This is a genomic window from Streptomyces sp. NPDC002734, assembly GCF_040295685.1.
Lineage (GTDB): Bacteria > Actinomycetota > Actinomycetes > Streptomycetales > Streptomycetaceae > Streptomyces.
In genome coordinates, this window is the sequence record NZ_JBEOVU010000025.1 from 55,380 (window position 1) to 109,600 (window position 54,221).

Annotated in this window: 46 protein-coding genes and 2 pseudogenes (1 of these 48 only partly in view); 20 read left to right on the forward strand and 28 right to left on the reverse strand. The window is 71.8% G+C overall.

The features are described from left to right. Positions 1-94, reverse strand: the 5' portion of a protein-coding gene (locus ABT026_RS21920) for an IclR family transcriptional regulator (RefSeq protein ID WP_351116564.1). The gene continues 695 nt to the left of window position 1, outside the view; 94 of the gene's 789 nt are visible here — the first part of the coding sequence; the start codon lies at positions 92-94; its stop codon lies beyond the left edge, outside the window. Positions 95-307: 213 nt separating this feature from the next. Between ABT026_RS21920 and ABT026_RS21925 the strand changes: the two genes are divergently transcribed. Further along, a complete protein-coding gene (locus tag ABT026_RS21925) occupies positions 308-1,834 on the forward strand; it encodes a sodium:solute symporter family protein (protein ID WP_351116565.1) in 1,527 nt (508 codons plus the stop codon). 116 nt (positions 1,835-1,950) lie between these two features. On the opposite strand, the gene ABT026_RS21930 is transcribed toward ABT026_RS21925, so the two are convergent. From ABT026_RS21930 to ABT026_RS21940, 3 genes and pseudogenes are all read right to left on the reverse strand, one after another. After that, positions 1,951-2,202, reverse strand: a complete 252-nt coding sequence (locus ABT026_RS21930; RefSeq protein ID WP_351116567.1) for an endonuclease — start codon at positions 2,200-2,202, stop codon at positions 1,951-1,953. 125 nt (positions 2,203-2,327) lie between these two features. Then, positions 2,328-2,564, reverse strand: a pseudogene (locus ABT026_RS21935) (hypothetical protein); the annotation flags it as partial. A 99-nt stretch (positions 2,565-2,663) separates the two neighbouring features. After that, positions 2,664-3,839 (reverse strand): acyl-CoA dehydrogenase family protein, encoded by a 1,176-nt coding sequence (locus ABT026_RS21940; RefSeq protein ID WP_351116569.1) that lies wholly within the window; start codon positions 3,837-3,839, stop codon positions 2,664-2,666. A gap of 123 nt (positions 3,840-3,962) precedes the next feature. Between ABT026_RS21940 and ABT026_RS21945 the strand changes: the two genes are divergently transcribed. Together ABT026_RS21945 and ABT026_RS21950 are read left to right on the forward strand one after the other, a co-directional pair. After that, on the forward strand, positions 3,963-4,643 hold the full coding sequence (locus tag ABT026_RS21945) for a GntR family transcriptional regulator (RefSeq protein ID WP_351116571.1): 681 nt from the start codon (positions 3,963-3,965) through the stop codon (positions 4,641-4,643). A gap of 44 nt (positions 4,644-4,687) precedes the next feature. After that, complete coding sequence (locus ABT026_RS21950) at positions 4,688-5,440, forward strand: class I SAM-dependent methyltransferase (protein ID WP_351116573.1); 753 nt, start codon at positions 4,688-4,690, stop codon at positions 5,438-5,440. Between the two features lie 5 nt (positions 5,441-5,445). On the opposite strand, the gene ABT026_RS21955 is transcribed toward ABT026_RS21950, so the two are convergent. From ABT026_RS21955 to ABT026_RS21965, 3 genes are all read right to left on the reverse strand, one after another. Continuing rightward, entirely contained in the window at positions 5,446-6,633 is a 1,188-nt protein-coding gene (locus tag ABT026_RS21955) for a 4-hydroxybenzoate 3-monooxygenase (protein WP_351116574.1), read from the reverse strand. A gap of 133 nt (positions 6,634-6,766) precedes the next feature. Then, positions 6,767-7,507 carry a class I SAM-dependent methyltransferase gene (locus tag ABT026_RS21960; protein WP_351116576.1) on the reverse strand — a complete coding sequence of 247 codons (741 nt, stop codon included), beginning with the start codon at positions 7,505-7,507 and terminating at the stop codon, positions 6,767-6,769. A gap of 621 nt (positions 7,508-8,128) precedes the next feature. Continuing rightward, positions 8,129-8,740, reverse strand: coding sequence for a TetR/AcrR family transcriptional regulator (locus ABT026_RS21965; protein ID WP_351116578.1), 612 nt, complete (start codon positions 8,738-8,740; stop codon positions 8,129-8,131). Positions 8,741-8,834: 94 nt separating this feature from the next. Between ABT026_RS21965 and ABT026_RS21970 the strand changes: the two genes are divergently transcribed. Continuing rightward, positions 8,835-9,818, forward strand: a complete 984-nt coding sequence (locus ABT026_RS21970) for a GNAT family N-acetyltransferase (RefSeq protein ID WP_351116579.1) — start codon at positions 8,835-8,837, stop codon at positions 9,816-9,818. Positions 9,819-9,837: 19 nt separating this feature from the next. Here the strand turns inward: ABT026_RS21970 and ABT026_RS21975 are convergent, their stop codons facing one another. The 5 genes from ABT026_RS21975 to ABT026_RS21995 form a co-directional block, all read right to left on the reverse strand. Next, complete coding sequence (locus tag ABT026_RS21975) at positions 9,838-10,593, reverse strand: IclR family transcriptional regulator (protein WP_351116581.1); 756 nt, start codon at positions 10,591-10,593, stop codon at positions 9,838-9,840. A gap of 78 nt (positions 10,594-10,671) precedes the next feature. Beyond that, complete coding sequence (locus ABT026_RS21980) at positions 10,672-11,469, reverse strand: ABC transporter permease (protein ID WP_351116583.1); 798 nt, start codon at positions 11,467-11,469, stop codon at positions 10,672-10,674. After that, positions 11,466-12,485, reverse strand: a complete 1,020-nt coding sequence (locus tag ABT026_RS21985; RefSeq protein ID WP_351116585.1) for an ATP-binding cassette domain-containing protein — start codon at positions 12,483-12,485, stop codon at positions 11,466-11,468. Before ABT026_RS21985 ends, ABT026_RS21980 begins: the two co-directional genes overlap by 4 nt. 181 nt (positions 12,486-12,666) lie before the next feature. Next, positions 12,667-13,506 (reverse strand): DUF4097 family beta strand repeat-containing protein, encoded by an 840-nt coding sequence (locus ABT026_RS21990; RefSeq protein ID WP_351116586.1) that lies wholly within the window; start codon positions 13,504-13,506, stop codon positions 12,667-12,669. A 97-nt stretch (positions 13,507-13,603) separates the two neighbouring features. Next, the gene (locus tag ABT026_RS21995; RefSeq protein ID WP_351116587.1) at positions 13,604-14,122 is read right to left on the reverse strand and encodes a toxin-antitoxin system HicB family antitoxin; all 519 of its coding nucleotides are present in this window, start codon (positions 14,120-14,122) and stop codon (positions 13,604-13,606) included. A gap of 345 nt (positions 14,123-14,467) precedes the next feature. Here ABT026_RS21995 and ABT026_RS22000 point away from each other — a divergent pair, with 345 nt between their 5' ends. Next, positions 14,468-15,157, forward strand: coding sequence for a class I SAM-dependent methyltransferase (locus ABT026_RS22000; protein WP_351116589.1), 690 nt, complete (start codon positions 14,468-14,470; stop codon positions 15,155-15,157). Positions 15,158-15,191: 34 nt separating this feature from the next. On the opposite strand, the gene ABT026_RS22005 is transcribed toward ABT026_RS22000, so the two are convergent. Continuing rightward, positions 15,192-16,019 (reverse strand): MurR/RpiR family transcriptional regulator, encoded by an 828-nt coding sequence (locus ABT026_RS22005; protein ID WP_351116591.1) that lies wholly within the window; start codon positions 16,017-16,019, stop codon positions 15,192-15,194. Positions 16,020-16,083: 64 nt separating this feature from the next. On the opposite strand from ABT026_RS22005, the gene thrC reads away from it, so the two are divergent. Continuing rightward, positions 16,084-17,148, forward strand: coding sequence for a threonine synthase (thrC, locus tag ABT026_RS22010; RefSeq protein ID WP_351116592.1), 1,065 nt, complete (start codon positions 16,084-16,086; stop codon positions 17,146-17,148). A 123-nt stretch (positions 17,149-17,271) separates the two neighbouring features. Continuing rightward, positions 17,272-19,362, forward strand: a complete 2,091-nt coding sequence (locus ABT026_RS22015) for a SpoIIE family protein phosphatase (RefSeq protein ID WP_351116593.1) — start codon at positions 17,272-17,274, stop codon at positions 19,360-19,362. A 42-nt stretch (positions 19,363-19,404) separates the two neighbouring features. On the opposite strand, the gene ABT026_RS22020 is transcribed toward ABT026_RS22015, so the two are convergent. From ABT026_RS22020 to ABT026_RS22030, 3 genes are all read right to left on the reverse strand, one after another. Next, positions 19,405-20,214, reverse strand: coding sequence for a PIG-L family deacetylase (locus tag ABT026_RS22020; RefSeq protein ID WP_351116595.1), 810 nt, complete (start codon positions 20,212-20,214; stop codon positions 19,405-19,407). A gap of 65 nt (positions 20,215-20,279) precedes the next feature. Further along, a complete protein-coding gene (locus ABT026_RS22025; RefSeq protein ID WP_351116597.1) occupies positions 20,280-20,639 on the reverse strand; it encodes a MazG-like family protein in 360 nt (119 codons plus the stop codon). A 61-nt stretch (positions 20,640-20,700) separates the two neighbouring features. After that, positions 20,701-21,471 carry a class I SAM-dependent methyltransferase gene (locus tag ABT026_RS22030; protein ID WP_351116598.1) on the reverse strand — a complete coding sequence of 257 codons (771 nt, stop codon included), beginning with the start codon at positions 21,469-21,471 and terminating at the stop codon, positions 20,701-20,703. A 455-nt stretch (positions 21,472-21,926) separates the two neighbouring features. On the opposite strand from ABT026_RS22030, the gene ABT026_RS22035 reads away from it, so the two are divergent. The 3 genes from ABT026_RS22035 to ABT026_RS22045 all read left to right on the forward strand — a co-directional run bounded on the left by ABT026_RS22035 (position 21,927) and on the right by ABT026_RS22045 (position 25,706). Further along, positions 21,927-23,597 carry a TlrC/CarA/OleB/SrmB family ABC-F type ribosomal protection protein gene (locus tag ABT026_RS22035; protein WP_351116600.1) on the forward strand — a complete coding sequence of 557 codons (1,671 nt, stop codon included), beginning with the start codon at positions 21,927-21,929 and terminating at the stop codon, positions 23,595-23,597. 226 nt (positions 23,598-23,823) lie between these two features. Further along, a complete protein-coding gene (locus ABT026_RS22040) occupies positions 23,824-24,402 on the forward strand; it encodes an ArsR/SmtB family transcription factor (RefSeq protein WP_351116602.1) in 579 nt (192 codons plus the stop codon). After that, positions 24,399-25,706: an MFS transporter gene (locus ABT026_RS22045; protein WP_351116603.1), complete on the forward strand. Its 1,308-nt coding sequence runs from the start codon at positions 24,399-24,401 to the stop codon at positions 25,704-25,706. The genes ABT026_RS22040 and ABT026_RS22045 overlap by 4 nt, the downstream gene beginning before the upstream one ends. A 22-nt stretch (positions 25,707-25,728) precedes the next feature. Here ABT026_RS22045 and fxlM read toward each other — a convergent pair whose 3' ends face one another. Further along, positions 25,729-28,110 carry a methyltransferase, FxLD system gene (fxlM, locus tag ABT026_RS22050; protein WP_351116605.1) on the reverse strand — a complete coding sequence of 794 codons (2,382 nt, stop codon included), beginning with the start codon at positions 28,108-28,110 and terminating at the stop codon, positions 25,729-25,731. Between the two features lie 431 nt (positions 28,111-28,541). Between fxlM and ABT026_RS22055 the strand changes: the two genes are divergently transcribed. After that, the gene (locus ABT026_RS22055) at positions 28,542-29,306 is read left to right on the forward strand and encodes an RNA ligase family protein (RefSeq protein ID WP_351116606.1); all 765 of its coding nucleotides are present in this window, start codon (positions 28,542-28,544) and stop codon (positions 29,304-29,306) included. A gap of 112 nt (positions 29,307-29,418) precedes the next feature. On the opposite strand, the gene ABT026_RS22060 is transcribed toward ABT026_RS22055, so the two are convergent. Then, a complete protein-coding gene (locus ABT026_RS22060) occupies positions 29,419-30,537 on the reverse strand; it encodes a fatty acid desaturase family protein (RefSeq protein WP_351116608.1) in 1,119 nt (372 codons plus the stop codon). 7 nt (positions 30,538-30,544) lie between these two features. Further along, the gene (locus ABT026_RS22065) at positions 30,545-31,600 is read right to left on the reverse strand and encodes a ferredoxin reductase (protein WP_351116610.1); all 1,056 of its coding nucleotides are present in this window, start codon (positions 31,598-31,600) and stop codon (positions 30,545-30,547) included. A gap of 85 nt (positions 31,601-31,685) precedes the next feature. Between ABT026_RS22065 and ABT026_RS22070 the strand changes: the two genes are divergently transcribed. Both ABT026_RS22070 and ABT026_RS22075 read left to right on the forward strand, forming a co-directional pair. Further along, positions 31,686-32,828, forward strand: coding sequence for a PucR family transcriptional regulator (locus ABT026_RS22070; RefSeq protein ID WP_351116611.1), 1,143 nt, complete (start codon positions 31,686-31,688; stop codon positions 32,826-32,828). Positions 32,829-32,919: 91 nt separating this feature from the next. Continuing rightward, positions 32,920-33,258 (forward strand): thioredoxin family protein, encoded by a 339-nt coding sequence (locus ABT026_RS22075; protein WP_351116613.1) that lies wholly within the window; start codon positions 32,920-32,922, stop codon positions 33,256-33,258. Between the two features lie 170 nt (positions 33,259-33,428). Here ABT026_RS22075 and ABT026_RS22080 read toward each other — a convergent pair whose 3' ends face one another. The 4 genes from ABT026_RS22080 to ABT026_RS22095 all read right to left on the reverse strand — a co-directional run bounded on the left by ABT026_RS22080 (position 33,429) and on the right by ABT026_RS22095 (position 38,944). After that, positions 33,429-35,864, reverse strand: a complete 2,436-nt coding sequence (locus tag ABT026_RS22080) for a glycosyl hydrolase family 8 (protein WP_351116614.1) — start codon at positions 35,862-35,864, stop codon at positions 33,429-33,431. A gap of 333 nt (positions 35,865-36,197) precedes the next feature. Continuing rightward, positions 36,198-36,710: an SUKH-4 family immunity protein gene (locus ABT026_RS22085; protein ID WP_351116616.1), complete on the reverse strand. Its 513-nt coding sequence runs from the start codon at positions 36,708-36,710 to the stop codon at positions 36,198-36,200. Between the two features lie 165 nt (positions 36,711-36,875). Further along, the gene (locus ABT026_RS22090; RefSeq protein ID WP_351116636.1) at positions 36,876-37,040 is read right to left on the reverse strand and encodes a hypothetical protein; all 165 of its coding nucleotides are present in this window, start codon (positions 37,038-37,040) and stop codon (positions 36,876-36,878) included. Positions 37,041-38,194: 1,154 nt separating this feature from the next. Next, entirely contained in the window at positions 38,195-38,944 is a 750-nt protein-coding gene (locus ABT026_RS22095; protein ID WP_351116617.1) for a hypothetical protein, read from the reverse strand. Positions 38,945-39,623: 679 nt separating this feature from the next. On the opposite strand from ABT026_RS22095, the gene ABT026_RS22100 reads away from it, so the two are divergent. Then, positions 39,624-40,769, forward strand: coding sequence for an SMI1/KNR4 family protein (locus ABT026_RS22100; protein ID WP_351116619.1), 1,146 nt, complete (start codon positions 39,624-39,626; stop codon positions 40,767-40,769). A gap of 13 nt (positions 40,770-40,782) precedes the next feature. Here the strand turns inward: ABT026_RS22100 and ABT026_RS22105 are convergent. Further along, positions 40,783-41,302, reverse strand: a pseudogene (locus ABT026_RS22105) (transposase family protein); the annotation flags it as partial. Positions 41,303-41,446: 144 nt separating this feature from the next. Between ABT026_RS22105 and ABT026_RS22110 the strand changes: the two are divergent. The 3 genes from ABT026_RS22110 (at position 41,447) to ABT026_RS22120 (ending at position 43,759) form a co-directional block, all read left to right on the forward strand. Then, positions 41,447-42,064 carry an HD domain-containing protein gene (locus ABT026_RS22110; RefSeq protein ID WP_351116620.1) on the forward strand — a complete coding sequence of 206 codons (618 nt, stop codon included), beginning with the start codon at positions 41,447-41,449 and terminating at the stop codon, positions 42,062-42,064. Then, positions 42,061-42,672: a GNAT family N-acetyltransferase gene (locus ABT026_RS22115; protein ID WP_351116622.1), complete on the forward strand. Its 612-nt coding sequence runs from the start codon at positions 42,061-42,063 to the stop codon at positions 42,670-42,672. Before ABT026_RS22110 ends, ABT026_RS22115 begins: the two co-directional genes overlap by 4 nt. Positions 42,673-42,883: 211 nt before the next feature. After that, the gene (locus ABT026_RS22120) at positions 42,884-43,759 is read left to right on the forward strand and encodes a hypothetical protein (protein ID WP_351116624.1); all 876 of its coding nucleotides are present in this window, start codon (positions 42,884-42,886) and stop codon (positions 43,757-43,759) included. Between the two features lie 34 nt (positions 43,760-43,793). Here ABT026_RS22120 and ABT026_RS22125 read toward each other — a convergent pair whose 3' ends face one another. From ABT026_RS22125 to ABT026_RS22135, 3 genes are all read right to left on the reverse strand, one after another. Then, positions 43,794-44,135 carry a DUF742 domain-containing protein gene (locus ABT026_RS22125; protein WP_351116626.1) on the reverse strand — a complete coding sequence of 114 codons (342 nt, stop codon included), beginning with the start codon at positions 44,133-44,135 and terminating at the stop codon, positions 43,794-43,796. 22 nt (positions 44,136-44,157) lie between these two features. Next, a complete protein-coding gene (locus ABT026_RS22130) occupies positions 44,158-45,645 on the reverse strand; it encodes a sensor histidine kinase (protein WP_351116628.1) in 1,488 nt (495 codons plus the stop codon). A 548-nt stretch (positions 45,646-46,193) separates the two neighbouring features. Then, positions 46,194-47,780, reverse strand: coding sequence for a PucR family transcriptional regulator ligand-binding domain-containing protein (locus ABT026_RS22135; RefSeq protein WP_351116630.1), 1,587 nt, complete (start codon positions 47,778-47,780; stop codon positions 46,194-46,196). 162 nt (positions 47,781-47,942) lie between these two features. Between ABT026_RS22135 and speB the strand changes: the two genes are divergently transcribed. Further along, positions 47,943-48,911, forward strand: coding sequence for an agmatinase (speB, locus tag ABT026_RS22140; RefSeq protein ID WP_351116638.1), 969 nt, complete (start codon positions 47,943-47,945; stop codon positions 48,909-48,911). Beyond that, entirely contained in the window at positions 48,908-50,605 is a 1,698-nt protein-coding gene (locus ABT026_RS22145) for a thiamine pyrophosphate-binding protein (RefSeq protein WP_351116631.1), read from the forward strand. The genes speB and ABT026_RS22145 overlap by 4 nt, the downstream gene beginning before the upstream one ends. Positions 50,606-50,650: 45 nt before the next feature. On the opposite strand, the gene ABT026_RS22150 is transcribed toward ABT026_RS22145, so the two are convergent. Further along, the gene (locus ABT026_RS22150; RefSeq protein WP_351116633.1) at positions 50,651-51,442 is read right to left on the reverse strand and encodes a hypothetical protein; all 792 of its coding nucleotides are present in this window, start codon (positions 51,440-51,442) and stop codon (positions 50,651-50,653) included. Between the two features lie 328 nt (positions 51,443-51,770). On the opposite strand from ABT026_RS22150, the gene ABT026_RS22155 reads away from it, so the two are divergent. Beyond that, complete coding sequence (locus ABT026_RS22155; protein WP_351116639.1) at positions 51,771-54,104, forward strand: M4 family metallopeptidase; 2,334 nt, start codon at positions 51,771-51,773, stop codon at positions 54,102-54,104. Positions 54,105-54,221 lie beyond the last annotated feature (117 nt).

The following is a 54,221-nucleotide window of genomic DNA, read 5'->3' on the forward strand; positions in this document are numbered from 1 at the left end:
GCCGCTCGGGCGAGGAGGCCAGCGCCTCCATGATCCGCACGGTCCGCTCCGCCGACTTCACCGGTCCACGCCCGGACTCTTCCTCCCGTGCCAACGAAACCCTCCGAAACATCGACGCATCGATTGACCGCCCCTGTGCGCGGCAATAGCCTGCACGCGAATTCACGGCATGAATGAAGACTCAGTCTACATACGTGGACTCGCGCGAGGTGCACTCGCTCGTCCGTTCCTCCTGCTCGTCGCCGAATCCCCCCACCGCTCGCGACCGCGCGGATCGCCGCGTTCGCTCCGACATCGAGGAGTTCGTATGGCTTGGCCGGACTGGGTGGCCCTGGCGGGCTACTTCCTGGTGATGCTGCTCATCGGATTCTGGTCGCACCGGCGCATCACCACCGTCAGCGACTTCTTCACCAGCGGCGGGCGCATGCCGTGGTGGCTGTCGGGCATCTCGCACCACATGTCGGGCTACAGCGCGGCGGTGTTCGTCGCCTACGCCGCCGTCGCCTACAGCTACGGCTTCACCATCTACATATGGGCGTTCGTACCGCTGGCCCTCTCCACCGCTGTCGGCGCCTTCGTCTTCGCCCCCCGCTGGAACCGGCTGCGCATCAAGTACGACGTGGCCTCGCCGCTGGAGTACCTCGCCCGGCGCTACAACGTGCCCACCCAGCAGGCGCTGGCCTGGAGCGGCACCCTGCTCAAGGTGTTCGACGTCGCCGCCAAGTGGGCCTCCGCGGCGATCCTGCTGAACGTCTTCACCGGCCTCAGCCTCCCCGTCGGCATCCTGGTCACCGGCCTGGTCACGCTCGTCTACTGCACCGTCGGCGGCCTCTGGGCGGACGCCCTCACCGACTTCGGCCAGTTCGTCATCCAGGGCATCGCCGCCCTCACCATGCTGTGGGTCGTCATCGACCAGATCGGCGGCCTCGGCCAACTGGGCACCGCCCTTGACAAGTTGCCCGACGGACACACCGAGCCGCTGGTCGGCCCGTACACGGCCGGCTTCCTCACCGCCTACGTCGTCATCAAGCTCTTCGAGTACAACGGCGGCATGTGGAACCTGGCCCAGCGCTACATGGCCACCAACTCGCCGCCCGCCGCGAAGCGTTCGGCGCTGCTCTCCGCGTCGCTCTACCTGATATGGCCGGCCATCATCCTCTTCCCGTCCGTGCTCGGCCCCGTGATCATGCCGAACCTCGAGAAGCCCGAGCAGGTCTACGCGCTGATGGCGCAGGACCTGCTGCCCGCCGGCCTCGTCGGCCTGACCGTCGCCGGCATGTTCTCCCACACCATGGCCATGGCGTCCTCCGACGCCAACGCCATCTCCTCCGTCGTGGTCCGCGACATCCTGCCCGCCGTCAGCAGGCGCGCCCGCGCCTTCGACCCACGGACGGGCCTGCTCGCCGGGCGCGTCTGCACGGTCGTGTTCATCGGCGCGAGCATGGCCGTCGCCCTGCAGGCCGAGGCGCTGGGCGGTCCGCTCGGCATCATCGTCGCCCTGGTCGCCGCCGTGATGGGCCCCATCTCCATCCCGATGCTCCTCGGGCTCCTCCCGGCCTTCCGCCGCTGCGGGCCCTGGGCGGCCCTGGTCTCCTGGGCCTGCGGTCTCCTCGGGTACGTCGCGGTGAAGTACTGGCCCGGGAGCGGCACGGACCAGACCCTCACGGTCGCCACCCCGCTGCTGACCTCCCTGGTCCTCTTCGTCGGCATCGGCCTGCTGTTCCCCGAGCCCAGCGCCGACGCCGACGAGATCACCCGGGCGGTCGGCCCCGGTGGCGACGACGATCCCGGCGCCGGCCCCACCCACGAACCGCTCGTCGGCGCCACCGGCTGAGACCAGTACGAACACCGGGTCGTCGGCCCCTGCCCGCTCCCCCGGGCAGGGGCCGATGCGGCGTCCCGTTCCGGTTGGCGTGCGGCGGGGGAGGGGAGCGACGGCGTGCGGCGGGGTCAGGCCCACACGTTCGAGAAGTCGATCTCCCGTGCCCACTCCGGGTGGTCCGTCAGCGGATTGCGGTTGCCCTGAATCTCGGCGACGGCCGCGTTGCGGTGGCGTTCGTACTCGTCCACCGGCTCACGCTCGTGCCAGGCCAGCGGCACGGGCAGCCGGCTCCGGGGGAACTCCCCGCTCTCGCCCACCAGGCCCGGACAGCGCAGCAGGAAGTACAGCGTCGCCCGGGCGACGGCCCCCTTCCCGTGCACCGGCTCGAAGCGCCCGCCTCGCGCAGGCCGCAGTCCTCCCGCACGACCTCCTCGAAGTCGGGGAAGTCCTGGTAGGGGATGTTGCCCCGGAAGCTGTTGCACCCTGCCTCGCAGGCGAACAGGTGGTGCAGGTCGCCCCGCATCGGCTCACGCTTGGCGAACCAGGACTGGGGCACCACGTGCTCGCAGTTGAACGGCGACGCCGCCTCCAGCGCGTCCGGTTCCGAGGCCAGCTCGCCCGGGCCGGCCGTGCTCTCGCGGAGCAGGAAGTCCTGCATGCCGGAGAGCCGGGCCGCCTCGCGGGTCGATCTGCGTCCCCGATGGGCATGACCGCTGCCTCGCCTTGTCGTCCCCTCTTTCATCGTGCGCGCGGCGGACCGGGATCTTCCTGCCCGGACGGCATGGTGCTCGGTTCAACTGTCGCCCGTTCAAACAGATCCCGGCCGGGGGAGGGCACGGCCTCAGCGGAAGGCGGCCTCGCCGGTGAGGGCCTTGCCGATGACCAGGCTGTGGACCTCGCTGGTGCCCTCGTAGGTCAGCACCGACTCGAGGTTGTTGGCGTGCCGGAGCACCGGGTACTCCAGGGTGACGCCGTTGGCGCCCAGGATCGTGCGGCACTCCCGCGCGATGGCGATGGCCTCGCGGACGTTGTTCAGCTTGCCGACGCTGACCTGCTCGGGCGTGAGACGGCCCTCCTCCTTGAGGCGGCCGAGCCGCAGCGCGAGCAGCATGCCCTTGTCGAGCTCCAGCGCCATGTCGGCGAGCTTCTGCTGGGTGAGCTGGTAGGAGGCGAGGGACCGGCCGAAGACGGTGCGGTCGGCGGCGTAGGAGAGCGCGGTCTCCAGACAGTCGCGGGCCGCGCCGATCGCGCCGAAGACGATGCCGAAGCGGGCCTCGTTGAGACAGCCGAGCGGGCCGGACAGGCCGCGGGCGCCGGGCAGCATCGCGTCGGCGGGCAACCGGACCCCGTCGAGGACGAGTTCGCCGGTCACACTGGCGCGCAGCGAGAGCTTGCGCCGGATCTCGGGCGCGGAGAGACCAGGCGTGCCGGCCGGGACGACGAAACCCCGCACCCCCTCGTCGGTGCGGGCCCACACCACGGCGACGTCGGCCACCGAGGCGTTGGTGATCCACATCTTGGCGCCGTCGAGGATCCAGTCGGAGCCGTCGCGCCGCGCCCGGGTGCGCATGGCGCCGGGGTCGGAGCCCGCGTCGGGCTCGGTGAGGCCGAAGCAGCCGATCTTCTCGCCGGCCGCCATCCCGGGCAGCCACTGCCGCCGCTGCTCCTCGGAGCCGTACGCGTGGATCGCGTACATCGCCAGCGAGCCCTGCACCGACACCAGACTCCGCAGCCCCGAGTCGACGGCCTCCAGCTCGAGACAGGCCAGACCGTAGGAGACCGCGCCGGCCCCTGCGCAGCCGTAGCCCTCCAGATGCATGCCGAGCACGCCGAGCTTGCCGAGCAGCCGGGCCAACTCGCGGGCGGGGATCTCGCCCTCCTCGAACCAGTCGGCCACGTGCGGACGCAACTCCCGCTCGCCCAGAGCCCGTACGGTCCGCTGGATCTCGCGCTCCTCGTCGCTCAGCAGGCCGTCGACGGCGACGAGATCGAAGGGGTGGACGGGCGAACTGGTCATTCCTGGCCTCCGTGGTACACGCGCGGCGGGCGGGGTGCGGCCCTCAGTTAACCTTGCATCGGATTTTGGATCCAGTGTGGGTCCGGCCACTCCGGCCACTCCGGCCACGAGGAAGAGGTGCCCGTGACGAACGGCGCTGTGCAGCGCAGGAGGCCCCCGACCGCTCAGCAGTACGTGCTGGCGGAACTGCGGAGCGCCATCACCGGAGGTGAGCTCCGGCCCGGCGCTCCGATCCGGCAGGACGCCCTGGCCGCCCGCCTGGAGGTCAGCCGGGTCCCGCTGCGGGAGGCCCTGAAGATCCTGGAGGGCGAAGGACTCGTCGAACACAAGGTGCACCGGGGCTACTTCGTGACCGAGCTGTCCCTCGACGACCTGCGGGAGGTGTACCGGATCCGCGAACTGCTGGAGGCGGAGGCCGTCCGGCAGGCGGCGGCCAGGACCGACGCCGGTCTGCTCGCGACGCTGGAGCGGGCCCAGACCGAGGTGGAACGGACCGGCGGGACCGGGGACGTCACGGCGATGGCGGCCGCCAACCGCCGCTTCCACTTCGCCCTCTTCGAGGCGTCCCGCATGCCCCGCCTGGTCCGGCTGATCGGCACGCTGTGGGACTCCACCGACGCCTACCGCTCCCTGTACTACGCGGAACCCGCCAACCGGGAACGCGTCGTGCACGAACACCGCACCGTCCTCGACGCCCTGCGCGCAGGCGACACCGACGAGGCCCTCCGCCTGCTCGACCGACACCGCGCCCACGCCGTCACCCGGCTGGAGCGCGTCCTCGGGACCGGCCGACCGGCGCGGTAAATCCCCATGACGGCAGGTCGGTCGACCGCATAGGGTCCGCCGGCATGGATCCTGCCGAGTTCTACACGGGCATCGTCGCCGACATCTACGGTCCGCTGAAATCCTCCTCCCACGACCCGCGGACCTACGCCGCCTTCGTCGAGGAAGCCGGCCTTCCCGCGCTGGAGCTGGGGTGCGGCGACGGCGACCCGCTGCTCGAACTGCGCCGTCGCGGCCTGGACGTCGACGGCGTCGACTCCTCCGCCGACATGCTGGAGCGCCTCCGGCGCGGGGCGGACCAGCAGGGGCTCACCGTGACCGTCCACCACCAGCGGATGGAGGAGCTCGACCTGCCCCGCCGCTACCGGTCGGTCTTCCTCGCCGGGCCCACCTTCACCCTGCTCCCGGACGACGCGACGGCGCTCGCCGCACTCCGCGGCATCCGCGCGCACCTGCTCGACGACGGCACCGTCCTGGTGCCCCTGTTCGCGCCCGGCCCCACCCCGGCCGGACAGATCGGCCTGGTGCGGACGACCACCGCCCCCGACGGCGCCGAACTGAGTGTGTCGGTCGTCTCCGAGCACCGGGACGAGACGGCACGCACGCAGACGGCGCTGCTGCGCTACGAGCGCCGGCTCGGCTCCGACCACGCCGTCTCCGAGCGGCCGTGGGTCCTCCACTGGTACTCCCGCGACGTGTTCACGGAGCTGGTCACGACGGCCGGGCTGACCGTGGCGGGCGTCACCGACCCGCAGGGCCGGCCCGCCCCCGCCGACGCCACCGGCATGACCTACTACAGGCTGCGACGCGCCGCCTGACACCTCTACAGGTCGGCCGCGGTCGGCGGCAGCGGCCAGCCGGTGTACGCCTCGGAGAGGTAGGCACGCCCCGCCGCCGACCCGACGACCGAGCGCAGCTCGCCGAGCTGCCGCAGGCGGTCGAACTCATCGGCGCCCGGCTGGAGATGGAGCATGCTCGTCATCCACCAGGAGAAGTGCTGCGCCTTCCAGATGCGGTCCAGAGCGGTCCGCGGGAAGGCGTCCAGCAGGCTCGCGTCCCGGTCCCGCAGCAGCGCGCGCAGGGCGTCGGTGAGCAGGACGACGTCGGCCACGGCCAGGTTCATGCCCTTGGCGCCGGTGGGCGGCACGGTGTGGGCCGCGTCGCCGACCAGGACGACCCGGCCACGGCGCATCTCGTGCGCGACGAAGCTGCGGAAGCGCAGCACGTCACGCTGGAAGACGCGCCCCTCCTTGAGCGTGGTGCCGGGGACGCGCGACTGCAGGATCCGCCACAACTGCTCCTCGGTGTACGCTGCGGGATCGGCCTGCGGGTCGCACTGGAAGTACATCCGCTGCACCTCGGCGCTGCGACGGCTGATCAGCGCGAAACCGTCCGGCGAGTTGCTGTAGATCAGCTCCTCGGAGCTGGGCGGCGCCTCGCACAGGATGCCGAACCAGGCGAAGGGGTACTCCCGGAAATGCCCGCCGTACGCGCCGCTCACGGCCTCGCGCGCGACCCCGCGGGAGCCGTCCGCGCCGACCACCACCTCGGCCTCGATCTCCACCCGGCCGCCCTCGGCGTCCCGGGCGACCACCCGGGGCCGGTCGGTCTCCGCGTCCTCGACACGCTCGGCGGTCACCCCGAACCGCAGATCCTGGCCGGCGGCGAGCCGTGCGGCGATCAGGTCCTTCAGCACCTCGTGCTGCGGGTAGAGCCACACCGCGCGGCCGACGCTCTCCGTGAAGTCGATCCGGTGGCCCTCCCCGTCGAAACGCAGCTCGACGCCCTCGTGCCTCTGCCCGACGCGCAGCACCCGGTCCGAGGCCCCGGTCCGGTCGAGGACCTCCACCGTCCCCTGCTCGAGAATGCCGGCCCGGATCGTGCTCTCGATCTCCTCACGGCTGCGGGAGTCGATCACGACCGCCTCGATGCCCTGCCGGTCGAGCAGGTGGGCCAGCAGCAGGCCGGCGGGGCCTGCGCCGATGATCGCGACACGGGTGCGTACGTGCATGGCGTCTCCTTCGCGGCGGACGGATGGCAGGAGTCTCGCCCCACGGCGGCCCGGCTGACGACGGGGTTTCCCGTTGAACGGGAACCGGGCGCGGTAGGTGGACGGACGCCTTCTCGTGTCGGCGCGGGGGATCTCACGGCTTGTGCGTCGTCCAGAGAAGCTCCGCCGGCCAGCGGTGCGCCCAGTCGGGCGGGTCGGTCTCGTTGTAGCCGTTGGGTGTCCCGGGTCCGGGCCGCGCCTCGATCAGGTCGTCGATGACGAGGCCCGCAGCACGCAGGACCCTGACCCACTCGCCGTAGGTGAGCTGATAGCTGGTCGCGCCGTCGCCTTCGGCGACGGCGTCCAGCCCGAAGTAGTCCTTCTGGAGCGTCGTGGTCACGCGGGCGGCGGCTTCGTCGTAGCAGACCTCGAACCACGGGCTGGCGACGTTGAACACCAGGCGTCCGCCGCGGGCCAGGACGCGTGCGGCCTGTGGGACGACCAGGTGAGGGGGCGCCCAACTGAGTCCCCCGAAGTCGCAGAACACCAGGTCGAAGCTGCCGGCGGCGAAGGGCAGTCGTTCGGCGGCGCCCTGCACCAGCGGATAGCGGGTGGCCCCCATCGCCCGCGTCGCCGCTGCGAGTTGGGATTCGGACAGGTCGATCCCGACCACGTCGGCGCCCTCGGCAGCGAGCGCCCTGGACCACTGACCCGCGCCGCAGCCGAGTTCGAGGACACGCTTGCCGGTGACGTCCCCCAGGGCGCCCAGGTGCGCGTCGGGGATGGAGTACATGCCCCACAGTCGCGGTGCGGCGCCGATCCGCGGGTCGTGCTTCCGCTGGTAGGTGCCGCTGATCCGGTTCCAGAGCCGCCTGTTGGCGGGGATGCTGTCCACCCGCCGACTCCAGCACCACTCGGCGGGGCGGTCAACATGATTGAGTCGGTGCTGACCTCGGGGAAGGGCTTCGGCCGCCTGTCGGTGAGCGGTCACCAGGGCAACTGCTCGATGGTCCGCCTCACTCGCGTGTGCGCTCAGCTGCTGGAGAAGGCTCGACAAGCCGACGGTGTGATCCTGTCACGAGCCCGGAGGTGGCGGGACAGCGTCGTCAGGCAGCCCCTCCAAGATCACCGCAACGGCTGCCGCCGCACCGTCCACCTCCCGCACCCGACGGTCGGCGAACGTCACCTCGAAGCCTTTCTGCTCCCATGACTCCTACGGTGTCAGCACCGCTCGCAAGAAATACGCCCAGGGGTGTCCCTGATCGGCATCCACCCCGCGTGTTCTCCTGCACCCGGGGTCCACGCCACCGTGGTCGCACTGGTGGAACCGCTCACCGTGGCCGTGATCACGACATGGGGAACACCCTGCCGGGCCGGCGGAGCAGAAGAGAACTGCAGCGGAGATCTCCTCGATGGACGCCGTCACGGGTCGGCACGCCGGTCCGCTTCAGGCGGCAGGCGGCAGGCGGCAGGCGGCAGGCGGCGGAGACGTCAGGGACAGCCGCGTGCGATCGGCCTATGCGCTGACGGGCCCTGACGCCGCGAGTCGGGCGACGAAGGCGTCGACCATCGTGATTTGCACGTCCTCGGAGAACCGTCCGGGGTCGAAGAGGGCCTGGACCACGAGGCCATGGACGAAGGCGACCGCGGAAGCCGCCAGTTGGTCGGTGTCGGAGTCCGGGGGGACCTCCCCGAGGGCACGGGCCGTCTCGAGGTGAGGGCGAAAGCGGTCGCGCAACCTCGTGTACCGGTCGCCCTGTTGGGCGGCCAGCGTCTCGTCGGCGAGGGAGAGGTCCCAGGAGCTGACCCAGATGCGGTTGCGGGCGGTGTCGGCCGGCGTGAGCGGCAGGATGTCGAGCAGCATGGCCCGTACGGCGGGCAGGCCGTCGGCGGGAGCTTTCCGACGCGGGCGTTCCGCCGTGTCCTGCTCCAGCAGGTCCAGCGCGTGCGTGACGAGGGCCCGCTTGCTCGGGAAGTAATGCGTCAGCATGCCCGTCGAGACACTCATCTCCGCCGCGACGGCGCGCAGCGTCAAACCACCGAACCCTCTAGCGGCAAGGACACGCCACACCGCCTCGGACACGTCCTTGCGACGGGCGTCGTGGTCTCCGGGTGCGGGGGGCGTCATGCCGCTACTCTACATACCGAACGTTTGTTATGTACCCTCGTCGCCATGTGCCTGCCGGCGTCTCCGGTTGGCTGCCCCTGGAAGGCGGAACCCCGTGTTCACCCACCCGCTCGACGACCACGCGCAGCTCCGTCCTCTGGAACCCTGGCAGGCGCCGGAGTTCCTCGCGCACATCGACCGGGCCCGCCCTCTGGTCGACCCGTGGATCCCCTGGGCGTCGCGCAGCACCGATCTGGCCACGGCCGCGACCACCCTCCAGCGCTACGCCGACCTCGCGTCCTCCGACAGCGGCCGGATATACGGGATCTGGCTGGACGGCGTGCTCGTCGGCGGCGTCATGTTCACCCGCTTCGACAGCGCCTCAGGAGTGTGCGAGCTCGGTTGCTGGCTGGAGGAGGCCGGGAGGGGTCACGGTCTGGTGACCCGCGCGTGCCGGGCGCTGATCGACTGGGCCTTCACCGAACGCGGGATGCACAGGGTCGAGTGGTGGGTGGCCTCCGGCAACACCCGCAGCATCGCGTCCGCGCGCCGTCTGGGCATGTCCCGGGAGGGCGTGCTCCGGCAGCGGTATCCGCACCGCGGACTGCGGCACGACAGCGAGGTGTGGTCCGTCCTCGCCCATGAGTGGCCGCCGGAGGAGGACCGGTCCGCGCCCGTGTCCGGCGACCGGGCGGAGATCGACCGGTTGGTGGGCCTGTTCATGAACTGCTTCACCAACACCGGGGGAAGGAAGCCCGATCTGCGGATCATCCGTGAGTTGTTCGTCCCGGAGGGGAGCATCGTCTCGAACACCGGAGACGACCCCGTGATCATGGATCTGGACGCGTTCGTCGAGCCGCGACAGAAGATGCTCACCGACGGAACGCTGACGGAGTTCTCCGAGTGGGAGGTCTCCGAGCGGACGGAGATCTTCGGATCGGTAGCGCACCGGTTCGCCGAATACCGCAAGTCCGGCGTCCGGAACGGAGCGCGCTTCGAGGGACACGGTCACAAGACCACCCAGTTCCTCCGGACCCTGACGGGCTGGAGGATGTTGTCCATGGCCTGGGACGACGAGCCGGACCGTCTCCCGGAGTGACGGGCACCGGGTCCGCGACTCAGGGGCGCCGGGCCGCGAGGGCGGTGGAGATCCCGGCGGCCGCGGCCCGGAGCTCGTCCACGGCCGGACGGGTGGGAGTGTCGCGGGGGAGGACCACGGACAGGGCGGCGACCACCGGCCCGCGTCCCTCCCGGACCGGCACGGCCACCCCGGTCGAGACGGTCTCCACCGTTCCCGGCGCGACCACAACGCCGTCGCGGCGCACCGAGGCCAGCACCCGGCGCAGCCGCGCCGGATCGGTCTCGGTCTCCGGCGACACCGCCTCGAGCGGCCCGGTCAGGACGCGCTCCTGCAGCTCCCGCGGCCCGTGCGCCAGCAGGACCAGACCCGAGGACGAGGCGTGCAGGGGGAGCCGGCCCGCGATCCGGGTGATGTTCGCCCCCGCCTGCGGATGGGAGAGCCGCTCGATGAAGAGGGTCTCACCGTTCTCCAGGACGGCGAGTTGCGTGTGCTCCCGGATCCGCGCCTGCACCCGCTCCATGAACGGCAGCGCCGCCTGGCGCAGCCTCAGCGCCCGCGAGCCGCGCAGGGCCAGCTCCCACAACCGCATGCCCAGACGCACCCGGTGCTCCTCGTCGCGCTCCAGCAGGCCGCAGGACACCAGCTCGGCCACCACCCGGTGCGCCGTGGAGGACGGGAGGTGCGCGCGTCGCCCGATCTCCGACGCGGTCTGCACGGTGCGGTCGGTGTCGAAGGTCTCCAGGACGCGGACGATCCGCTCGGTGACCGTCTCGCCGGACGGTGAGTTCGCCATTCGCCCACGGTGCCACAGACATGGCGGCGTCCCCCGGCACGGGTGCCGGGGGACGCCCCCATGGGGCGGGTCGCAGGGTCACCGCTGGGGGTCCGCGTTGAACTTGGCGGTGGCCCAGAAGTAGCCGAGGACGGCGAGGCCGGCGCACCAGGCGACGGCGAGCCAGCCGTTGTGGCCGATCTCGGTGCCGAGGAGCAGGCCGCGCAGGGTCTCGATGGCCGGGGTGAAGGGCTGGTACTCGGCGATCGGCTGGAACCAGCCGGGCATCGAGTCGATGGGCACGAAGGTGCTCGAGATCAGCGGCAGGAAGACCAGCGGCAGGGCGTTGTTGCTGGCCGCCTCGGCGTTGGGGCTGATCAGGCCCATGCCGATCGCGATCCAGGTGAGGGCGAGCGAGAAGAACGCCAGCAGCACCGCGGCCAGGACCCACTCCACGACGGTGGCCCCCGTGGAGCGGAAGCCGATGGCCACGCCGACGGCCGTGACGAGCAGCACGCTCGCCAGGCACTGGACGACGCTCCCCAGCAGGTGGCCGACGAGCACCGATCCGCGATGGATGGCCATGGTGCGGAAGCGGGCGATGATGCCCTCGCTCATGTCCATCGAGACGGAGACCGCGGTGCCGACGGTGGTGGAGCCGATGGTCATCATCAGGATGCCCGGGACCAGGAACGCGACGTACTCCGACCGGTCGGCCGCACCGCCCCCCATGCCCGCGCTCATCACGTCGCCGAAGATGTAGACGAAGAGCAGGAGCAGCATGATCGGGGTCAGCAGGAGGTTGAGGGTGAGGGAGGGGTAGCGGCGGGCGTGGAGGAGGTTGCGGCGGAGCATGGTGGTGCTGTCGCGGAGGGCGAGGGAGAGGGTGCTGCTCATCGCGCGGTCTCCTTGTCGGTGGTGGCGGTGTGGGTGCCGGTGGCGGGGGTGGTGTCGTCTGTGAGGGCGAAGAAGACGTCGTCGAGGTCGGGGGTGTGGACGGTGAGTTCGGTGGCTTCGATGCCGGCGGTGTCGAGTTGGTCGAGGAGGGTGCGCAGGGCGCGTTGGCTGCCGTCGCCGGGGACGCGCAGGGTGAGGGAGTCCTCGTCGTGTGCGGCGTCGGTGAGGAGGGTGGTGGCGCGGTGGTAGGTGGCGGGGTCGGTGAAGCGGAGCTGGACGTGGCCGCCGGGGATGATGCGCTTGAGTTCGTCGGCGGTGCCCTCGGCCGCGATGACGCCGTTGTGCAGGACGGCGATGCGGTCGGCGAGCTGGTCGGCCTCCTCGAGGTACTGGGTGGTGAGGAGGACGGTGACGCCGTCGGTGACCAGCTCCCTGATGATCTGCCACATGGTGTGGCGTGAGCGGGGGTCCAGGCCGGTGGTGGGTTCGTCGAGGAAGATGACGCGGGGGCTGCCGACCAGGGTCATCGCGATGTCCAGCCGCCGCTTCATGCCGCCCGAGTAGGTGGAGGCGGGCTTGCCGGCCGCCTCCACCAGGTCGAACCGCTCCAGCAGGTCCGCGGTGACCCGGCGGCCCTCCGCCTTGGACAGGCGGTGGAGGTCGGCCATCAGGAGCATGTTCTCCTCACCGGTGATCAGACCGTCCACCGCCGAGAACTGCCCCGTCACCCCGATCGCCGAGCGCACACCCTGGGGCGACGTGGCGAGGTCGTGTCCCGCGACCTGGGCCTGGCCGCCGTCGGCGGAGACGAGCGTCGAGAGGATCTTGACGACGGTCGTCTTGCCGGCGCCGTTCGGGCCGAGCAACGCGAACACGGAACCTGCCGGGATGTGCAGGTCGATGCCGTCGAGGACGTGCTTGTCGCCGTAGGACTTGCGCAGACCGACGGCGGACACCGCGGCGGGGGACGGGACGCCCCTCCCGCTGCTGGGCGTGGGCATGACAGAAACAGGCATGGGACCCTCCGGTCCGAAGGTGAAGTGACGTGGGTGTGGGCGCGAACGAGGACGAGCTCGGGTGCGGTGGGCGCCGCCGGGCCTGGGGTGCCGGTGGCCCGGCGGCGCTCACGGGCGCGGTGGTGCGAAGGGGGCGACTTCCGGAGGACGGCTCCGGACGACTCTCGGAGGCCGGCGGTGCTCAGCGGGCGCGGCGGACGTCGATGTTCCCGTACCGGGTGCGTGCGCGGATCTTGACCGTCTCCGCCGCGTCCTCCGGCGAGTCGGAGGAGGTCAGTGAGTTCCGGACCTGGCCGGAGGTGGAGGTGACGTCCAGCCAGGCGGCCGTGCCTTCGCGGACACCGACCTCGATCGCACCGTAGGAGGTCTCGAGCTGCGTGGAGCCCCGGACGACCTCGCCGATACGCAGGGTGCCGTGCGCGGTGGTCGCGGTGACCGAGTCCTCGGCGCGGCGGACGTCGATGTCGCCGTTGGCGCCGCTCACCCGCAGCTCACCGGTCGCCACCTCCACGGTGGTGGTGCCGTGCGAGTTCTTGAGGACGGCGGCGCCGTCGAGGACGCCGGCGCGCAGGCTTCCGGAGCTGGTGGTGATCTCCGCCGTGCCGTCGACCCGGTCCACGGTGATGGACCCGTGCGAGGCGGTCAGCTTCAGCGGACCGGTGGCGTCCATGCGGACGTCGCCGGCCGAGGTCTTGACGCGCACCTCGCCGAGCCGGCCCTCGCCGAGCACCTGGGTCCACGAGCCGGTCGCGTCGACGTGCGATCCGGTGGGCAGTTCGACCGTCACGTCCACCACGCCGGTGCGGCCGAACAGGCCGGACTTGGCCGTCCGCACCGTCAGCGTGCCGCCGGCGAAGCGGACCTCGGTCTGGTCGGCGGCCCGCACGTCCAGGTCCCGCTTCGGGTCCCGGGGCTGTACCTCGACGACCGTGTCGGAGCGGTCGGTCGCGGTGAGCTGGAGTGAACCGGCCTCCACGGTCGCCGTGACCGAGATGGGCGCGGGAGTGTCGAAAGAAGGCATGGCTGTCCCGTCCTCTTGGCTCTGCAGGGCGTCCCCGTCATGGGGACGTGATGAATGGGGTCGGATGTGCTGTGCCGTGCGGGCCGATCCGGGGCGGTCAGCGCACCCAGCCGGTGAAGCTCTGGCCGACGGTCCGGGTCCGCTCCGGTGTGCGCGGCCGGCCGCCGCCCTCGACCGCGGCGGACACGGCGCGCACCAGCCAGGCGTTGACCGACAGGCCCTCCTGGTTCGCGGCCTCCTCGGCGCGCGCCTTCAGGTGGGCCGGCAGCCGCAGATTGACGCGAGCGGTGCCCCCCTCGTCTCCCTCGGCGACCACCGGGGCCTTGAAGGGCTCCGGGGCCGGGGCCGGCTCGGCGGTATCGACGCCGTCGGAGGGCGGCGGGGTCACCACGAAGTCGGGGTCCAGCCCCCGCAGCCGTACGTCGACCGAACCCGGCGCGAGGTCACGGGTGACCTCACTCATCGCGGCGGAGAGCACGTTGAGCATGACCAGGCGGGTCGCCGACTCCAGCGGAGCGGTGAGCCGGTCGGCCAGCTCCCGGGCTTCCACGCCGCCGGCCTCGGCGGCCACCGCGAGTTCGCGACGGAGGGTATCGACATAGGGGGTGAGGTCCATGACGCCATAATGGCACCACATTGGCGTCACGTGCAAGCGTCTTGTTGAAGCCGCTCGCCGAATTCGCGTGCGCACGCCTCTGATCTGCGCGTTCGGACGGTTGTCACGTCGCGTCGGCGTGGCATCGGGTGGTGCGAAGTGGCGTCACGTGATGCCATGCGGTGCCATGCGGTGCCATGTGGCGCCATGGCGACGCCGTGCCGCGCCGTGCAGTGCCACGTTCCCTGAGGCGGGCGGGGGAGGTTCCGCGCGGGTTGCGGTCGCCGCGGCAGCGCCCCGCCCCGCCGCCTACGCTGACGTGGAGGCCGAAGCGGCCGGCCGGAAGCGGGAAAGGGACGCGGCACCATGAAGGACCAGGGGCGGGACGGCCTGGCCGACGCGCAGCGACGGCACTGGCAGCGCACCTACACGGCTCACCCCGGCATGTACGGCGACCTGCCCTCCGATCCCGCCCTCCACGCGGCCCAGCTGTTCGGGGCGGCGGGCGCGGAGGACGTGCTGGAGCTCGGTGCCGGGCACGGTCGCGATTCGCTGTACTTCGCGCGCGAGGGGTTCACGGTCCGGGCCGCCGACTTCTCCGCGACGGCGCTCGGGCAGTTGCGGGAGGCGGCCCGGGCGCAGGGCGTCGATCGCGGTGTCATCACCTTCGTGCACGACGTGCGCGACCCGCTCCCGCTGCCGGACGCCTCGGTGGACGCGGTCTTCGCCCACATGCTGCTGTGCATGGCGCTCTCCACCGCGGAGATCCACGCCGTGGTGGCCGAGGTCCGCCGCGTCCTGCGGCCCGGCGGCCTCTTCGTCTACACCGTGCGTCACACCGGCGACGCACATCATGGCACCGGCACCGCCCACGGCGACGACATCTTCGAGCACGGCGGCTTCGCCGTCCACTTCTTCCCCCGCGAACTGGTCGACGCCCTCGCCGAAGGGTGGACCCTGAGAGAGGTCCACCCCTTCGAGGAGGGCGACCTGCCCCGCCGTCTCTGGCGTGTCACCCAGACCCTGGACCGGGCCCAGGAGCTGTCGCACCCCTGACGGAGCGCACGCGACCCGCGCGCATGGTGGCGGGTCAGGTCTTCTCGACTGGCTGGAGCGACCTGGTCAGCGCGTCCAGTTCGTCGAGCCGCCCGGACGCCTCGAGCCGGGACGCGGTCGCGACGAGCAGGAGTTCGGTCACCGCGATCTCGTGCGTGAGCGGGGCGATGGGGCCGGCGGCCTCACGGGGGAGCGGGACCAGGATCTGCGCCTCGCCGGCCAGCGGGGATCCCCAGGCGTCCGTGACCAGGAGGAGCCGAGCCCCGCGGCCGAGGGCGGCCCGCACGAAGGCGGCGGTCTCCGCCGAGTAGCGCCGGAAGTCGTAGGCCACCACGAGATCGGCCGGGGTCACCTCCAGCAGCGAGCGGGCCCGTTCCGCCGCCGGACCCGTGACGAATCGGACCGCGGGCCGCAGCGCACCCAGCTGCCGGGTCAGGTAGTCCGCGGCGAGCTCGCTCAACGGGCCGCCCAGCGTCCACACCGTCCTCGCCGAGGCGAGCGCGTCGGCCGCGGCGTCCAGCAGCGGCGCGTTCACGGCGGTGATCGTCTCGGCCAGGCCGTTGTGGAGGTCGGCCGCCGCGCTCCGGGGGTCGGCGCCCTCGGCGGCGAAGGCGCGCAACCGCGACCTGTCCTCCTGCGCCGCCGTGCGCACGGCGGCCTGGAACTGGGTGAAACCCGCGTAGCCGAGGCGATCGACCAGGCGGGACGCGGTGGGCGCGCTCACCCCGGCCCGCTCGGCCAGCGACCGGAGCGAGCCGAGCGCCGCGAACGGATAGTCGTCCAGCAGCAGCCGGGCCACTGCGCGCTCACCGGGGGAGAGTCGCGGATAGATCTCTTCGAGCTGCGACACCACAGGTTCCATGTTGTCGAATGTTACATCAAAATGCGCTCCATGGATTGCATGAAACATGTGTTACGTTCGCCGTATGACTTCCTGGCAAGGACTGATCGACAGCGGTTACCGGCGCCTGCTCCCGGTCACCGACCGCACCCCGGCGGTCTCGCTCCACGAGGGCAACACGCCGTTGTTGCGCTCCCGGCACCTGTCGGAGCTGACGGGCTGCGACGTCCACCTCAAGAACGAGGGCGCGAATCCCACCGGCTCGTTCAAGGACCGGGGGATGACGGTGGCACTCAGCAAGGCCGCCGAGGACGGCGCCGAAGCGGTCATCTGCGCCTCGACGGGCAACACCAGCGCCTCGGCGGCCGCCTACGCCGCCCGGGCCGGCATCACCTCCGTGGTCCTGGTGCCCAGGGGCCACGTGGCGCTCGGCAAGCTCGGCCAGGCCGTGCGCTACGGAGCCAGCATCGTCGAGGTGGACGGCGGCTTCGACGACTGCCTGCGCATCGCACGCGAACTCGCCGACCGGCACCCGGTCGCCCTCGTCAACAGCGTCGGCAACGAACTGCGCCTGTCCGGCCAGCGCACCGTCGCCTACGAGATCGTCGACGCGCTGGGCGAGGCCCCCGACATCCACTGCCTGCCGGTGGGCAACGGCGGGAACATCACCGCCACCTGGCAGGGCTACCGGACCTACCGGCAGGAAGGGGCCGCCACCCGCCTGCCGCGGATGTGGGGCTTCCAGGCGGCCGGTGCGGCGCCCCTCGTGCACGGGGAACCCGTCGCCCGGCCGGAGACGGCGGCGAGCGCCATCCGCGTCGGACACCCGGCGACCTGGCAGGGCGCCGTCGCCGCCCGTGACGCGTCCGGCGGGATGTTCGCGGCCGTCACCGACGAGCAGATCTTCGAGGCCTACCGGCTGCTGGCCCGCCACGACGGCGTCTTCGTGGAACCCGCCTCGGCCGCGGGCGTCGCCGGCCTCCTCGACCGACACCGCCGTGGGCTGCTCGACCCGGGACAGACGGTCGTCGTCACCCTCACCGGCAACGGTCTCAAGGACCAGGACGCGTCCCTCCGGGACGGCTACGATTCGATCGCGACCGGCTCCTCCACCACCGAGGTCGCCGACGCGCTGCGGCTCACCGCCTGAGGAGCGGCCGCGGGGCGAGGGCGCTGCCGTCGTGCCCCCGCTGCCGTACCCGCCCTGCCCGAGTTGCGGGGGACGGCCGATACGAGATGGTGAGAGGGGGCAGCCGCACGAAGGGAGCGTGCTGTGGCAGACGGATCCGTCGACGACGCTGCCGTGCTGAACGCCCTGTTCGCCAACTCGCCCCAGGGTCTCTTCGTCCTCGACGCCGAGCGCCGGGTGAGTCGCTACAACACGTCCGGACGCGGGGTGCAGGGACTGGCCCCCGAGGACGTCATCGGGCACAGCGTCGACGACTTCGCCCCCGGCTTCGACCCGAAGATCCTCGACGCCCTGATCGACGAGGTGCGGTCGAGCGGCGAGCCCCTGCGCGGCAGGCTGGTGAAGGGCCACGCCCCGTCGGACCCGCGGCGGACGGTCACGGTCCAGCTCTCCCTGTTCCCCCTGGAGAGTGCGGACGAGGGTCCGGCACCGCTGTTGTGCGTGGTGGAGGACGTGACCGAAGGGCAGGCCGGCGCCGACCGGCTGGCGGTGCTCGCCTCCGTGCACGCGACCATCGGCACCACCCTGGACACGCGGTCCACCGCCGAGGAACTGGTGCGGGCCCTGGTGCCCGCCTTCGCGGACGCGGCCGCCGTGGACCTGCTGGAGGAATCGGACGTGGCCGCCCAGTCGACGGGCACCTCCCCGACGGGCGCCCCGGCCCGCCGGGTGGCCTTCGCCCCGTCGTCCGCCGAACGGATCTGGCGGGACCAGGAAAGCCGCACGTTCCCCTTCGCCACCCCCTACGCGCAGGCGCTCAACGACCGGGAGGCCCGGCTGCTGACGGTCGCGCCGGAGACGCCGTGGCTGTCCGTCGCCCCCGAGGAGTTCGCCCTGCTGGTCCGGGCGGGCGTGCACTCGATGATCGTCGCGCCGCTCACCGTCCGTGACACCGTCCTCGGGCTGCTGACGCTCTACCGTCACCGGTCCGACCCGTTCTCCCAGGCCGACCTGGGCGTCGCCGTGCAGGCGGCCTCCGCCGCGTCCGCCCACCTGGACAACGCGCGCAGCTACCACCGCGAGCACACGGTGGCCACGACCCTGCACCGATGGCTCCAGCCGACCGCGGCCCCCGACCTCTCCGCGGTGGAGACCGCCAACGTGTACCTGCCCGAGACGGCCGGCGGCGACTGGTTCGACGTCATCCCCCTCTCCGGCACCCGGGTCGGTCTGGTCGTCGGCGATGTCGTCGGGCAGGGCATCGAGGCGGCCGCGACCATGGGACAGCTGCGGACGGCCCTGCGCGCGCTCGCTCTCCAGGACCTCGAGACGGACGAGATGCTCAGCCACCTGTACGAGGTGGCCGCCCAGCTGGCGGGCGACGTGGCGCCGACCGGGAGCCCTCACCTCGCCACCTGTGCCCTCACCGTCTACGACCCGCTGTCCCGGCAGTGCTCGATGGTCCGCGCGGGACACCCCGCGCCCCTCCTCGTCGACCCGCACGGCTTCAGGCTCGACGTGGACGTCCCCGAGGGCCCACCCTTGGGCCCGGGTGGCGGACACGCCTTCGCCCCCGTCGAGATCGAGGTGGAGCCGGGCACGGTGCTGGCCCACTACACCAACGGCCTGCTCGACGCCGGCGGCCCCGACCGCGAGACCGCCGCGCGCCGCCTCACCGACGTCCTCGCATCCTCCAGCGGGCCGCTGCGCGAACTGTGCGACACCGCCGTGTACCGCATGGCCCCGTCCTACGACGACGACGCCGTGCTGCTGCTCGCGCGCACCCGCGCCATGCCCCGCGACCGGATCGCGGACTGGACGCTGCCCGCCGACGCGTCCGTGGTCGGCACGACACGCCGCCTGGTGGACCGCCAGCTCGCCGCCTGGCACCTGGACGAGTTCGCCTTCACCACCGCCCTGGTGGTCAGTGAACTGTTCACCAACGCCATCCGTTACGGCAACGAACCCGTGCGCCTGCGGCTGATCCACGACCAGAACCGGCTGCTGAGCGAGGTCACCGACGCCAACAGCGCCAGCCCTCACATGCGCCGCGCCCGGGAGAGCGACGAGGGCGGCCGGGGCCTCTTCATCGTCATGCGGCTCAGCACCCGCTGGGGCGTGCGGCACAGCCGCCAGGACAAGACCATCTGGTGCGAGCAGCGACTCGACGGCCCGCCTCCGGAACTGGCGGACCCGGACACGGTGTTCGACCTGGACGACGTGCCGGAACTCTGACGGGCCCCGACGCCGGCGCGCGGCGGCGGCTCACCCCGCCCGTCAGAGGGTGAGCAGGCCACAGGGGCCGGAGACCCGGGCATCGCGGACCGGAGCGTCCAGGACGGGGACGGGACACGGGCTGAGGCGGGTGAAGTACTCCGTGCCGATGATCCCGTGGCGGTCGGCATCCGGAAGGCGGGCCAGGATGCCCGGCAGCGCACGCTCACGAGCGACCTCGGTGCGGTGCGCGAGAACGGCCCGCCACTTCACGTCCGCCCAGGGGGCGACGTCGACGCGCGTGGTCACATACCGGTCCGGCACCGCCAGCACGGTCTTGCCGACTCCCCGCATGAGCGTGCCGAGGAGGCCCACGCCCGATTCCGGATGCGTGGCCGCGTACAGCGCGGCGGGCTGCCAGGGGTCGCCCGCTTCGGGATACCGGTGGGCGAGCCCGGCGGCCTCGACGGCGAGCAGAGCGATCTGGTGGGCGCGGAGGTGATCCGGATGGCCGGTCAGCTGGCCCAACGCGTCGTGTCCGACGACGAGGTCGGGCTTGAACGCACGGATGTGGGCCACCAGCCGTCCGACCGCCTCGTCGAGCGGCGCGTCGACGAGCCGCTCCCGGTGCGGGGCGGACTCGGGGTTGCGGGCGTCCCGGTAGCCGAGCAGCAGAGGCGCACCGGCGCCGAGGACGGAGAGGGCCTCGGCGAGTTCCTGTGCGCGGACCGTCTCCTTGCTCCAAGTCGCGGTGACCACGGCGGTGCGGGCACCCGCTGCGTGGTGCCGGGCGAGCACGCCGCCGGCGAGCAGGGACTCGTCGTCCGGGTGCGCGAACACGCCCAGCAGCGAAGGAGGCGGGGAGGGGGGCATCGACGGGGCCCTTCGTCGAGGGGCGGACGGACCGCGAGGCTCGTCCGGCGTCCCGGTCGCGGTGGTCACGCTGTCCCGGACTCCTGGCCGGCGGGCGTGGGTGGCAGGAACTTCTCCGCCTTCGCGGCCAGGTGACCGCGCAGGAAGACCGCGGCGTCGTCGGGCCGCATCCGCCGGAGCGCCACCAGGGCGGTGACGACCACGTCGGCGACCTCGGCGTGGACGTCCTCCCAGCCGTGACTGTCCCCCTTGCGCGGGTTGGTGCCCCGTGCGCCGATCACGGCCTGGGACGCCTCACCGGTCTCCTCGGAGATCTTCAGGACCTGCAACGTCCACTGCTCCTCGGGGGTGAGACCGCGGCCCTGGTCGTGGTCGTCGAAACGGCGGGCGAGCGCCTCGACGGTGCGCCACACGAACTGCTCCATGACGGGTGATCTCCTTCGGAGTGGCTGCCGGGCGGCCGGGAGGGGCGAGGAACCGCCGGTGTCAGTCGGGTCGGTGGGCGAGCAGGAGGGTGCAGCAGGTCCGATCGCCCGCACCGGGGGCGGCGAGGATCTCCACCTGGTCGACGACCAGCCCGTGTTCGCCGAGCAGCGCCTGCCAGCGGGAGGGCGTGAGCACCCACATCTCGACGGGGCGGGGGCCGAGGTCCCCCAGGCGCAGTGCCTCGGGCCGGGCCGCCACCGTGTCCCACGGGCCGTCGCCGGCGGTGCTGGTGTGGAGCACGGAGAAGACCAGCCGCCCACCGGGAGCGAGCGCCGAGGCAAGTGCCGGGAGGACCCGGTACGGGTCCAGGAAGGCAAGACCGTGGGCGGAGAGGACGACGTCGTACGGCTCGGTCCCACGGAGATGGGCCACGGCGTCCGCGTGGACCAGCCGCAGCCCGGGTGTTCCGCCGAAGCGGGCGACGGCGCGTTCGTGCTGGGAGCGTGCCCCTTCGACCGCGTCCACGCGGGCGCCCGCGCGCGCCAGGTACGCCGCGTACCGTCCCATGCCGGAACACAGGTCGAGCACCCGTCGGCCCGTCAGGTCACCGAGGATCTCCTCGCCGGGACCGACGCCCTCCCAGTAGCCCCAGTACAGGCTGTCGGGCTCGGGGATCTCCGTCCCCCGGGAGCGATGGTGGGCGCCGTACTCGTTCCACAGATCGAGGTTCCGTCGCTCCGGCTCCGACGGCTCCGACGGCTCCGACGGCTCCGACGGCTCCGACGGACGCGACGGAGGCGGACCGGACCGGTCGGCGTGGGCGGATTCCACAGCTCGCTCCCTTCCCTGACGGACAGGCGTGCACCCGGTACAACGACGCTGTCCCCTCCGTCGAACACATGTCTTTCGGACGGAGTGCGCGCCCCGTGCCTGAGCGGTTCGGCGAAGGTGTGGGACACACGGACCCTTACGGCACCGGGGGACGCCGATGCGCGACGGTGGCCGAAACGCCGACGGTGCAGCCCGCCGGCCCGCCCGCGGCGCACCGTTGCGCCCGCCTCGCACCGGCCCGCCGGGTGCCGCCCCGGTCGGAGACCCTGTGCCCACGAGCCATTCGTAAACCCGTGGCGGCATGCGCTGCACGGCGCTACCGTCGTGCCCATGGGATCTCTGTGACAGCCCCCGCACGCCACGGCGTCTGAGCTCTGCTCCGCCGTTGGCCCGTGCTGCCCGCCTCCATTTCCCGGACTCCAGATCTCGGCATGCCGAGAGGCGAGGGGCTGCTCATGCGCGCGTCACACTCATCCCAGCTCACCCTGCACGGCGTCACCCGTCGGTACGACGACCGCACCGTGCTCGATCAGGTCTCCTTCTCGCTCGCCCCGGGCGAGAAGGCCGGCATCGTCGGCGACAACGGGGCCGGCAAGTCCACCCTGCTGCGGCTGCTGGCGGGGGCGGAAAGCCCCGACGCCGGGGAGGTCACCGTCGTGGCCCCCGGCGGCGTCGGGTACCTGCCGCAGGCCCTCTCCCTGCCGCCCGGGGCGACCGTCCAGGACGCGGTGGACCTCGCCCTGGCCGAACTCCGTTCCATGGAAACCCGGTTGCGCCGGGAGGAGGCCGCCATGGCCGCCCTTCCTCCCGGTCCCGAACTCGACGCGGCGCTGGCGGCCTATGCCGGCCTCAGGGCCCGGTACGAGGCCCGCGAGGGCTACGACGCCGACGTGCGGGTGAACGTGGCCCTCGACGACCTGGGGCTGCCGGGACTGGACCGCGCGCGCCCGCTGGACACGCTGTCCGGGGGTGAGCGGTCACGGCTGATGCTGGCCGCCACCCTGGCGTCGCAGCCCGAACTGCTGCTGCTCGACGAGCCGACCAACGACCTGGACGACCGGGCGGTGGCCCGGCTGGAGGAGCGCCTGCGCCGCCACCGCGGCACGGTGGTGGCGGTGACCCACGACCGGGTGTTCCTGGAACGGCTGACCTCCACGGTTCTGGAGGTGGCGGAGGGCCATGTCGCCCGGCACGGCCACGGCTACGCCGGTTACCTGGCCGCCAAGGCGGCCGAACGCAGGCGCCGTCAACAGCGCTACGAGGAGTGGCGGGAGGAACTGGCCCGTGCCAGGCGGCTGGCGGCGACGGGCGCTGCCCGGCTGGACGCGATCCCACGGAAGATGGAACTGGCCATCTTCGGCGCCGCTGGCTTCCGCGCCCGCGGACGCTCCCACGGCGCGATGGGCCGCATCCGCAACGCCAAGGAGCGGATGGAACGGCTCACCGCCTCGCCGGTCGCGCCACCGCCGGAGCCGCTGTCCCTGCGGGCGCGCCTCGCCACCGCGCGCGGTGCGGAGGCCGGAGCCCGGCCCGCCGCCGAACTGCGCGACGTGACGGTGGACGGGCGGCTGCGGCTGCCGGAACTGCGGATCGAACCGGGCGAGAGGCTACTGGTCACCGGGCCCAACGGCGCGGGAAAGAGCACCCTGTTGCGGTTGCTCGCCGGTGAACTCGAGCCGGACGCCGGCACCGTGACGACGACCGGCACGGCCGGGCACCTGCGGCAGGAGGAGGCGCCGTGGCCCCCCACCGCCACCACCCTGGACGCCTTCGCGCACGGCCGGCCGGGCGACCGGGAGGAACACGCCGACCGGCTGCTGTCCCTGGGACTGTTCGAACCGTCGGCACTGCGGCTGCGCGTGGCCGAGCTGTCCTACGGGCAGCGGCGACGGATCGAACTGGCCCGCCTGGTCGTCGAGCCGGTCGATCTGCTGCTGCTCGACGAACCGACCAACCACCTCTCTCCCGCGCTGGTCGAGGAGCTGGAGGAGGCCCTGGCCGACTACGCCGGAGCCGTCGTCCTGGTCACCCACGACCGGCGCATGCGCGAGCGCTTCACCGGCTCCCGCATGGAACTGGACGGCGGCGAGGTGTGCCTGCTCGACCGCCCCGTCGCCTGCCGGTGACGCGACATCGGCCTGGCCGGCGCGTCCGGCCCGGCTCCCGGTAGGCAGCTCCCCGGCCCGGCAGCGGGCCGGGGAGCCGCGGTCGTCACGCCGCGGTCGTCACGCCGCGGTCGTCACGCCGCGGTCGTCACGCCACGGCGTCACGCAACGCGAAACGGACAGCGCACGCGGGAGGTTGGCGCGAAACCCCTTGCCCAATGGTCAAGAAACGTTGACCATTGCCGGTATGCCTTCCGACGACCTGCCCGAGACGTTCCACGTCACCACCGACGAACAACTGCGCGCCGTCTCCAACCTCACGCGCCACCGGATCATGGCCGTGCTCCGCTTCGAGCCGGCGACCATCACGCAGATCGCCGAGCGGGTGGGCCTCGCGAAGGGGAGCTCCAGCTATCACGTGCGGCTGCTGGAGCGGGCCGGCCTGGTGAAGGTGGTGCGGACCCGGAAGGTCCGGGGCGTCACCGAGCGGTACTACGCCATGGCGGCCCGGACGCTCGTGCTGCCGGACCCGGGCGAGGGGGCGCCGGACGTGCTGATGCGGCACGCGGTGGCGGACCTTGAAGCGGCACCCGTGGACAGCGACCGGCAGGTGCGGATGACACACCTGCGGCTCGACGAGCAGCAGTTCGCGGAACTGGGCGCCCGGCTTCAGGCACTCGCCGACGAGTACCGGGAGCTCTCCGACCCGTCGCTGCCGGACGCGTCCTTCATGTTCGCCCTGTTCCGCCCGGCGACCCACGCACAGACGCCCGCATCACACACGCCGCCCGCGGCACGCGCGCAGACCGAGGAGGACGCCAAGTGACCACGAGCGTCGCGAAGTTGCCGACCGGGTTCGGGAGGTTGTGGACCGCGCAGACGGTGTCCTCGCTCGGTGACGGCGTGTCGCACGCCGCGCTGCCCCTGCTCGCCCTGACCCTGACGCACGACCCCATGGCGCTCGCCGTCGTCACGGCCGCCGGGACGCTGCCGTGGCTGCTCTTCGGGGTGCTCGGCGGTGCCCTGGTGGACCGCTGGGACCGCCGGCGCACGATGTGGGTCGCCGACGCGGTGCGTGCGGTGCTGCTCGCCGTCCCCGCGGCGGCGGCCGCGCTGGACGTGCTCAGCATCCCGCTGCTCGCGGCCGCCGCCTTCCTGCTCGGCCTCGGCGGACTCTTCTTCGACACCGCCGCCACGGCCTACCTGCCGGACCTCCTCGGCCGCGACCCCGTCCTCCTGGAGCGGGCCAACTCGCGCCTGCGCGGCGCCCAGACCGCCATGTCCGGCTTCGCGGGACCACCGGCGGGCAGTGCGCTGCTCGCGCTCGGGCGAGCGGTGCCGCTGCTCGCCGACGCCGTGTCGTTCCTGGTCTCCGCCCTGCTCGTCCGTTCACTGCCCGCCCTGCCGGCCGCACCCGGCCCCGTGCCGGAAGCCCGCGAGTCGCTGCTCCGGCAGGCGCGGGCCGGGGCCTCCTACGTCTTCCGGGACCGGTTGCTGCTCGGTCTCGCCCTCCGCCCGGCGGTCGGCAACGTCGCCTTCCTCGCCGTGGAGACCGTCCTCGCCCTCTTCGCGCGCGACCGTCTCGGCATGGACACCTACGGCTTCGGCCTGCTCCTCACGGCCGAGGCCACCGGCGGTCTGCTCGGTGCGGCCGTCGCCTCCGCCCTCGGCCGTCGACTCGGCACCGGCACCGCGCTGACCTGCACGGCCGCGGTCGAAGGGCTCGCCATCCTGGGTCTCGCCGCCGCCCCCAACCCCTACGTGGCCGGGCTCGCCCTCGCCGTCTGCGGGGCCGGCATGGGCGCGACGATGGTGCTCGGGCCGTCCCTGCGGCAGGCGATCGTCCCGCCGCACCTCATGGGCCGGGTCGCCTCCACCTCCCGCATGCTGGCCATGTGCGCAGCCCCGCTCGGCGCCTTCCTCGGCGGCTGGCTGGCCACCGCCTTCGACCTCCGCACCCCGCTCTACGCCGCCTCCGGTCTCCTCCTGACGATGACGGCCGTCACGGCGACCATGACCAGCAACCGCCGGGTCGAGGCCGCCCTGCGCGCCGCCGCCCCGGCCGGCACCCCGGCGGACGACCCGAAGCCGCGGACTCCCGCCCAGGAGAGCGCCCTCGAGCCGTCGTGACGCCCCCGTCCGGCCGTCGCGCTCAGGATGCCCCTCCGCCGCGGCCCTGCGGACGCGGTAGCCCTCGCGCCACGGCCCCCGCGGCCCCGGCGACGGTCGGCCTCGGCCCGCCGGCGGGAGGAGGGCACGGCCAGTCGAGGACGAGGCGGCAGGAGGGCTTGTCGAGCACCACTCCCGGCGGGAGCCGTTCGTCGGTGACGTCGAGAGGATGGACCGTCATCGACGGGTAGCCCTCGGGACACACCTCCGCGTACCAGGTCCGCACGCAGGCCGCGAAGCGCTCGGCGAGCTGGGGACCGGACGGGCCGTAGGCGTGCACGAAGAACTCGGTGAGACGGTCGGCAGGCTCCGGGCCGTCGGCGATCTTCCGCCAGGTCAGGTAGGCCAGGGAGCCGTCCGCCACGATCGCGGCCGCGTCCTGCTGCCGCGGAACGAGATCGGATCCCCGGGCCGAGGTGAGGCGGCAGAAGCCGGCCAGAGTGGTCGCGGCATAGATCTGCAAGGTCTCGAAACTGAACCCACCCGGCACGACGAGTCCGGTCGTGACCTCGTGCCTCGGCCCTCGCAACGCTTCCTCGAGGCCGGTCGTGCCGGCGGGAGTCCCGTCCTCCCAGCGCAGGACGACCGCACCGTCGGCCAGACGGACCGCGGGAGCGGTCCGGGCGGCGCTCCCGCGGTCGCGCACGAAACCGCAGAACGTCCAGTGCTCGGCGTGCAGCACGTCACCTCGCCGGAGCAGGGTGACGGCCCGGGTGAAGCCGCCGATCTCCAGCGGGACGACGAGCCGTCCGCCTTCGGCGAGTTGCTCGCGCCAGGCGGGCGCGATGTCGGCCGCGTTGTGCGTCACGACCACCGCGTCGAATCCGTCGGCAGGCACGTGCCGGGGCGCACCGAGAGCGCCGTCGCCGAGGACGGAGGTCACCCGGCCGCTGCCGGTCTCGGCGCAGAACCTCCGTGTGCGGTGCACGACGTACGGGTCGATGTCGACGGTGACCACACGGCCACGCTCGCCCAGGACGTGCGCGAGCAGTTCCGCGTTGTACCCGCCGGAGCCGATCTCCAGCACGGTCATACCGGGCCTGAGCCGGAGGTGCTCGATCATGTCGGCCTGCAGCCAGGCCGCCGACACGGAACTGACCGCCACCTCGGAGGTCTCCCTGACGGTCACCACGGCAAGGTCGTCGCGGTAGGCGGTCTCCGGCGGAGCCTCCGGCACGAAGCGGTGCCGTGGAACCTCGCGGAGTGCCGCCTGAACCCGCGAGGTGGGCGCCCAGCCGTCGTCGACGACCTTCCTCGCCATCCGCTCGCGCAGTCCGACGGCTTCGGCCGGTTCGCCGCGCACGGCCGCGTGGTCGGTGGCGCACGGGTAGGCGTGGACGGGCGGAAGGCCGCTCAGTACCCCGGGCCACACAGCGGCGAGGGCGTGGGCGCTCGGAGTGAACACGTCGCCGAGGGTGGCCAGGGTGTGCAGGTCGTGCCACTTCCAGCGCACGAAGTGGTGTGGCTCGGGCAGAGCCGGTGTGCCCTCCCAGGCGGTGACGCGGACCACGACGGTGACACGGCGCACGTCCAGCCGGTCGTCGTGGAGCACGGCGACGAGGTGGGCATCCTGCTCACGGGCCGCCAGACCGCTCTCCTCCCTGAGTTCTCGCACCGCGGCCGTGGGTACGGACTCACCGGTCTCGACGCGTCCTCCCGGGAGCTCCCACATCCCCCGGGTCGAACGTCCCAGCAGGACGCGCCCGGAGGCGTCGGTGACGACCACCGCTGCGCCGAACACGGCTTGCGGAACCGGCCGCGCCTTCTCCACGGCGGCGAAGGCTCCCGGACCGCCCAGAACCAGGACCGCCAGCCCGTCCGCGTCGAAGCGCTCGCTGCGACCGAAACCGTCACTGAGAGCGGAGAGTTCGTCCTCGTCGAGCGCGATGTGCCGCCGTTCCCCAGGAGTGCGCTGCGCGACCGGAGTGACGACGACGAGCGTTCCGCCCTCCCGTAGGCGTGCGGCGAGGCGACGCAGTACCCGGGAGCGGTTCGTGATGAAGGCGATGGCCTGCCGCATGACGATCAGGTCGTAGGTGTCGTCGTCCGGTGCGTCCGGTGCGCGTGGTGTGCCCAGGTCGTCGTGCTCGACGTCCAGGCACATCCAGCGCACACCCTCCAGCCCGGCGTGCTCCTCGCGGGCCCGTTCCAACGCGCCGTCGGCGAAGTCGACTCCGTCGACCGTCCAACCGAGCGAGGCGAGGTGGGCGACCAGCTCCCCGGTCCCGCAGGCGACGTCCAGGGCGCGGCCGCCCTCGGGCGGCGGGGCGAGCCCGGCGAGCAGCCGCTTCTCCTCGTCCCCCAACTGCCGGAAGTTGCGGCCCTTCGCGTAGTGCGCGGACCAGTCGGCCCGGGTGAATCCCACAGACGGCTCCTGGTGCTCGAGACAGAGGTGAGAGTTCGTCAGTACTGCGGCGAACGGACGGTGCGCCAGGTTCAACGAGGGACCTGGGACCTCGAACACATGTCTTTCGGACGGACCATGGGCCCCGAGCTTGAGCCGCTGCTCGAAGATGTGGTGTGCACGGACCCTTGCGGCGTACGGGCCGCGTGATCCCGAGGGGTGGCCGAAACGCCGATATCGCGCTTGCCGGTTCGGCCCGCCCCGTCCCTCCGCGCGCGGCGTTTGCGGCCGCGCGCCACGTGACGCGTGCGAATAAATCGCTTCCCCGCAGGTCGCCGTCGCCGTGACACTTGCCTTCCACCGCGGTGCCCGCGCCGGGCGAGGCCGGTCGCCGTGCCCGCGTGCCGGCCGGCGGCCGTCCGTCCCGTTGAAGCGACCTGGAGCCACCCGCCGTGACCGCACACGACCTCGCCGCACTCAACAGCGCGACCAAGTACCCGAGCATCCCCACGTACCACCGCCTCGACCCGAGGAACGGCGGCCTCCTCGAGGAGCCGACCCGGTTCATCGGTGACGTGCTCCTGACCGAGAAGGTCGACGGCACCAACGGGCGGATCGTCCTGCTCCCTGACGGCGACTACGTCATCGGCTCGCGCGAGGAACTCCTGCACGCGAAGGGCGACCGGGTCCACAACCCGGCCCTCGGCATCGTCGACGAACTGAAGCCGCTCGCCGACCGGCTCCGTGCCGACGACGCGCAGGGCCGCGTCACGGTGTTCTACCTCGAGGTGTACGGCCGCAAGATCGGTGGTGCGGCCAAGCAGTACACCGGAGGGAGCGGTGTCGGCCACCGGCTCTTCGACGTCGCGTTCCTGCGGCCCGAGGACCTCGACCGGAGCCTCGAACAGATATCGTCCTGGCGCGACGGCGGCGGCCAGGACTTCGGCGACGAGCCCGCTCTCCGGCGGATCGCCGCCTCCGCGGACATCCCCCTCGTCCCGCGGCTCGCCACGGTCCCCGGCGAGCTGCTGCCCGCGGCCGTGGACGACATGGCGACCCTCCTGGCGGAGCGGCTGCCGGCCACCCGGGTCGCCCTCGACGACGGCGCGGGCGGCAGCCCCGAGGGCATCGTGCTGCGTACGCCCGACCGATCCGTCATCGCCAAGGCCCGCTTCCAGGACTACGCGCGCACCCTGAAGCGCCGCGCGCGTCGCTGAACCGGAGGGCCAGGGGGCGGCGCCTGCCGCCCCCCCCTGGCCCTCCGCGGCGGATCTGACCGGACCCGGCGTGCCGCCGGTACGGCGGAGAGATCCGCACCGCGACCGGGAATCAGGCCGCGACGAGCTCCCGCTCGCGGTCCGGGGCGTCGACCTTCGGCTTCCTGTTCGGCAGCGAGAGCCGGAAGACCTTGCGCCAGGCGGAGAACACCTGGACCGGCAGCGGCCCGGTGACGTACTCCAGCTCGTACTTCTCGAACAGCGCGCGCACCTTCACCGCGACCTCGGCGTACCGGTTGCTCGGCAGGTCCGGGAACAGGTGGTGCTCGATCTGGTGCGACAGGTTGCCGGTCATGAAGTGCATGGCCTTGCTGCCGCTGATGTTCGCCGAACCCATCATCTGGCGCAGGTACCACTGGCCGCGCGTCTCGCCGTTGATCGACCGGCGCTCGAAGACCTGCACGCCCTCGGGGAAGTGCCCGCACATGATCACCGAGTGGGTCCAGAGGTTGCGGACCAGGTTGGCGGTGAACGTGGCGGCGAGTGTGGTGAGGAACGACGGGCCCGACAGCAGCGGGTGGATCACGTAGTCCTTGAGCACCTGCTTGCGGATCTTGCGGCCCACGGCCCTGGCCCGCATGCGGAACTCGGGGTTCTTGCGGCGGCGCTTGTGCAGGTTCTTGCCGAGCTCCAGGTCGTACGCCGCGATGCCGTACTCGAAGAAGCAGGCGTTGATGAAGTTCCACAGCGGCTGGCCGAGGTGGAACGGGTGCCACTTCTGGTCCTCGTCGACGCGCATGATGCCGTAGCCGAGGTCGTTGTCCTTGCCGATCACGTTGGTGTACGTGTGGTGCAGCTCGTTGTGCGAGTGCTTCCACTGGTCGGCCGGCGAGACGTGGTCCCAGTCCCAGGTGGTGGAGTGGATCTTCGGGTCACGCATCCAGTCCCACTGGCCGTGCAGGATGTTGTGGCCGATCTCCATGTTGTCCATGATCTTCGCCACGGACAGACCGGCGGTGCCGAGCACCCACGCGGGCGGGAAGAACGAGAACAGCAGCACGCCCCGGCTGGCCAGCTCGAGCTTGCGCTGCGCCGAGATGACCTTGCGGATGTAGGCGGCATCCTTCTCGCCGCGGCTCGCGATCACCTCGTCGCGGATCGCGTCCAGCTCGCGGCCGAGCTCCTCGATCTGCTCCGCGGTCAGATGGGCGGTGGGGTCGATGGCGGTCAAGTTGCTCCTACCGTTCGATGTCACAGGGGCCCGCGGCGGCGGACACGCAGGTCTGGATGAGGACGCCCGGCTCGGCCTCGGTGATCTCGCCGGTGCGCAGGTCACGGACGGCGCCCGCGTTGAGCGGCGTGACGCAGCCGAAGCAGATGCCCATGCGGCACCCGGAGGGCATGAGCACGCCGGCCTCCTCGCCGACGTCCAGCAACGGCGTGGCGCCGTCCGCCTCTACGGTCTTGCCCGTCGTGCTGAACGTAACCTCGCCGCCGGCGCCGGCCACGACGACGGTGGGGCGGAAGCGTTCGGTGTGCAGGCGCTCCGTCACGCCGTGCTCGGCCCAGTGCTCCTCGGCGGCGTCGAGGAGGCCCGCGGGCCCGCACGCCCAGGTCTCGCGCTCGGCCCAGTCGGGCACCAGCTCGTCGAGACGCGTGACGTCGAGCTTGCCGTCCGTGTCGGTGTGCACCTCGGTGAGCCGCAGCTTCCCGGCCGCGACCAGGTCGTGCAGTTCGCCGCGGAAGATCACGTCCTGCGGCCGGGGCGCGCAGTGGACCATGACGACGTCGTCGACTTCGGTGTCGCGCAGCATGCCCATCACCGGCGTGATGCCGCTGCCGGCCGTCAGGTAGAGCACCTTGGCGGGCCTGGCCCGCGGTAGCACGAAGTCACCGGTCGCCTGGTCGAGCTGGATCAGCGTGCCCGGCTTCGCATTCCGGACCAGGTGGTTGCTGACCTTGCCGTCCGTGATCGCCTTCACGGTGATCGTGATGCGGCCGTCCCGGCGGTTCGTCGGGGAGGTGATCGAGTAGGCGCGCCACAGGCGCACCCCGTCGACGTCGATCCCGATCCGCACGTACTGCCCGGCCGTGTGGCCGGGCCAGCCTCGTCCCGGTCTGATCACGACCGTCGCGGCGTCACCCGTCTCGGGGTGCACGGCCTCGATGCGCCCCCGCAGATCCGCGCCCGCACGCAGCGGGCTGACCAGGTCGAGGTAGTCGGACGGAAGCAGCGGCGTCGTCACCATCTCCAGCAGTTTCCACGCCCTGCTGCGGAGGGCTGTACTCGTCATGACTCCAGCTTGCTGGCCTCAAGGCGTAAAGTCCTGACCGCAGCACGTAAATCTGACCGACAGAATTGTTCGCAGGGAACAAAACGTGAACCAAGCAATCCGGAGAGTCAGCGAGCTGGCTCTGGACGAGACCACGGTCGCGGCACTTCGGGCCGGGCTGAAGGACACCGCCGACGAGTGCGTCCAGGCGATCATCGACGAGGTCCCTCCTTACGCCAATGCCCTCTCGGGTCACATGGGCGGCATCATCCGCCGGGCCGTTCGCACCGCCCTGGGGCACTACCTGGACCTGGCGAGCGGGAACGCCACAGGCGGCAACGCCGGCGACGCGGCCTACGAGCTGGGCCGCGGCGAGGTGCGCGACGGCCGTTCGATGGACGCCCTGCTCAGCGCCTACCGCGTCGGCGCCCGTGTGGCCTGGCGATGCCTGGCGGCCGGCGCCGTACCCGCGGGTCTGCCCGCCGCCGAGGTCGCCAAGTTCGCGGAGCTGACCTTCGCCTACATCGACGAGCTCTCCGCCGCGAGCGCCGCGGGCCACGCCGACGAACTGGCGGCCCGGGGCCGGGCCCAGGAGCGCCACCTGGAACACCTGGCCCGCGATCTCCTCGCCGGGGCGAGCCCGGACGTCCTGCTGGCCTCCGCGCAGCGGGCCGGGTGGCAGCCTCCGGTCTCGCTGACGGCGGTCCTGCTGCCCGCCGCCCAGGCCCGGCCCGCCTACCGCACGCTCGACGACCTGAGCACCCTCGTCCTCGACGACCTCCCGGACGCCACCGGCGTGCTGCTCGTCCCCGATGCGGACCGTTCACATCTCCTGCGGCAGCTGACCGACCGCACCGCAGTGGTCGGCCCGGCCCGGCCGTGGACCCGTGCCTCCGCGTCGTACGCACGCGCCCTCCGCGCGCGCTCCCTCTCCTCCGACATCCGCGACACCGAGGACCACCTGCCCGAGCTGGTGCTGAGCGCCGACTCGGACGCGTTCGCCGACCTGCGCGCCCGAGCCCTCGCACCGTTGCGGACCCTGCCCGACGCGACCGCGCAGCGCCTGGCGGAGACGTTGCGGGAATGGCTCCTGCACCAGGGCAGGCGGGACGAGGTGGCGGCGGCGCTGTTCGTCCATCCCCAGACGGTCCGGTACCGGATGGCGCAGCTGCGCGAACTGTTCCCGGATCTCGCGTCGCCGCAGCAGGTCCTCGAACTGACGCTGGCGCTCGGTCTTCGGGGCGGATGACGGTGCGCCCCACCGTTCGGCCCGGGCCGGCCCGGCGCACCGCGCAGGGGATGATGGGCGCGGAACAACGGACGTGAGGTCAGGAGCTGCCATGACGAACCGGGTGCACCGACCCCGTGAGGACGCGGAGTTCGACTTCATCCTGGGGAGGAGCGGGACTCCGGTCCTCGCGTACTTCACCGGGACCTGGCCCAAGGCGATCGAGCCCTGCCGGGTGATGGACCTCGTCGTGGGCGGCGTCGCCGACGAGTTCACGGGCCGCCTGACCGCCGTCCGCGTCGACATCACGCGCTGTCCCGCCGCGACCGAGCGCTTCGGGATCACCGGCGCCCCGTCCTGCGTCCTGATCGAGGACGGGGAGGCGGTGGCGCAGGGCACGGGGCCCATGACCAGTGCCGAGGTCCGCACGCTTCTGGAGGGTCACCTGTGAGGGCGTGAGGTGTGAGGGTGTCCGAGGGCTCCTTTCGGGGGTTGCCCGCGGCCCCCTGCGGTGGTTCTGCTCCGGCGCGGGACCGGACGGATACGGATCGGGGACGGTGACCGCGCACTCCGGAGCCCGGGTCGATACCCGGGCTCCGGAGTGCGCGCGTTCAGGTGGGGTCAGCTGGTGAACGTGAGGTGGTTGATGCTGACCGCGCCGGTGGTGGTGATGGACACGGTGTGGGTGCCGGTCGGCCTGGGCCAGCAGGTGTTGCTCTTGAGATGCCAGGCCCCGTTGCCGTCCGGGTAGACGGTGCAGGCCGGACCCGAGGTGGCGTTGTCGAGCCGGACCTGGAGGTTGACACCCGAGGCGGAGGTGGCCGCCCGGAACTTCACGCCGGAGGCTCCCGCGGCGCCGAAGGCGACGTCGTTGAGGACGAGGCGGCTGCCGCTGCCGGTGAGGTCGACGACGGTGCCGCCGTCCGCGGTCCTGGTGGTGGCGCCGGTCGCCGAGTCGTAGGACTCGGCCTCGATCACGGCGAAGGCGTCACGGTTGCGCGGGGTGTCGGTGCCGGTCGCGGTGGCGGTGGCTTCGGCCGACCAGGCGGAGTCACCGGACGCGTTGGTGGCGCGGACCCGGTAGGTGTAGGCGGTGCCGGCGGTCAGACCGGTGTCGGTGTGCGTCCTGGCGTCGGCCGCGAGGGTGGTGAGCGCGGTCCAGGAGCCGCTCCCGACGCGACGCTCGACACGGAAGCCCGACTCGTTGGTGGCCTTGTCCGCCCAGGTCAGGGTGATCTTCCCGGCCCCGCTCGGGTTCGCGGTCAGCGCGGAGGGCGCGGCCGGGGCCCCGGTGGCCGGCGGAGGGTCGGTGGGCGTGGTGCCGCTCGGCTGGTGGATGCGGAAGGTGCCGCTCGCGTGCAGCAGTGCCATGTAGGTGAGCAGGCCGTCGTAGTAGCGGTACCGGCCGGTCGGGGGCTCGAGGTTCCACAAGGCCTCGACGAACTTCCAGGCCCGCGGGTTACCGGCTGCCAGGGAGGCGGCGCCGTTCGAGGCGATCAGGCCGGGGGAGCGGTCGGAGGACAGGCCGCTGCCGGACAGCGAGTACTGGTTGACGTAGGCGCCCATGCCCTGGGACTCGAAGAAGCTCTGCATGCGGTCGGTCCGGGCGACGGCGGCGGAGTCGGCGGCCCACCAGGAGTGGTCCACGGACCAGTTGACCGAGGTGCGCCAGGCGTCGAAGCGGAAGTCGCCGTGGTTGCCCGTGTTGTTGGGGCTGCCGCTGAACTCGGCGTAGTCCGGGTTCAGGCCGGTGGTGGCGTGGGTGGCCTTGGTGAAGTAGGAACGGCTGGTCTGGGCGGCCTCCCGCCAGAACTGCCGGTCCGCGGCCTGCTGACCCTGGTAGCCGTCGGCCCAACGGGCCCACAGCTCGTAGAAGGCGGGCAGGTGGTAGGACGGGTCGGAGAACTTGGCGGAGCTGGCGTAGGGGACGAAGACCGGCATCTTCTGCGTGCGGTCGAACATGTTGGTGATGCTGTCGACGACGCCGCCGTTCATGTCCTCCTTGTGCAGCATCGTGTTCAGGATGCCGTTGGCCTCGGCGGTGTAGTCGTAGATGCCCGACCCGTCGCCCCAGCGGTGGCCGGCGAAGAACAGCGCCGTGGCCATGTACTCCTCGCCGTCGGTGGCGGGGTTGTTGTCCTGGCAGGAGCCGGCCGTCGTGGCCTCCCAGCAGAAGTAGCCGGTGCGGGGCCCGGTCTTGTGCCGCATGTAGGTGGTGGCCCAGTTCCACAGGGCGTTGAACTCGGCCTTCTTGTCCATCTGGACCGCGATCATCATGCCGTAGCTGATGCCTTCGGACCGGACGTCGTCGTTGCCGGTGTCCTTGATGTAGGCGAGCGCGCCCTCGGAGTCCGAGCCGGCCGGGTAGTACAGCCGCTTGGTGTCGTCCGTACTGGTGAAGAAGGACGCCCAGTAGCTGTCGAGCTTGGCCTTCACGGCGGCGTCGGTGATGCCGGAGTCCCACTCCTCGAACAGATTGCGGTACTTGCCGCTGGCGAAGGCGCCGGTGGTGGGCGGCACGGGAGCGGGGGGCGGCGGCGGGGTCGCGCCCTCGTAGTACAGCTGGTACTGGTCGATCAGGGTGTCGTTGCTGCCGTTGTCGGACTCCAGGGTGAACCGGACCTCCGACGACCCTGCCTTGGCGACGTCGAACACGGCCTGCTTCGTGGTCCAGGACGTGCCGGAGAAGCTGAGCGTCGCGGTCTTCTGTCCGCCCACGGAGACGGTGATCCCGGCGGCGTTGGAGGCGCTGGAGGAACCGGTCACGTCGATCCGGTACCGGCCGGCCTTGTCGAAGGCGTGGCTGGTGTAGGTCGCGTCGCTGTTGCAGTAGTAGACGGCGTGCGTGGACGCGAAGCTCGTGCAGCCGCTCTTGGTGGTGGCCTCCGCCTGGGTGGTGGAGACCAGGGTGGCCGCCTGCGCCTCCGGCGCGGGGAGCGCGGCGGAGGTGAGGAACCCGGCGAACAGTGCCGCCAGCGCGACGGACACGGTGGTGCGGGTGCGGGTGCGGGTGCGGGTGCGGGCGGAGCGTGGGCCGGGGCGGGGAAGCGAGCGCAACTGGGGCTCCTTGGCGGTGGGGGGATGGCGATGGGGGTGGGGGGAGTGGGGGAGCGCGACATGACGTCACGTCAGTCCAACGCTGACGCACCAACGTTGGGCGATTGTTGGTTGCTGCCACGGGCACGGTCAATAGTCGCGTTCGAAGAAATTGTCGAAACTTTCGACAATCCCGTGCCCAGCGTGATCGGCTCAGAATGGCGGCGCATTCGACATCTGAGCGAAAACTTCTCCAGGAGTGCTTCGAAATTTTCGCGGGCATCTGCGGTCCCGGCTCAGCCGGTCGACGGCTGCTCCGCCACCCCCGGCCCGACGCTGGAGGGCTGAGGTGACTCAGCCCTCCTCCCAGTTCGCGTAGTCACCCGTCGCCACGTCGTCACACAAGGCCTCCCAGAACCCGTTGTCTGCGAGTGCGGAGTCATCCAGGCCGGTGAGGAGGTGGCGGAGCTCGTCCGCGACCTCCTGGCCTCTGTCCTCCTCGTCCTCCTCGTGGAACGGGAAGCGGGCAATGGTGGCCGCCACGCACCGGTGGAAGGTTCCCAGGTCCCTGTTCACGTGCCAGGCGGTCGCACACTCGGTCGTGGGGATCTGTACGACGCGACGCGAGGCCACATCGATGCCGAGCAGCCCGAACAGGCCGCTGGTCCCGAAGACGACCGTCCCACCCCTCTCGCCGAACCCGCCCAGGAGCGTCGCCTCGGTCAGCGGTTGGTACTCGTAACCGATCAGTCCTGCTGGGACGCCGATCTCCCGCAGGTCGGCGGCGATCTCGCCGGGCACGTCCGGTGAGCAGCGGATACGGACCACGGCGTACTCGGGCAACGGCAACGGTGGGAGGTCTCGCATCACGCGAACATCATCCGCCTGCTCCGACCACGCAGGGGTGGCGAGAGCTGGGCCTCTCACCACCCCGAGGTGGGCCCGACATCACTCAATCAAGTGCGATATAGACCCCGTAACGTCTCAGCCTCGCGTTGCAGTCCGGCGGCACATCGGTCAACTCCGAGACAGTCACGCGGAGTTCCTGCCCGAGTTCGGGAAACTCGCTCCATTCCTCCGCACCCCTGGTGACCACGGCGGCCAGCGGATCGCCACGTTTTGCCTGATCAGCAGCCGCATGTCCTGCACCGGCAGACCGTCGATCGGCTTGCGCCGAAGCTCTTGCACGGTCGCCATCAGCCGGGTTGCGTCACCCGGCGCGCGCGGCCGGCGGTCGCGCTCAAGATCGTCAAGAGCCACTTAACGCCGTCTCAAAAAGTTCTGACGGCGTCCCGCTCGAAGACGGTCCAACTCCATTCGCGGTTCCTGATGCGGTTGGTCCTCTCCGCAGCAATCCGCCACCCCCTCATCCAGCGGCCTCGGGCGTGATTCCGGGCGAGGCAGGAGCAGGTGCACTTGTGCAACTTGGCGTTGACGCAGCGGCTGTTGCACTTCTCGGAGCTGTTGTATTCGCGCCCGACGATGACTCGCCCGTGTCCCCTCATCATGGCTCGGGAGATTTCGATGAAGTGGTCCGAGGAGATTCCCCATAGAGCAGTTCCGGCGTCCCAGTCCGGGAGAACCCTGCTGTTGACGTGTTGATGCGCGAAGGTCTCGTGCTTGCGCGGGCCCAGTTCCGGGACCCAATAACCTGTGCGTCCGCGTGCGGGGATCGTGACGATGGGGATGGCGGGGCGGCCCATCTCAGGGACCCAGGCCGGACGCGGGACCGGTAGTTCCCGGATCGTGGACTTCCGACGTTTCGTCTCTTGTGTGGGCGTTGTCTCTGGCTGGGGCGGCTTTGACGGCCCAAGCCGATGGCCCTTCTGGGTGGAACCGGAGCATTCCTTGTTTCGGTCCGGAGTGGCGGGGTGAGGCCACCCGGGGAGGCCGGTGCGTTCGGACACCTGGATTCTGAACCCGCAGACCCTGCAGTCCGCGAACGTGAACTCTCTGTACGAGCCCAAATTCGGTGAGCCCCCTCCCGCAGTACGAATTTTTCGTGAGGGGAACGGGCGAAAAACTCGGACGCGACGCTGGGAACGCCGGTTGGTCACCGTGAAGCGCCGACGATCACCACAGCCCTCATCCGGGGGATTGCCCGCGTGAGCGCCTTCTCCAAACCTGCAATGGTCCGGCCTCCTGTGTCGGACGAGCCTTCGCCGACGCGTCGGTTGAGTACCCGCAGGCAGAGACGGTCGCTTTCTGTACCGCCTCCGCGTGTTCCTGGACCGGCATCCGGTCGTCGGCAGAAGTCACGCCGTGCGTCCAGGAGGCGATGCTGACGCCTTACTGATCGCTTCGAAATGACGACCCGCTTGCATGGAGTTGAGGGCAGGTCTGCGTATTAGTTACGGAAGGCTAAGCGCTTCGGCCCAGACGTTGCCGCCGTTGGCCCAGGTCCACAGCCATTGCCGCAGTGATGCGGTCGCATGGCGGAGGCCGTCGTGGGGGGCTTCGCCCCAGCTTGGCTCCCAGCCGTCCGAGTCGTAGAGCAGCACGGGGTTGTCGGCTGCGAGCAATGAGAGGTACCACTGCATAGTGCAGCCGCCCGACGTCAGATACAGCCATGATGTGGGCAGCCCTGCCGCGCGGTTGCGTTCGTGTATGCGGACCGAGCAGGGCCAGTCGCTCAGGTGTCCCGGCGCGCGTCGGCCGCCGGTGAGTGAGGCCAGGCCTGCATCTGGCCCCAAGCCGCCGTCGCCGACCTCGGTGTAGATGCGGCGGAGGAGTGTCGGCAGTTGGCGCCCGGTGACGAGCTCGGCGGCTTCGACCTCGCGGGATGTGACCGGTGGGAACAGCGGGCCGCGCGGAGCGTCGGCGAAGTAGTCCGCCGCCTCATTGGTTTGTGAGTCGATGACGATCGTCCCGGTACTGCTGTATCCGCGGATCTGGTCCCGAATGTGTCGCAGGTGCTCTGCGTCGAAGTGTTGCTTCATCCACGCCAAGGGGACTTCGGCTGTGTCGAACCTCAGGCCGGGGTGCCAGGCCCGGGCACGCAGCTTGTCGATCAGTGCGTCGTCGTCACCGTCGGCGGTGCGGGGGTCGATGTGATGTCCCCGGTGGGATGTCCCGGAAGGGCCGCGCGCTGAGGATGCCATGCGCCGGAATCCTACCGTTGGGACCCGACAACTCTCTTGGACCGCTTTGACATGCTAGACGCGCAGTGGACCTCGGTGTCGTGGGAAAATTTGGAGGACATCCTCTGCTACCGCGGCGACGAGCCCAACTACCGGCAGGTCAAAACTATCGAGGGTGGAACCCGGCACAGCGTTGCGAGCGTCTGCCGAGCGGAAGCAGGGCAGAAAACACTTGAGACGAGTTTTCTCGGCAAACTCTTCGGGGCAAGCCTCTACCAATAGGCACCCGTTTCGCGCTGAGATGCCAGGGCGGGACCTTTGCGAGTTCGCCATAGTGCGAGGCCGCCACCGCGAACCAGCAAGTGAGGCTAAGCGGGCTGACGCCATCGCGAGGCTTGAGGGACTGGCTCTCCCAGACGGTCGGGACGTTGCTTGGTGCGTGGATCTTTTGGACGTCCTTGTCGCCGGCCGAACGATCGAGGATGTTGAACGCGAGGCGTTGCACCGCACGGCGCCACACGTTACTTCGCTGCTGGGCACGAGTGCCAGCGTCGCGTGGGCGGCTGCAACGTCCGGTGCCGGCAGCTTGGTGAGCCGGGACGGGGTCCACTCGAGCTTGGCAGCCTGGACGCCAACCCGGCGGCAAGGTCGGTGAGCGACGATCAAGTTGTTGTCAGCAGCTGGCTCTACGGTCGGAGCTATGACATCAGACCTGGTCCAGGCCTCATGGACTCGCATCGACGCGTGGCTGCGCGAGCACGCGCCCCGCACTTTCGCCACGCTACGGCCGCCCACAGGGACCGAGGAGATCGTGGCAGCGCAACAGGAACTGGGGGTCACCTTTCCTCCGGACCTGGTCACTTCCCTCCTCCGGCACAACGGGGCGCTGGAGGGCCCTGAGGCTTTCCGGTTCAGCTCGGGCGACCGGCTGCTCGGGGTGAGCGGAATCCTCGGGGATACCGGGTTCATGCGCGGCATCGACCAGGGCCTCGACGGGGAGGCCGAGGGCTACTGGCTTCACGGCTACGTGAAGTTCGGTTCTTACGACGTGACGTCGGACGGTCTTCTGGTGGACTGCCGTACCGGGCGGGACTCCTTCGGTGCGATCGGGCGGTTCTTCGACGAGACCGGCACCAGTTTCGGGGAGGCCGACTCGCTGGGCGAGTATCTGGCCGAAGAGGCCGACCGGCTTGAGCGTGGCCAGGACGCCGGTATCGTCACATTCAACGGCAGGCTTTTCCGGGAAGCGCCTCTGCCTGCCCGGCCGAAGTACAGTGCCGACGAGCCCCTTCTCGCACCGGATGAGCAGCTGCCAGAGCTGGACCTGTCCTTCAGTCCCACCGACCTCCTCCACGTGAGCTACCTGGACGGGCATGAGGAACTCGGTGCGCTGATCGCGACCCTGCCGTATGAGCGGGTGGTCGAGGCCGCACGGAAGCAGTTGCGCAGACTGGCGGTCGAGACGGGCCTGAATCACTACCCGGAGGTCAAGGCAGCCCTGGATGCCTGGGAGCGCGGTGCGGCCTCGCCACAGCCGGACCAAACCGGCCCGCTCGCCTTGCGACTCCGCGCGGTGCTCGCGCAGGCCGACAGTGGACGAGACCGCACGCGCAGGTGGGCCGCGGAGCAGATAGCGCTTGGGATCTGGGGGTCCCCGTACAGGTCCGTGTGCGAGAGCGCGAACATGCGAAGCCACTTCACTCTCGACTGGCGTGCGGAGCTGCATGCAGACCTGGGCGATCCGCCCCTCCCACCGATACCTGACGACCGATTTTGGGGGGCGCTGCGCAACCCCGCCATCGACTCCAGTTGGTATGCGGCTCAGTACACCCAAGATCAAAACTGACCCCACGGGGATTTCAGCGCTGTAGCTCCAGCGTGAGGATGGCCTTGACGATTGACGTCATGCGGTTGGGGCTGCATCGGGACATGCGGAAGATGCGCCAGGACTTCAGGATCGCGACACCGCGTTCATCGGGCGCTCGCGCTGTAGCCAACGCCCGGTTGAGAGTCTTTTCGGTACGGGTGAGTTCCTGGAGTGGCTTGCGTTTGATGCCGGTCGTCAGCCACGGTCCGCCACCCTGGTAGGCGAGGTCGGCCAGGATGGGAACGCCCTGACGCTCGCACATCCGGACGATCCGGTGGGTGCGGGCGGCGGTCAGGTCGTGGGTGCGGCCCGGCAGAGCGGGCGAGCCACAGCAGTCGGCCACAGGGGTCGGTGACGACCTGCACGTTCACGCCCTGGCGTCGGTGCTTGTGGGAGTAGTCAGCCCGGCCGTCGCCGACCCGGTCGCACTCGATGAGGGTGCCGTCGAGCAGGATGAAGTCGGGATCGTGCTCGCGCAGCGTCTTGAGCAGACCCGGTGCTCGGGCGGCAAGCGACACGGACGGAGCTTGCAGCGCCGATCGCTGTCGTCGGGGCGGTGCAGGACATCCTGCGCCGCTGTCAGGGGTCGTGGAGCGCGGCGCGAAGAGTGGCAAACCGGATGGCAGGCTGCCGGGGTGGGTTGTTAGCCTCCCCGGATGAGCATCCCGTCGCCCGAAGAGATCCGCGCCCTGCACGAGAAGTGGGCGCCCACCCCGGAGGCGTTCCGGTCGGTCCACACGCACTGCGAGATCGTCTGGCGGATCGCGGAGCGGCTGATCCAGACCTCGGGGATCGAGGTCGATGTCGAGCTGGTCCGGGCCGGGTGCCTGCTGCACGACATCGGGGTCTACCGGCTCTACTCGGACGACGGCGTGCTGGACCACAAGAACTACATCCGGCACGGGGTGCTCGGTCACGAGGCACTGGAGGAGGCCGGGCTGCCCGAGACCCTGCGGCGGTTCTGCTCCCACCACACGGGGGTCGGGGTGACCCGCGAGGACATCGAGCGGCAGGGTCTGCCGCTGCCGCTCGGGGACTACGTGGCGGAGTCGGTGGAGGAAAAGCTGGTGATGTACGCGGACAAGTTCCACAGCAAGTCCCGGCCGTCGTCGCTGCTGACTCCCGAGGAGTACGCCTCCCATGTCCGCCGGTTCGGGGAGGAGAAGGTCACCGCCTTCCAGGAACTGCGCGCGGCTTTCGGCGATCCCGACCTGGGGCTCGACCTCGCCTCCGGTATGCCGGTGCCCGTGGAGACGCCGGGGCGGCCGGTGTGACGACCTCGACCGACCCCGCCGCGGATCCCCTGTCCGGCCTCACCTGGCCGGTCACCACCGAGCGGCTCACCCTGCGGCGGGTGAGCCCCGGGGACGCCGAGGCCATCTGGGAGTACCGGCGGCTGCCGGAGGTGTCGTACTGGCTGACGTTCGCGCCGCGGGACCTCGAGGACTGGCGGGAGCGGCTGACCGCGCCGGAACGCCTGGCCACCACGCTGGTGGCGGAGCTCGACGGCCGTATCGTCGGCGACTTCTACGTGCGGGTGGAGGACGCCTGGGCGCAGCGCGAGGTCGCCGACCAGGCCCGGGGAGCGCAGGCGGAACTCGGCTGGGTCTTCCACCCCGCCGTGGGCGGCCGTGGATACGCCACCGAGGGGTGTCGCGAGCTGCTGCGGGTCTGCTTCGAAGAGCTGAAGGTGCGGCGGGTGTGCGCCAACGCCTTCGCCGACAACGAGGCGTCCTGGCGGCTGATGGAACGGCTGGGGATGCGTCGTGAGCAGCACACGGTGCGGGAGTCCCTGCACCGGGAGCTGGGCTGGGTCGACGGGATCGGTTACGCGCTGCTTGCCGACGAGTGGCAGCGCGGCCGGGGTACGGCCTCCGGCTGAGCCGGACGAACGTGCGGTTTCGGTCCTGCCGGCCGTGGGTGCGAGGGCGGCCCGGTGCGGTGCCGGGGCGCGGCGACCGGGGCAATGTTCCGGCCCGCACGGGTGAAAGCGGCCGCTGGAGCGCCGGGCGGACCGGCCGGCGGGGGAGACGGGTATGTGCGCCGGCGCTCCGCCGGCCATGCGCCGAACCCTTTCCCATCCGGAGGAACAGATGCGCGTACGTCGCGTCACCACCACCGTCCTGGCCGCCTTCGCCCTGAGCGCCGCGCTGGGCGCGGGCAGCGCGTTCGCGGGGGACAACCCCCACGACAACCACGACGGCAACCAGGCCCAGCACCAGAGCCACGAGCACGGTCAGCAGCAGGGCGATCACCAGCGTGACCACAAGGCTGAGGACAAGTCCCAGGAGAAGGCTGAGGACAAGTCCAAGGACAAGTCCAAGGACAAGGCCGAGGACAAGTCCAAGGACAGGGCCGAGGACAAGTCCAAGGACAAGGCCGAGGGCAAGTCCAAGGACAAGGGCCACGACAAGGGGAAGGCCGAGGACAAGGCCGAGGGCAAGTCCAAGGACAAGGGCCACGACAAGGGGAAGGCCGAGGACAAGTCCAAGGACAAGGACAAGGGCCACGAGAAGGGCAAGGGCAAGGCGCACGACAAGGGTCACGAGAAGGCCCACGAGAAGGGCAAGGAGCAGGACAAGGGCCACCAGAACGGCCACGACCAGGGCCGTCAGCAGGACGACCACCAGAGTGACCAGTACGGTCACGACAAGGGTCACCACAAGGGCCACGACGAGGGCCGTCACCAGAACGACCACCAGAGCGACGGCAAGAACCGTCAGGGTGACCACCGCGGCGACAACCGCGGTGACCACCGCGGCGACAACCGCGGTGACCACCGCGGCGACAACCGCGGTGACCACCGCGGCGACAACCGCGGTGACCACCGCGGTGACCACCGCGGTGACTACAACGGCCGTCACTGCTCCGGCGGCGACTTCGTCTTCGCCGGCACCCGCTGGGAGTCCTCGTACGGCAGCTACTCGACCTACGCCGCCGTGTGCTCCTCGGTCGACTTCGACGACTGACGGACCCCGAGCGGTCGCTTCGCCGACGGTCGGCTCAGAGGTTGCGCAGGCCGTCCAGGACGGCCTCCAGCAACGTGGGGTCACTGCCGTCGGCGGAGCGGTCGGGCATGGCATGGATCAGGAAACCGCCGCCCAGCAGGTCCGCGACGACCACCTTGGTCACCTGGAGCGGCAACTGCAGGAGGGTCGCCAGCTCGGCCACCGACAACGCCTGCCCGGCGCAGAGCCGCACCGCGGCCAGCGCCTCCGGGGAGACCGCGTCGTACGGAGGCCGGGCGGCCGCCCGCACCAGTGAGTCCGGTTCGACCGGAACGGCAGGACGGGTCCGGCCCAGGGTCACGGCGTAGGCGCGGACCGTCGCCGTCTCCTGGGTCACCCACGCGCGGGACCGGGCCATCTCAGCGCCCGCCCGTTCGGTCGTCGTCGGCGCGCCAGGCGGCGCCCTGGCCGAGCGGGCCGAACCGTATGGCTTCCCGCTGTGTGACCTCCCGCTGAGAGGCCTCCCGGTCGGTGACGGACCGTTCCCCGGCGGTGTGTCGCAGACCGGTGGCCGGAACGGTGCGGAACTCCGGCCGGACCTGGCGCACCTGACCCGGTTGGCCCAGCTGGCTCAGTTGCCCCAGAGGCAGCGTGTCCGCCGCGTGCGCCGTGGCCGGGGCGGTCCGGCGGTGATCCGGCCGGTCGTGGACGGCCGTGTCCTCGTCGGCCAGGTGCAGCAGCGTGGCCGGCAGGCGGACCAGGGCCTGCACGCCGCCGTAGAGGTTGGTCTGGAAGCGCACGGCGAGCCCCAGCCGCTGGGCCACCCTGGCCACCACCGCCAGGCCGGTGCGGCCGTCGTCCCCGCCCGGCTCGCGGACCAGGGAGACGAGCTGGTTCATCTCCTCGAGCTGGTCGCCGGTGAGACCGGGACCCCGGTCGTCGATCTCGACGACCAGTCCCTCCCGGGCCAACGCCGCGCGCACCGTCACCTTGGTGCCGGCAGGAGAGAACCGGGCCCCGTTCTCGGCGAGTTCGGCGATCAGGTGGATGACCTCGGCGGCCGCCGGGCCCGCCAGCGCGTAGCCAGCGGGCGGCGGCGCGACCTCGATCCGCGTGTAGTCCTCGGTCTCCGCCGCGGCCTGCCGCAGCACCGTGGTCAGCGGCACCGGGCGGCGGACGGCACGGGGCAGCCGGCCGTCGAGGACCGCCGCGCTCTCGACGGCACGCTGGGTGCGCGTGACCAGGTGGTCGATCCGGAAGAGCACCTCGAGCAGTTCGGGGTCCTCGGTGCGGTCATGGGCGTCGTCGAGGGATTCCAGAGCCCCCAGGACCAGCGCCTGGATCTTGCGGACGATGGCGAGGGAGGCGTCGGTGTGCCGACGCGAGCCCGCGGTCAGCACGGCGGTGTGCGCCGCGGTCAGGGCGCGCCGGACCGCGTCCTCCAAGCCGTCGGCGGGTCCGGCCGCCTGTCCCGCCGGCGTCGCCGGGGAAGCCGGCAGTTCCAGCGGCTCGGGGGTCTCGCCGCGCCGGACCCGCCGGGCGGCCGACGCGATCTGGCGCAGGCCTTCCTCCAGCAGAGCGGGCACCGCGGCCGTCGCGGCGGCCACGGCCTTCTCACGGGAGGCGGACCGGGCGGCGCTCCGGGCGGCGTCGCGGCGGGCCGTGACGGTGGCCGTCGTGGTGACCGCGGCACAGCCGATGGCAGCGCAGATGCCCGCGCCGACCGCGGCCGAGGTCGGCAGCGGGGACAGGGCGGCGGCGTAGGCGGCGCCCGCCAGCAGGGTGGCCGACGCTGCCGGTAACGCCCCGAGCAGGGTCGCCGAACGCAGCGACGGGCGGTCGCCCTCCGGCGGATCCGACGCGGGCGTGGCGGATGCCGACCGGTGCCGCTGCGGGCGCGTTGTCATGCGGAACCCTCCTCACCACTGCCCGGTCGGCCCGCGGGCGTCGGCGAAGCGACGAGCGTAGGTGGCGGCGGGCAGGAGCGGTGGAACGAGTGGACCAGACCACGCCGGATTATGCCCGGGGAGGGTCGACGCCGACCTGACATCGGGGGAGGGGCCGCTGCCGGATATCCGGAGATGGCCGACTTCCACCCCCGTCGCCCGGTGCGGCCGCGACCGCGCGGGACGGGGTTCTCGCACCTCGCGGCGGTGACGTCGCCCTCCCTGCGGAGGAGAGTGGAGGGGGCGGGAACGCGTTCCACTTCGCCCACATTGGCCGAATCGTTCCCGCACACACGGACGCCGCCCTCCGCGCCCCCGCACGCGCCTGTTCGCGCCCCCGGACGCCGTCCGCGCCCCGTCCCGAGGGACCGGCAGTGCCGCTCCTCCGCCGCGAGCCCGACCCTCGATCCGATCCCGATCCGACCCCGGCCCCGACCCGATCCGACCCCGGCCCAGCCCCGACCCCGACCGATCTGACCCTTCCCCGACTCCGACCCGCCCCGGCCAGGTCAGTCCGGCAGTCGCCGCAGGGCGAACCAGAGCTCCATGCGGACGTCCGGGTCGTCGAGGTCGGACTCCAGCAGCGCCGCGCACCGGGCGATCCGCTGCCGGACGGTGTTGCGGTGCACCGAGAGCGCCACGGCGGTGCGGTCCCAGCTGCCGTGCAGGGAGAGCCAGGCGCGCAGGGTCCGCGGCAGCGCGGGGGTGCCGGTGATCGGCGCCAGCAGGGCCCGGGCGTGCTCCTCGGCCTCGCGTGGCGGCAGGAGGTCGGCCAGACGCCCGCCGGAGCCGTGCCGGACCAGCGGGGAGCGGGTGGCGAGGGCCCGGACCAGGGCACGGGCGGCCCGTTCGTCGACGGCCGGCCAGTCGTCCGGGCCGGTCACCTCGGCGACGCCCAGCGTCCAGCCGGTCTGCCGCTCCACGGGCCGACCTTCGGGCACGAGCACCCGCACGACCCGGTCCGCCGGGTCGACCAGGTCGATCAGCGGGGAGCCCAGCGCCTCACCCAGCGCCGCTGCGGACGCCGCGTCCGAAGCCCCGGCCTCCGGGCGGGCGTGCACCAGCGTCCAGCGCTCCCCGCCGAGCAGCGGCGCCACCTCCTGGGGGCCGGCGCCGAGCAGCAGGCGTACCAGGGCGGCCGGCCAGGTGGCCTCCGGGCCGCCGCCGTGCTCCCCGGTGAGCAGGGTCAGCAGGACCGAGGCCGCCGAGGCGATGGTGTGGTCGCCGGCCTCACGGCGGCCCGTCACCAGGCCGAGCACGTACCCGGGCGCGGTCCCCAGCGCGTACGCCGTCAGGTGCCGGCCGTCGACCGTGTCGGTGGCCGACGACGGCGCCGGCACGGTGCTCCCCGACGCGGTGCTCCCCGGTGGGGCGGGCCGCACCACTCGGGCCAGCTCGGTCAGAGCCGCCCGCACACGCGGTCCCGGATCGCGCCCGGCCGTGAGGTCCCCCGATCCGCGCGACGGCCCGCCCACCGACGGCCCGCCCACCGACGCGCCCGCGCCCGGGTCCGCCGACCCGCCCGCAGCCCGCGACGGCCCGAACAGCACCGCCCAGCCCTCCAGCGCCGCCGCCAGCTGCCGCAGCACGGACGGCACAGGGTCGGGCCGCGACGCCGCCGAGGCCAGGCTCCGCTGCGCCTCGGCGACTCGCCGGAGGTCCGCCAACCGGGCCCGGGCGACGAGTTCGCCGACCGCGCGGGCCACCGCGGAGAAGGTGGTGCGCCGCGGCACCTCCAGCAGCGGCAGCCCGCGCGCCTCGCAGGCGGCGACCAGCTCCCCGGGCACCGTGTCGTGCACCGGGGCGACGCCGAAGCCCAGCGCCGCACCGCCCGCCGCCAGGATCCGCTCCACGTAGGCGTCGAACCAGGCGGCGCCGGCCGAGGGCGGCACCTGCACCCCCGCCGTCAGCAGCAGTTCGCCGCCCAGCAGGTACGGCAGAGGGTCGGCCATCTCCGAGACCTGAGCCCAGTGGACGTCCGCCTCCTCGGGCCCGGCGAGACGGACCAGACCCAGGTCGCCGCGCGCCAGCAGGGCCGAGAGCGGCACCGGGGGAGTGGGCGGCGGTGCGGGAAGGGAGGCGGGGGCGGACGGCATGATGGATGTTTCCTCTGTTCTTCTCCGGCCCGATGGAGGAAACGTACACTTCGCAGCCGCCCAGGAGCCATCTAGGGTCGGTCCGTGGTGCGCTCGGCGGGTGATCCCGGCGCCGCGTACCCTCGGTACCGGTGAGAGGAAGGCATCACCTCCATGACCTCCATGAGCAACAGCGGAACGCCCCGCGGCCCCGTCGACTCCTCGCGGATCCCGCGGTACGCGGGACCGGCGACGTTCGCCCGGCTGCCGCGGCTGGACGAGGTCGGCGCGGCCGACGTGGCGGTGATCGGCGTCCCCTTCGACTCGGGCGTCTCCTACCGGCCCGGCGCCCGCTTCGGCGGCAACGCCATCCGTGAGGCCTCCCGGCTGCTGCGCCCCTACAACCCGGCCCAGGACGCCTCCCCGTTCGCGCTGGCGCAGGTGGCCGACGGCGGGGACATCGCGGTCAACCCGTTCAACATCGACGAAGCGGTCGAGACGATCGAGGCCGCCGCGGACGACCTGCTCGGCACCGGCGCCCGCCTGATGACGCTCGGCGGCGACCACACCATCGCGCTGCCGCTGCTGCGCTCCGTGGCGAAGAAGCACGGCCCGGTCGCGCTCCTGCACTTCGACGCGCATCTGGACACCTGGGACACCTACTTCGGCGCCGAGTACACGCACGGCACTCCGTTCCGGCGGGCGGTCGAGGAAGGCATCCTCGACACCGAGGCGCTCTCCCACGTCGGCACCCGCGGCCCGCTGTACGGCAAGCAGGACCTCAAGGACGACGAGAAGATGGGCTTCGGCATCGTCACCTCGGCGGACGTCTACCGCCGCGGCGCGGACGAGGTCGCCGACCAGCTGCGACAGCGGATCGGCGACCGGCCGCTGTACATCTCCATCGACATCGACTGCCTGGACCCGGCGCACGCGCCCGGCACCGGCACGCCCGAGGCCGGCGGGATGACCTCGCGGGAGCTGCTGGAGATCCTGCGCGGCCTGGCCGGCTGCAACCTGGTGTCGGCGGACGTGGTGGAGGTCGCCCCGGCGTACGACCACGCGGAGATCACCTCCGTCGCCGCCTCGCACACCGCCTACGAACTCACCACCATCATGTCCCGGCAGATCGCGAAGGCGCGTACGCGGTGACCCACGACCACGACCTGGTGCTCCGTCCGACGGCCGCGCAGACGGAGGCGGCCCTGAACCCGCCTCCCGGCCGCCACGGCGGGGACCTGGTCGTGGAGACGCTCGCCGGGCTGGGCGCGACCACCGTCTTCACCCTGCCCGGCCAGCACGTCCTGCCGGTCCTCGACGCGCTGCGCAGGTCCGACCTGCGCACCGTCGGCCTGCGGGTCGAGAACAACGCCGCCTTCGCGGCGGACGCGTACGGCCGGGTCACCGGTGAGGCCGCACCGCTGCTGCTGTCCACCGGGCCGGGCGCGCTGACCGCGCTGGCCGCGCTGCAGGAGGCGGCCGCCGCCTCCTCGCCGGTGCTGGCGATCTGCGGCCAGGTCCCGGCCGCCGGACTCGGCGGCCGTCGCCGCGGTCACCTCCACGAGCTGGAGGACCAGGCCGCCGCCTTCCGTGGAATCGTCAAGTCCGTGCACAGTGCCCGGACCCAGTCGCAGATCCCCACCGCGATCGCCGAGGCCTGGCGCTCGGCGCTGACCGTCCCCTTCGGGCCCGTCTACGTGGAGATCCCCTACGACGTGCTGCGGGATCCGGCCCGCGTCCCGGTGGTCACCGCGGTGGACGCCACCCCGGAGGAACTTCCGCCGCGGCCCGAACTGACCGCCGTCGCGGCGGACCTGCTGGCCCGCGCCGAGCGCCCGGTGATCGTCGCGGGAGGCGGAGTCGTCCGCTCGGACGCCTCCGGCAAGCTGCGGCAGCTCGCCGAGAAGCTGGCCGTCCCGGTGGTCACGACCTTCGGCGGCAAGGGCGCCTTCCCCTGGACCCACCCGCTCTCGCTGCGGTCCTGGATGGAGGACCGGCACACCACCGACCTCCTCGAGGACGCCGACGTCCTGCTGGTCGTGGGCTCCGGGCTGGGCGAACTCTCCTCGAACTACCACACATTCGCGCCGCGCGGCACGATCGTGCAGATCGACGCCGACGCCGGGAAGCTCGAGGCCAACCACCCCGCCCTCGGCATCCACGCGGACGCGCGGCTCGCGCTGCAGGCCCTGCTGGAGACCCTGGAACCGGTCCCCGCGCGGGACGGCGACGAGGCCGCCCGCAGGGTCCGGGAACTCCTCGACCGGGTCGGCGCCCGGATCGCCGCGCAGGGACTCGACCTGGAGCAGCAGGTGCTGGCGTCGGTGCGCGCGGCCCTGCCCGCCGGATCGCCCTCCTTCTGGGACATGACGATCCTTTCGTACTGGGCCTGGTCGGCCTTCGACCCCCGCAGGCCCAACACCATGCACTCGGCGCAGGGTGCCGGCGGTCTCGGTTACGCCTTCCCCTCCGCCCTGGGGGCGGCCGTCGCCGAGCCAGGCGTGCCGGTCCTCGCCGTGTCCGGCGACGGCGGCGCGCTGTACTCGGTCGCCGAACTCGCCACGGCACGCCAGCACCAGCTCGACGTCACCTGGCTGATCGTCGACGACGGCGGGTACGGCATCCTCCGCGAGTACATGACCGACGCCTACGGCGAGCCGCACGGGACGGAGCTCGCCCGGCCCGACTTCGTCGCGCTGGCCGAGTCCTTCGGGGTCCCCGCCGTCCGGACCGGCCCTGAGCAGTTGCGGACCGACCTGTCCAAGGCGCTCGCCACACCGGGCCCCTCGGTGGTGGTGCTCCCGGCCACCCTCCGCATGTTCGCGCCGACCCACCTGGAGAACTGACGCCCGGACCGGCGCCCGGCCGGCGGATGCCGGTAGCGGGCGGCATCAGCCCCGGCGGCGGGCCGGCAGATTCGTGAGGAAGTACCCCGTGTCGTCCCCGCGCAGGGACAGCGCCAGCTCGGCGGCCTGCCGCGCCTGGGCGGCCGACAGACGGCGTGCCTCCCACAGCAGTGCCGCGGCGTCCACGGCCTCCGGGGCGGGAGGCGGCGGCGCCTCGTCCAGGACCACATCCGTCAGGCCCGCCAGCTCCACGGCGTCGACGCCGAGGAGCGCGGCGAAGTCCGTGACCAGGCGCGGCGTGAGCTCCTTGCGGCCGGACCCGACGACGCCGTAGGTGGACGCCGAGAGGTACGTCGGGGTGATCACCGCGAGGACCTTCGCCAGGTGGGACCAGTCGAGGTTGCGGTACCGGAACATGCGGATCACCCGGCCGCCGGGCAGGTCCGCGCGCGGGGCGGGTACTCGTGGCGCGAACCCCGGGTGGACCCGGTCCTCCTGCGGCAACGAGCGCACGTAATCCAGGAGTTCACGCCTCTCCTCGGCCGTGAGGTGCGCCCCGTGCATCACCAGGTACGCCGCCCACGGGCCTGCCGCGGAGCTCAGCGGCGCCAGGTCGCCGGGGACCGGCAGCCCGGCGAGCACGAACAGGTCGACGGCGGGCAGTCCCAGCGGCACCGCCAGCCGGCGCAGCGGTTCACCGTCGGGGGTGCTCCCGGCGAGCAGGGCCGTGATCTCGCGCTCGTCCACCCCGGCACGTGCGGCGAGTCGGGCCGGGCGCAGCCCGCGGTGCTCCAGCAGCCGTCCGGCCGTGGTGGCGAACTCCGGGCTCTGCGTCATGTCCGCAGCGTAGGGGGGCCTGGTCACCGAGGGGGCGCCGGGGGACCGGGGCTGATTCGTACGCGCATGTCCCCCCTGTCCACCGAGGGTTATCCCTCGAAGCGGCGGCAGGCACCCCCTGCACTCGTGACATGGCCGAGTCAACGCTGTCATCCTCACCCCTGACCGTTACCCCTGCCGGTCACCGGCGGTCCACCGCCCGCCCGGCTAGCCCCCCGGCCGCCACCGTGGCCGCGAACGGACAGGACACCGCGTGAGACACACAACCCTCCGCCGACGGGCCGCCTCCACCGGCCTGCTGGCCGCGGCGGCGCTGGTCGCCGTCGGCATGCCCGCCCTCCCGGCCGCCGCCCAGCCGGACGCCGCCCCCAAGGCCGCCCAGCTGCGCACCGGCGCCCTCGCCGCCGACATCACGGCCTCCGAGCGCGCCGCGTTGATCAAGTCCGCCGAGGCCAAGGTGGACGGCCACGCCAAGAAGCTGAAGCTCGGCGGCAAGGAGAAGCTCCTCGTCAAGGACGTCGTCCAGGACAACGACGGGACGACGCATACCCGTTACGAGCGGACCTACGCCGGTCTGCCGGTCCTCGGCGGCGATCTCGTCGTGCACGAGGCCCCGGAGTCCGGCAAGGGCGACGGGCTCAACGCCACCTTCAACAACAAGCGCGCCCTCGCGGTGGACACCACCGAGAAGATCGCGAAGAGCGCCGCCGAGACCAAGGCGGTCAAGGCCGCCAAGGCGCACGACGGCAACGCGACGCCGACGGCCGACAACACCCGCAAGGTCGTCTGGGCCGGCTCGGGCACCCCGCGTCTGGCGTGGGAGACCGTCGTCGAGGGCTTCCAGCACGACGGCACCCCCAGTCGTCTGCGCGTCGTCACCGACGCCCTGACCGGCGAGAAGCTGCACGAGTCCGAGGACATCAAGACCGGTACCGGCAAGAGCCTCTACAGCGGCACGGTCACCCTCGGCACCACGCTCTCCGGGTCCACCTACCAGCTGACCGACGGCACCCGCGGCGGCCACAAGACGTACAACCTGGCCCGCGCCACCTCCGGCACCGGCACGCTGTTCACCGACGCCGACGACACCTGGGGCACCGGCGCCGCCTCCAGCTCGTCGACCGACCAGACCGCCGCCGTCGACGCCGCCTACGGCGCCGCGGTGACCTGGGACTTCTACAAGAACACGTTCAACCGCAGCGGCATCGAGAACAACGGCCAGGGCGCCTACTCGCGGGTCCACTACGGCAGCGCGTACGTCAACGCCTTCTGGGACGACAGCTGCTTCTGCATGACCTACGGCGACGGCTCGGGCAACACCCACCCGCTGACCTCGCTGGACGTGGCGGCGCACGAGATGAGCCACGGCGTCACCTCGGCGACCGCCAACCTCACCTACAGCGGCGAGTCCGGCGGCCTCAACGAGGCCACCTCGGACATCTTCGCGGCCGGTGCCGAGTTCGCCGCGGGCAACTCCACCGACGTCGGCGACTACATGGTCGGCGAGAAGATCGACATCAACGGCGACGGCACCCCGCTGCGCTACATGGACAAGCCGAGCAAGGACGGCGGCTCCAAGGACTCCTGGTACTCGGGCATCGGCAGCATCGACGTCCACTACTCCTCGGGTCCCGCGAACCACATGTTCTACCTGCTCTCCGAGGGCAGCGGTACCAAGACGATCAACGGCGTCACCTACAACAGCCCCACCAGCGACGGCATCGCCGTCCAGGGCATCGGCCGCGACGCCGCCCTGCAGATCTGGTACAAGGCGCTGACCACCTACATGACGTCCAGCACCAACTACGCGGGCGCCCGCACCGCCGCGCTCAACGCGGCCTCCGCCCTGTACGGCGCCAGCTCCGCACAGTACGCCGGTGTGGCCAACGCCTTCGCGGGCATCGGCGTCGGCGCCCACGCGACCGTGCCGGGCAACGGCGTCACCGTCACCAACCCGGGCAGCCGCACGGCCACCGTCGGCACCGCCACCAGCCTGCAGATCAGCGCGAGCAGCAGCAACGCCGGCGCCCTCACCTACAGCGCCACCGGGCTGCCGGCCGGACTGACCATCAACGCCTCCACCGGTCTGATCTCCGGCACGCCGACCACGGCGGGCACCTACAGCACCGTCGTCACGGTCAAGGACAGCGCCGCGCAGACCGGCACCGCCTCGTTCACCTGGACCGTGAACCCGGCCGGCAGCAGCACCTGCACCGCCAAGCAGCTGCTGGGCAACCCCGGCTTCGAGTCGGGCAACACCACCTGGACCGCCAGCAGCGGCGTGATCACCACCGACAGCGGCCAGGCGGCGCACGGCGGCTCGTACAAGGCCTGGCTGGACGGCTACGGCTCCTCGCACACCGACACGCTCTCCCAGTCGGTGACCATCCCGGCCGGCTGCAAGGCCACCCTCAGCTTCTGGCTGCACATCGACACCGCGGAGACCACCACCTCCTCGGCGTACGACAAGCTGACGGTCACCGCCGGTTCGACCACCCTGGCCAGCTACAGCAACCTGAACGCGGCCACCGGCTACGTCCTGAAGTCCTTCGACCTGTCCTCGATGGCCGGTCAGACCGTCACCCTGAAGTTCAACGGCGTGGAGGACACCACCCTGCAGACCAGCTTCGTGATCGACGACACCGCTCTGAACGTGAGCTAGTCACCGCCCGCCTCCGGCTACAGGGCCGGAGGCTATGCGTGAGGGCTACGACGCCATCATCACCGCCTGCGAGTCCCTCGGCGAGGGCTCCAAGCCGCTGGACCACGTGATGGCGCC

Coding starts and splice junctions, on each gene's coding strand:
- ABT026_RS21925 (WP_351116565.1), top strand. CDS start 308: ATGGCTTGGCCGGACTGGGTGGCCCTGGCGGGCTACTTCCTGGTGATG.
- ABT026_RS21940 (WP_351116569.1), bottom strand. CDS start 3,839: ATGACCAGTTCGCCCGTCCACCCCTTCGATCTCGTCGCCGTCGACGGC.
- ABT026_RS21950 (WP_351116573.1), top strand. CDS start 4,688: ATGGATCCTGCCGAGTTCTACACGGGCATCGTCGCCGACATCTACGGT.
- ABT026_RS21955 (WP_351116574.1), bottom strand. CDS start 6,633: ATGCACGTACGCACCCGTGTCGCGATCATCGGCGCAGGCCCCGCCGGC.
- ABT026_RS21965 (WP_351116578.1), bottom strand. CDS start 8,740: ATGACGCCCCCCGCACCCGGAGACCACGACGCCCGTCGCAAGGACGTG.
- ABT026_RS21975 (WP_351116581.1), bottom strand. CDS start 10,593: ATGGCGAACTCACCGTCCGGCGAGACGGTCACCGAGCGGATCGTCCGC.
- ABT026_RS21980 (WP_351116583.1), bottom strand. CDS start 11,469: ATGAGCAGCACCCTCTCCCTCGCCCTCCGCGACAGCACCACCATGCTC.
- ABT026_RS21985 (WP_351116585.1), bottom strand. CDS start 12,485: ATGCCTGTTTCTGTCATGCCCACGCCCAGCAGCGGGAGGGGCGTCCCG.
- ABT026_RS21990 (WP_351116586.1), bottom strand. CDS start 13,506: ATGCCTTCTTTCGACACTCCCGCGCCCATCTCGGTCACGGCGACCGTG.
- ABT026_RS21995 (WP_351116587.1), bottom strand. CDS start 14,122: ATGGACCTCACCCCCTATGTCGATACCCTCCGTCGCGAACTCGCGGTG.
- ABT026_RS22000 (WP_351116589.1), top strand. CDS start 14,468: ATGAAGGACCAGGGGCGGGACGGCCTGGCCGACGCGCAGCGACGGCAC.
- ABT026_RS22005 (WP_351116591.1), bottom strand. CDS start 16,019: ATGGAACCTGTGGTGTCGCAGCTCGAAGAGATCTATCCGCGACTCTCC.
- thrC (WP_351116592.1), top strand. CDS start 16,084: ATGACTTCCTGGCAAGGACTGATCGACAGCGGTTACCGGCGCCTGCTC.
- ABT026_RS22020 (WP_351116595.1), bottom strand. CDS start 20,214: ATGCCCCCCTCCCCGCCTCCTTCGCTGCTGGGCGTGTTCGCGCACCCG.
- ABT026_RS22025 (WP_351116597.1), bottom strand. CDS start 20,639: ATGGAGCAGTTCGTGTGGCGCACCGTCGAGGCGCTCGCCCGCCGTTTC.
- ABT026_RS22035 (WP_351116600.1), top strand. CDS start 21,927: ATGCGCGCGTCACACTCATCCCAGCTCACCCTGCACGGCGTCACCCGT.
- ABT026_RS22040 (WP_351116602.1), top strand. CDS start 23,824: ATGCCTTCCGACGACCTGCCCGAGACGTTCCACGTCACCACCGACGAA.
- ABT026_RS22065 (WP_351116610.1), bottom strand. CDS start 31,600: ATGACGAGTACAGCCCTCCGCAGCAGGGCGTGGAAACTGCTGGAGATG.
- ABT026_RS22075 (WP_351116613.1), top strand. CDS start 32,920: ATGACGAACCGGGTGCACCGACCCCGTGAGGACGCGGAGTTCGACTTC.
- ABT026_RS22085 (WP_351116616.1), bottom strand. CDS start 36,710: ATGCGAGACCTCCCACCGTTGCCGTTGCCCGAGTACGCCGTGGTCCGT.
- ABT026_RS22090 (WP_351116636.1), bottom strand. CDS start 37,040: ATGGCGACCGTGCAAGAGCTTCGGCGCAAGCCGATCGACGGTCTGCCG.
- ABT026_RS22095 (WP_351116617.1), bottom strand. CDS start 38,944: ATGGCATCCTCAGCGCGCGGCCCTTCCGGGACATCCCACCGGGGACAT.
- ABT026_RS22100 (WP_351116619.1), top strand. CDS start 39,624: ATGACATCAGACCTGGTCCAGGCCTCATGGACTCGCATCGACGCGTGG.
- ABT026_RS22110 (WP_351116620.1), top strand. CDS start 41,447: ATGAGCATCCCGTCGCCCGAAGAGATCCGCGCCCTGCACGAGAAGTGG.
- ABT026_RS22120 (WP_351116624.1), top strand. CDS start 42,884: ATGCGCGTACGTCGCGTCACCACCACCGTCCTGGCCGCCTTCGCCCTG.
- ABT026_RS22130 (WP_351116628.1), bottom strand. CDS start 45,645: ATGACAACGCGCCCGCAGCGGCACCGGTCGGCATCCGCCACGCCCGCG.
- ABT026_RS22135 (WP_351116630.1), bottom strand. CDS start 47,780: ATGCCGTCCGCCCCCGCCTCCCTTCCCGCACCGCCGCCCACTCCCCCG.
- speB (WP_351116638.1), top strand. CDS start 47,943: ATGAGCAACAGCGGAACGCCCCGCGGCCCCGTCGACTCCTCGCGGATC.
- ABT026_RS22150 (WP_351116633.1), bottom strand. CDS start 51,442: ATGACGCAGAGCCCGGAGTTCGCCACCACGGCCGGACGGCTGCTGGAG.
- ABT026_RS22155 (WP_351116639.1), top strand. CDS start 51,771: ATGCCCGCCCTCCCGGCCGCCGCCCAGCCGGACGCCGCCCCCAAGGCC.